This is a genomic window from Deferribacter autotrophicus, assembly GCF_008362905.1.
GTDB lineage: Bacteria > Chrysiogenota > Deferribacteres > Deferribacterales > Deferribacteraceae > Deferribacter > Deferribacter autotrophicus.
The window spans coordinates 115343-173013 of record NZ_VFJB01000008.1 but is presented as its reverse complement, the minus strand read 5'-3'; the positions used below and the strand labels follow the sequence as shown (position 1 = coordinate 173013).

The window sequence follows — 57671 nt, the reverse complement described above, 5'->3', positions numbered from 1 at the left end:
TCATAGACTTTTCCATAAAAAACCTAAATTTAAGTACGATATTTATGTTTTTTATAGAAATAGGAGTAAATTATACACTTTAATTAATGAAAGAGTAGATAAAATGTTTGAAAAGGGCTGGATTGATGAAGTCAAAAGATTGAACCAAATGGGATATGATAGCAGATACTCCTCTTTTAAGGCAATTGGATATACTGAGATTGAAAATTATTTGAATAAAGGTGGAGATATTAATGATGTAAAGGATGATATAAAAAAGAAAACAAGACGTTTTGCAAAAAGGCAATTTACATGGTTTAAGCATATGGATGAATCTATTTGGATAGATATAGACGAACTAGATTTTGAAAGTATCAAGAATAAGCTTATAACTTCTTTTGAAACAATATAAAAAAATAAAACATTTATTAAGCAAAACTTGACTTTGTTAAGTCATAGTAGTAATATCCGTAAAATTTTTCTGGAGGTAAGGTGCTAATATGGGGAAGTGTATAAATGTTGGTATAATTGGTTATGGTACAGTAGGTAGTGGTACTGTTGAAGTTTTGTTAGATAATAAAACGACTATTAAAAGGAAAACGGGTATCGATATAAATATAAAGTCTATTGCTGATTTACAAATTAACAAAAAAGATGATAAATATTTAAGAGAAATTCCAGTAAAAACCACTGATGCTTATGACATAATTAATGATCCCGAAATTGATATCGTGGTGGAATTGATTGGTGGTTACAATCCTGCAAAACAGTTTATTATGGATTCCTTAAAAAATGGTAAGCACGTAGTAACAGCAAACAAAGCTCTTTTGGCAGTAGATGGTTTGGAAATTTTCAAACTTGCAGATGAATTAGGTTTACATCTTGGATTTGAGGGTAGTGTTGGTGGAGGGATACCAATAATTAGAGTTATTAAAGAAGATTTAGCAGCTAATAATATAAATGAAATTTACGGTATTATAAATGGAACAGCAAATTATATTTTAACAAAAATGGATTTGGAAAAGAAAGAGTTTGATGAAGTTTTAAGAGAAGCGCAACAACTCGGTTATGCAGAAGCAGATCCTACTTTTGATGTGGAAGGGATTGATACTGCACATAAAATAACAATTTTGGCCACACTTGCTTTCAACACTGTCATTCCATACGAAAAAGTTTTCGTGGAAGGAATATCTAAAATTAAACAGGTAGATATAGATTTTGCTAATAGATTGGGGTGTAAAATAAAGCTGTTAGCTATTGCTAAAAAACATGAAAATGACATTGAAGTGAGAGTTCACCCAACTATGATCCCTGAAAGATACATTCTTTCAAAAGTGGTTGATGTTTTCAATGCTATTTATCTGGTTTCAGATAAAGTTGACAGAACAATTCATTATGGAAGAGGAGCTGGTGCAAGACCTACTGGTAGTGCAGTTGCAGGAGATATTATTAATATTGCTAGGTGGATAGAAAGTGGATGTAAAAAAACGATTCCTATATTAGGATTTAAAGATAAATATACTCAATATTATCCGGTCAAGGATATTAACGATATTAGGTCATCTTTTTATCTAAGGTTCAATGCCCTTGATAAACCAGGAGTTCTTTCCAAAATAGCTGGTATTTTAGGTAAATATGGTATAAGTATAAGTTCAGCTATACAACCCGGAGAAAGTTCGCCTGGAGACGTGGTGCCATTAGTTTTTTTGACTCACGAAACTCTTGGTAGAAATGTAACTAATGCTGTAAATGAGATAGATAGTTTAGATGTAGTGAAAGAAAAGACTGTAGTAATAAGAGTAGAAGGTAAAAAATAATGAAATATATTGTATTGCTCTGTGATGGAATGAGTGATCATAAGATAGATAAACTTGATAATAAAACAGTATTGGAATATACAAGGGCAGCTAATTTTGATAAAATTGCCAAAGAGGGCAGATGTGGATTTATTCATACCACTCCAAAAGGCTGGTATCCTGGAAGCGATGTGTGTAATTTGAGTATTTTTGGTTACAATCCTGTGGAAGTTTATACTGGTAGAAGTCCTATTGAAGCTGCAAGTATTGGTATTGATTTAGGGGAAAAAGATTTTGCTTTTAGATGTAATCTTGTGACTTTAGATGAAAAAAGAGAAATAATGGAAGATTTTAGCGCGTATCATGTTGACAAAGATACTGCAAAAAAGGTGATTGATTATTTAAATGAGCAGTTTAAAGGCTACAATGTAGAATTTTATCCTGGAGTGGGCTACAGAAATATAATGGTTGTTAGAGATTACGAGTTCGAAGTAAAAACGACTCCACCTCATGATATTATGGGACAACCTATTGATAAATATTTACCAAAAGGGAAAAATGCAGAAATATTAAATGAGTTGATTAAAAAATCATGGCAATTACTTGATAATAAATTTGGAAAAGTAAATTCAATATGGCTTTGGGGGGAAGGGAAAAAGCCAAAATTAACTTCTTTTGAAGAAAAATTTGGTGTAAAGGGAGCGGTTGTAGCTGCGGTAGATTTGGTTAGAGGGATTGGTAAATTGGCAGATATGGAGTTAATTGACGTTCCAGGTGCTACGGGTTTTATTGATACAAATTTTGAAGGTAAGGCTGAATATGCTGTAAATGCTTTAAACGATTATGATTATGTGTATATTCACGTAGAAGCTCCAGATGAAGCTGGACATATGGGCAGTGTGGAAGAAAAAATAAAAGCTGTTCAAAATATCAATGATAAAATGTTACCAATAATTATTGAAGGTTTAAAAAAGTTTGATGAATACAGATTACTTATTACACCTGACCATCCAACTCCTGTTGAGGTAAGAACTCATGTGCCTGAGCCTGTTCCTGCAATAATATGGGGAAGTGATATAGAGCCAGACTTAAATGAATTTTACGATGAAAATATTAATCCATCTTTTGAAGTCAAAGATGGTTATAAAATAGCCGAATTATTTATCAGGAGGTCTAAATGAGCTTAGTTGTAATGAAGTTTGGTGGGACAAGTGTTGGTTCAATTGAAAAAATTAAGAATGTTGCAAAACGTGTAGCAAAGAAGAAGGACGAAGGGCATGATGTGATTGTAACGGTTTCTGCGATGGCAGGTGAAACCGATAGGCTTATAAATTTAATCAAAGAGATTGACCCAAAATATGACCCAAGAGAATATGATATGGTGGTATCAACTGGTGAGCAGGTTAGTATAGGCCTTTTGGCACAAGCTTTAAAAACTATGGGTTATGATGCTGTTTCATTTACAGGATTTCAAATAGGTATGATTACTGATGGAGCTCATTCTAAGGCAAGAATCAGAAAGATAACAGGAGAAAGATTAAGACAAGCTTTAAAAGAAGGGAAAATTTGTGTGGTAGCTGGCTTCCAGGGGATATTTCCTGAAACTGGGGATATAACCACTCTGGGAAGAGGGGGATCAGATACCACAGCAGTGGCTATCGCTGCAGCAATGAAAGCAAATGTTTGTGAAATTTATACAGATGTGGATGGTGTTTATACTGCTGATCCAAGAATTGTGAAAAACGCTAAAAAACTTGATAAAATATCATATGAAGAGATGCTTGAACTAGCATCTCTAGGCGCTAAAGTTTTGCAATCAAGAAGTGTTGAATTTGGTATGAAATATGGTGTTGATATCATGGTTTTATCATCTTTTGAGGAAAAACCAGGAACTTTAGTTACAAAGGAGGATAAAGATATGGAAAAAGTAATAGTTTCAGGGGTAACATGCGACAAAAATCAAGCAAAAATTACTATCACTGAAGTACCAGATAGACCAGGAATTGCAGCAGAAATTTTTGAAGAGCTTGCAAATCATAATATAAATGTTGATATGATTGTTCAGAACGTAAGTACTCAAGGAAAAACTGATATATCCTTTACAGTAGCTCAAACTGATCTTTTAAGAGCTCATGAACTTTGCAAAGAAATTGCTAAAAAAATAGAAGCATCCAATGTGTTGGCTGATGAGAATATTGCTAAGGTTTCTATTGTTGGGGTTGGTATGAAGAGTCATGCAGGTGTAGCTGCTAAGATGTTTAAAACATTAGCAGAAAATAATATTAATATTCAAATGATTTCTACAAGTGAAATTAAAACTTCCTGTGTGATCGATGAGAAGTTTACTGAACTTGCAGTGAGAGTATTACATGATAAGTTTGTGAGGGAGGGGGATGATGTCTCGTAAAATAACACTTTATGATACCACCCTAAGGGATGGTACTCAGGCTGAAGATGTTAACTTTACCGTCCCGGATAAAGTAAGAATTGCAGAAAAACTTATCGATTTTGGTATTGACTATATCGAAGGGGGGTGGCCAGGATCTAACCCCCGTGATATCGAGTTCTTCCAAGCCATAAAAAAATCAAAAGTTCCTTTGGAGCATATAGCTGCCTTTGGTAGTACGAGACGCGCAAAAAAATCATGTGACGATGATGAAATTTTACAAGCATTATTGCAAGCAGGTGTTCCTACACTTACCATTTTCGGTAAAACATGGGATCTCCATGTTACTGAGGCATTAAAAATATCTTTAGAACAAAACCTGGAAATAATATATGACACAGTACAGTATTTGAAAAAAAGGGTTGATACTGTTTTTTATGATGCTGAGCATTTCTTTGATGGATACAAGGCAAATAGTGAGTATGCAATTAAAACTTTGAAGGCAGCTATAGAGGGTGGAGCCGATTGTCTTGTTTTATGTGATACTAATGGTGGGACAATGCCAGATGAGCTGGTAGAAATAATTGAAGCAGTAAAAAAAGAAGTGGGGGATTACCCTCTTGGTATTCATAGTCATAATGATGGTGATTGTGCTGTGGCTAATACATGTCTTGCTGTGAAACATGGAATAGTGCATGTTCAAGGGACTATAAACGGTTATGGAGAAAGATGTGGAAATGCTAACCTTTGCTCTGTAATTCCAAACCTTCAATTAAAATACGGTTACGAGTGTGTATCTTCTGATCAACTAAAAAAATTAAAAGAAATATCAAGATTTGTAAATGAACTTGGTAATCTAAAACATAATATTCATCAACCTTATGTGGGTAGATCTGCTTTTGCACATAAAGGTGGTGTTCACGTAAGTGCTATTCTTAAAAATCCAAAGACATATGAGCATATTAAACCAGAACTTGTAGGTAACAAACAAAGAGTATTACTTTCAGATTTAAGTGGAAAAAGTAACCTCATTTATAAAGCCAAGGATTTCGGTCTTGATATTGATCCAAAGGATGAAAGACTTACTCAGTTATTACAGCAACTTAAGGAGCTTGAAAATAAAGGTTTTCAATACGAAGGTGCTGAGGCTTCTTTTGAGTTATTGATAAGAAAGGCAATGGGAACATTTCAGAAATTTTTTGATTTGCTAAGTTTTCGTGTAATTGATGAAAAAAGGAGCGCTCTTGAGCCACCTTTTGCAGAAGCCACGGTTATGTTAAGGGTAGGTGGTGAAATTGAGCATACGGCTGCAATAGGAAATGGACCTGTAAATGCTCTTGATAATGCGCTAAGAAAAGCATTGGAAAGGTTTTATCCAAATTTAAAGACAGTTCGACTCGTGGATTATAAAGTAAGGATCTTAACAGGAAAAGATGGTACAAAGGCTTTAACGAGAGTTTTAATAGAGTCAAAAGATGACAAAGATACTTGGGGTACAGTGGGAGTTGCCCATAACATTATTGATGCAAGTTATCAGGCATTGGTAGATTCAATTGAATACAAGCTATTCAAAGATGCTTATAAATAATATCTTATATGTAAGGTTGTCCAACTAAAAAATTCCTTACTGAAACACTCTGGGGGTAATCCCCCCGCACCATAATTACAATGGAAAAACATTGTTGTAAGGGTAGTAAAGGTTCAAGGTTCAATGTTCAAGGTTCAATGTTCAATGTTCAAGGTTCAAGGTTTAAAGTTCAACGTTTAAGATAGGTTAAGGTTTAGGTTGTGGAGATGAGAATTGAAGATATGATGGTATAAAGATTCATTAAAACGTTCAGATGTTGAATATCCTCATCCCATTCATTTACCATTTACTCATCCTTCCATCCACTCGTCACGTATTACGATTTACGGATCAGTATAAAAAATTGAGGTGTCGCTGGTTATTAACAAACATATTGTAAAATATCTATTTTAATGTTAGTTTTATTATATAATTACACGGGGGTAACTATGGCATTGAATCAATTTGTGATATTTACTCTTTTAAATGAAAAATTTGCTATAGATATTATGAAGATTGATGAGATTATAAGAATGATGGAGATAACTCCTATTCCTAAAGCTGATTATTTCATTGAAGGGATAATAAATCTACGTGGTAAAGTTATACCAGTGATAGATTTAAAAAAGAAATTGGGTTTAAGCGAAACAGAATATACAAAAACTACAAGGATTATTGTAGTAAATATAAGAAATAAGAAAATTGGAGTAATAGTTGATAGTGTTGATGAAGTGGTAAGAATTGATGATAATAAAATTGAAGCTGCACCAGCAGTTTCATCAGGAATTGATACCAACTTTGTCACTGGAGTTGCAAAAACAGATAAGGGATTGATTATAATTATAGATATTGAAAAGGTATTTTCTGAAGAAGAAACTGATAGTTTAAGCAAGTTTTAATGCTTGAAAACAAAAGTGATTTATTAAAAATATTAAATTTAATAAAGAAGGATATAAACAATTTTTATAAAAATCACAAAAATTATTTAAATAAAATACTAAAGTTAATTGGCAATAATAACTTAACTCTTAAATCGTTGATAAAAGATTTAATTGAAAGTGATAAATTACCTTCTTCTGAAGAATTAAATCATATAATATATCAGTTGACACTTTCTTTATATGATATCTCAAAATTTCAGCTCAATTCGCTGAAAATACCTGTGACTAACATCGAAGGTATCGGTGAAAAGATAGCTAAGACATTAAAAAAAATTAATATAGAAACTATAGAGGATATTTTTTATCACTTTCCTTACCGTTATGAATATTATAGCAACTATGGTAATAATTTTTTATTTTGTGGGAGATTGATAAATAAAGAAGTAATTTATACTAAATATCATAAAAGAATTTTTTGTGCCACCTTTGAAAATGAAAATAAAGAAATAACGTTAGGGATTTGGTTTAACTTCACAAAGGAGTATCCCTCAGCTGTTTTGCAATTAAATAAAAAATATAATATTTTTGGTAAAAAAACGGTTTTCAACGGTTTGAATGCGATTACTCATCCGATTTTTTTATCCGATTACGAAGTAAATAAGATATATCCTATATATTCACTACCAGCCAAATTTTCTAATAAAAAATTTATTAAATATGTAAGTAGTTGCTTTAAAAATTACTTTAATAATCTAGTTGAAACATTACCTGCATATATACTGCTAAAATATAACTATCCTGATATAAAAAGTGCTCTAAAATCAATACATTTTCCTCAAGACATTAAAGATGCCAGAAAAATTGAATTGAAAAGGCATCCTGCAATTGAAAGGTTTATATATGAAGAGCTTTTCTACTTACAGTTAGGATTATTGAATCATAAAAGCATACTAAAAAATATTGCAGGAATAAAATTCAATATTGATTTGAGTAAACTTGAAGAAATTAAGGAATACTTACCATTTAAGCTTACAAAAAGCCAAAAGAGAGTTTTGGCGGAAATATTTAATGATATGAGCAAAATTAATCAAATGAACAGACTTATACAAGGAGATGTGGGGAGTGGGAAAACAATAGTAGCTTTTATCTCAGGAATTGTGGCAGTCTATAACGGTTACCAGGTTGCAGTAATTGCACCCACTGAGGTATTGGCTGAACAGCATTTCGTAAATTTTGTAAAATTATTTGGTAGTAAATTTAGAGCAGTTTTAATAACCGGCTCCACTTCTAAAAGAGAAAAAGATTTTATAAAAGAATTGATTGTAAAAGGTGAAGTTGATTTTGTTTTTGGTACTCACGCGTTAATTCAAGATGGTGTAAAATTTCACAAACTGGGGCTTGCGATAATTGACGAACAGCATAGATTTGGAGTTATTCAGAGAAAATTATTGATTGAGAAAGGGTACAACCCAGACATTTTATTGATGAGTGCCACACCAATTCCTAGGACACTTGCTCTTACCTTTTATGGTGATCTAGATATTTCCGTGATTGATGAAATGCCTCCAGGTAGAAAACCTGTGGTAACAAAGGCGTATTCAGAGAGAGAAATGGATAAAGTGTTGCAGTTTGTGAAGGATGAGATTGATAAAGGGCACAGAGCTTACTTCATATATCCGTTAATTGATGAAAGTGATAAGGTTGAACTGAAGGCTGCAACGGTAAACTATGAAAGAATTAAGGCATTTTTTGGAGAAGACTTAGTAGGACTTTTACACGGTAAAATGAAAAATGATGAGAAAAAAGAGATTTTATCAAAGTTTAAAGATGGTAAAATATCAGTTTTGGTTTCCACAACAGTAATTGAAGTGGGGGTAGATATTCCTGATGCTACAGTAATGATTATTGAAAATGCTGAAAGATTTGGATTATCTCAACTTCATCAGCTTAGGGGTAGGGTGGGAAGAAGTGATTTGCAATCTTACTGTATTCTTGTTTACTCGAAAAATATTTCTGAGGAAGGGAAAAAGAGAATAAACGCAATGGTAAAATACAATAGTGGCTTTAAAATATCAGAAATAGACCTTCAAATCAGGGGACCTGGCGATTTTTTTGGCACAAAACAGTCAGGTTTGCCTGAGTTTAAGTTTTCAAATATTGTGAGAGATGTAAAAATACTTCAGCAAGCAAGAAATGACGCTGAAGAAATAATAAGATCAGATCCATTCTTAACTGATCCTAAACATAAAATAATTCGTGAGGTCTTACTGCAAAAATGGAAAGATGGCATAGACTTAATTAAAGTCGGTTAATTTAATATAAATAATAAAATCTCCCTTGAAGATGGAAATGATTTAAAATATACTAAAAATATAAAGTTGCACAAACAAATCTAAGGAGGCCTCCAATGAAGTTGTTAAAGTTAACTGAGGATCAGTTAAGAAATATTTGTACTCCAATTAATTTGCAAAGAGCAGAAAATTACGTAGGAAGGTTTTTTGATTGTAAAATTCAAAATAATATAATAGTTGGCAAAATAAAAGGTAATCATGGAATATATAATGTAACTTTAAAAATAGATTCAGATCCACTTGAATATAGTTGTGAGTGTAAGACTTCTAAAGAAATGTTTTGTAAACACGCCGCTGCTCTTGGCTTAACATATATTTATACCCCATGGGTTTTTGAATCTGATGAAAAGATTGAAAGAGGTAATATAAAAACTTTAGATGAGCTATCATTTTATTTAAAAACTACTAAATTAAAAACATTAATAGATGAACTTAGGAAAAAAGGGGTAGGAGTAGCAAAATTATCTGATTTAATTGGTGTTTCATTGCAGCAAATTGCAGCTATCCTTAAAGATGAAGAAAAAGATAAGTATCACGTCCTTACTGATCCAATAAAATTAGTCTGCCTCTATATTTTAGAAAAAGATTTTGAAGTGTAAAAAATAAATATGGAGGGGGCGAGTGATAACCCCCTCAAATTAAATTTCTTTTTTGGTTGAAAATTCCATTTAAAAAGATTATATATTGGCAATTTGTTCAAGGGAGGAAGTTGTGCCTAAACGAAATGATATTAAAACGATTTTAGTTATAGGTTCGGGACCGATTGTTATCGGTCAAGCCTGTGAATTTGATTATTCAGGAAGTCAGGCGGTAAAAGCTTTAAAAGAAGAGGGGTATAAGGTTGTATTAATAAACTCAAATCCTGCTACCATTATGACAGATCCAGAATTTGCTGATGCCACATATATTGAGCCTCTCACAGTGGAGGCTGCTGCGAAGATTATTGAAAAAGAAAGACCTGATGCATTACTTCCGACAGTAGGCGGTCAAACCGCTCTGAACCTTGCCATTAACTTGCACAATGAAGGAATTCTTGAAAAATATGGTGTAGAGCTTATTGGCGCAAAAATTGATGCCATTAAAAAAGCTGAAGATAGAGAGCTTTTTAAAAAAGCAATGGCAAAAATTGGCTTAGATATGCCAAAAAGTGCATATGTCAACACTTATGAAGCAGCTATGGAGGTTATAAAGGATATAGGATTTCCTGCAATCATAAGACCTTCCTTTACCCTTGGTGGAACAGGTGGGAATGTTGCTTACAATCTACAAGAGTACAAAGAATACGTTATATGGGGACTTGAAGCATCTCCTGTCAATGAAATCTTAGTAGAGGAATCTATTATAGGATGGAAAGAGATAGAACTTGAAGTAATGAGGGATTTGAAGGACAATGTGGTAATTATCTGTGGTATAGAAAATTTTGACCCGATGGGTGTTCATACAGGGGACAGTATAACAGTAGCACCCATTCAAACATTGACAGATAAAGAATATCAACAGCTTAGAGATTCTGCAATCAAGGTAATGCGTGAAATTGGTGTTGATACTGGCGGTTCAAATGTTCAGTTTGCTGTTGATCCAAAAACTGGTAGGCAAGTAATTATAGAAATGAACCCTAGGGTTTCAAGGAGTTCAGCCCTTGCATCTAAAGCAACAGGTTTTCCAATAGCAAAAATAGCTGCAAAACTTGCTGTTGGCTACACATTGGATGAAATTCCTAACGATATTACAAAGAAAACTCCAGCCTGTTTTGAGCCCACAATTGATTACTGTGTGGTAAAATATCCAAGATTCACTTTTGAAAAGTTTCCTGGAGCTGATGATACACTGACTACACAGATGAAATCTGTAGGCGAAGTGATGGCAATTGGTAGAACATTTAAAGAAGCTTTTCAAAAGGCAATAAATTCATTGGAAATAGGTAAAACTGGTTTTGATGAAATTTATAGTGAAGAAGAATTGAAAAATGAAAAGGTAAAAGAAGAGATTATTTCTTATCTAAAAAGACCAAATGATAAACGAGTGTGGTATATAGCCGAGGCATTTAGAGCTGGATTTAGTATCGATGAGATTTACAATTATACTAAAATTGATAAATGGTTTTTACACAATATCTCTGAAATTTTACAATTTGAGGACAAGTTAAAAAGCATTTCATTAACTGATTTAAACGAAAATATTCTTTTAAATGCTAAAAAATTAGGATTTTCTGATAAAAGGTTGGCAAAGTTATTAAAAACCACTGAAGATAATATAAAAGAAATTAGAGATTCATTTAAGATAAATGCTGTTTACAAAAGAGTGGATACATGTGCTGCAGAATTTGAATCTTTTACTCCATATATGTATTCTACTTATGAAGAAGAGTGTGAAGCTGATGTAACAGATAAAAAGAAAGTGCTTATCCTTGGTGGAGGACCAAATAGAATAGGGCAAGGGATAGAATTTGATTACTGCTGTGTTCATGCAGCATATGCTTTAAAGGAAGTTGGTTATGAAACAATTATGGTAAATTGCAACCCAGAAACGGTTAGTACGGATTATGATACTTCCGATAGACTTTATTTTGAACCTCTCACTTTTGAACATGTGATGAATATAATAGAAAAAGAAAAACCTTTTGGCGTTATTGTACAATTTGGCGGACAAACTCCTTTGAAGCTTGCTGTACCTCTAGAAAAAGCAGGTGTACCAATTCTTGGCACCTCTCCGGATAGTATTGATGCCGCTGAAGATAGAGAAAGGTTTAAAGAGTTACTCAATAAAATAGGACTCAAGCAGCCTCAAAACGGAATTGCCAAAAATATTGATGAAGCTTTATCCATTGCAGAAGAAATTGGCTATCCAGTTGTTGTTAGGCCATCCTATGTGCTGGGTGGTAGGGCTATGGAAATTGTATATGATGCGGATTCTCTAAAAAATTATATGGTTCATGCTGTGGAAGCAAGTGAGGAACATCCGGTATTGATTGATAAGTTCTTAGAAAACGCTATAGAAATCGATGTGGATGCTATCAGTGATGGGGAGCTGGTTGTTGTAGCAGGGATTATGCAGCATATTGAGGAAGCAGGAATACATTCTGGTGATTCTGCTTGTTCCATTCCTCCAAGATCCATTTCTGAATCTTTAAATAATGAAATTATTAGAGCTACAAAAGAATTAGCTAAAGAACTTAATGTAGTTGGTCTTATGAATGTTCAATATGCTATAAAAGACAATGAATTATTTGTACTTGAAGTTAATCCAAGGGCATCAAGAACTGTGCCTTATGTGAGTAAATCTATTGGTATTTCCCTTGCAAAATTAGCATCTAAAGTGATGGTTGGATACAAACTGAGAGATTTGGGATTTACTAAAGAACCAAAAGTACCGTATTTTACTGTTAAAGAAGCAGTATTTCCTTTCGCAAAATTTCCTGGGACTGACCCTATACTTGGACCTGAGATGAAATCTACAGGTGAAGTTATGGGGATTGATAGAACATTTGGTAGAGCTTATTACAAGGCTCAACTTGCAGCAGACAATTCATTACCTAAAAAGGGAACAGTTTTTATAAGTGTGAAAGACAGAGTTAAAAAAGATATTTTACCTGTAGCAAGAAAACTTGAAAAGCTAGGATTTAAAATAATTGCAACAACAGGCACTTATAAATTTCTTAAAGAGAACGGTATTAATGTGGAACATGTTTTAAAGGTTCAAGAAGGTAGACCAAATATTGTGGATTATATAAAAAGTGAAAAGATAGATTTTGTGATAAACGTTCCTGAGGGGAAAAAGTCAAGACTTGATTCGAACTCTATAAGAAGAGTTATTTTAAACTATAACGTCCCATATGTAACTACAGTGGAGGCTGCCATTGCCAGTGTAAACGGTGTGGAAGCTTATCTTAATGAAGGTTTGGATGTAAAATCTTTGCAAGAATACTACAAAGAACTTTCATAAGAGGGAATTATGGAGGGGAAAGTAGTTTTTAATAAAAGACTGAATGGCAAATATTATTATATGAAGGTTGAGAACAGAGATTTTGTCAGAAAATGTAAGCCTGGTCAGTTTTTTATGCTGAAGACTCAGGTATATGATTATGTGGTTGATCCGCTTCTTAGAAGACCTTTTGGTATATGTGATGTTGATGAAGATGGGTTTACTTTATTATACCTGCTTGTAGGTAAAGGTACATCTTTACTTGCAAACATTGAGGAAGGAACCCTTATAAAATTTTCCGAGCCCCTTGGTAATGGTTTTAAGCTTGTTGCAGACAGTAAAGTTGCTCTAGTTGGTGGTGGAGTAGGTATCGCACCACTACTATACCTTGCAAAAGAGTTAAAGAAAAAAAATAATGAAATAACACTTTTTTATGGTGGGAAAAGTAAAGATGATATACATCTTATAGATGAATTTAAAAAGTTTTGTGATGAAATAAAAATATCTACTGAAGACGGTACTCTTGGACAAAAAGGGCGTGTTACAGCACTTCTTGATAAAACAGCTAGTTTTGACAAGGTTTATTGTTGCGGTCCAAAACCTATGATGAAGGCTACCGTTGATTTTGCACTGGAAAATGAAATAGATATAGAAGTTTCCTTAGATGAGAAGATGGCGTGTGGAATAGGGGCATGCCTTGGATGTATTATTTATATTAAGGAAAAGAATGGTATTGTCCAGAAAAGATGCTGTGTGGAAGGGCCTGTATTTGATGGGACAAAAATTGCTTGGGAGCGATTGAATGGCTAATAAAAACCCATTGGAAATTGAGCTTTGTGGAATTAAGTTTAAAAATCCTATTATCACAGCAAGTGGGACTTTTGGATATGGAATAGAGTATAGTAGATTTATAGATATTTCAAAACTAGGTGGAATCAGTGTAAAGGGTTTGTCATTACATGAGGTGCCTGGCAATAAAATGCCAAGAATCATTGAAACACCAGCAGGGATGCTTAATGCTATTGGTCTTCAAAATATCGGAGTTGACAGGTTTATATCAGAAAAATTACCACAATTAAGAAAATATGATACAAGAATTATAGTAAATTTCTGGGGTAAAACGGTAGATGAATATGTGGAAGTAGCTAAAAAATTAGATGTTATTACAGATATTGATATGCTAGAAATGAATATTTCATGTCCAAATATAAAAGAAGGGGGGATAGCATTTGGAACAGACCCAAAAATGACTGAAAAAGTGGTTTCAGCAGTAAAAAAGAATATTAGAAATAAACCTTTAATTGTTAAATTGTCACCAAATGTTACTGATATAAAGCTTTTTGCTAAAATATGTGAAGATTCCGGTGCAGATGCTATAAGCGCCATAAATACGCTCCTTGGGATGTCTATAGATATTGATACACGAAAACCTCATATTTCGAATATCACAGGAGGACTTAGTGGTCCTGCAATAAAACCTGTGGCAGTAAGGATGGTATATGAGGTATTTAAAACAGTGAAAGTTCCAGTTATTGGTATTGGTGGTATAATGAATTATAAAGATGTTGTTGAATTTTTTCTTGCTGGTGCGTCTGCAGTGCAGGTTGGAACAGCAAATTTTGTGGATCCAGAAATCCCATTAAAAATAGTAGATGATTTATCCAAATATATAAACAAAAATAAAATTAATAATATCTCAGAATTAACAGGCAGTTTCGATATTTAATTTTGGATTTTAAATATGAAATGTTGAATTAGTTTCAACTTAACGTTATAACGTTCGCTCGTTTGTACGTTCTAACGTTTCTTCTTCGTTTTAACAAACCATCATTTATAAGCTGAGCCTCAACCTGAACCTCAACTTAAATTTTATAACGTCCGATAAGATATATTATGTTAACATAGGATATTTCCTACTAAAATAAAAATTGTTGATTTTTTACCTTTGTTATTTTAAAAGGAAATCGTTGGATTTTATTAAAGGTTAGTTTATGACGAAAACATATAAAAGTTTTTATTTAATTGACAAAATAATTAAATCCATTAAATCTCAGTTTCCAAAAAAGTGTAGTTGTGGGAAGGTGTTTCACAATTTTAAAGATTTTATCGAAAATACATCACTTCCTGCACCTCAAAGTTTGCAGATATTTGATTGTTATGATATTCACGAAATATTGAGTTTAAGAAACTGTAAAAATTGTCATTCAACAATAGCTATAAGATGTATGTTGGATGATATTGATAAAAAAGTATTATTAGATCTTATTAAAAAAGATATTAAAATGAATAACTTAGAAGAAGACGAATTTTTACAGCTATTTAGAAATGAAGTAATAAAATGTGCTACAAGAAAAAATAATTATGAGAAATAAAGTTATCATTTTTGATTTAGACGGAACTCTAATTGATACTTTAAGAGATATTCATTCATCTTTAATGATTACTTTAGAAGAATTTGGATTTCCAAAATTTGACATAAATGTTACAAAATCATATGTGGGTGATGGTATAAAAAAATTAGTAGAAAGAGCTGTTGGTGAAAAAAACTATAATAAAGAGATAGAAAAATACTTCAGAGAAATATATAATAAAAAAATTATTGAAACATCAACAAAATATGAACAAATAGATTATGTCTTATCAAATTTAAAGAAAATTACTCCATATCTATTCATTATTTCAAATAAGTCTTTCAAGTTTACAGATATCATTGTAAAGCATTTTAATCTTGATATATATTTTAAAGAATGGTTTGGTGGAGATAGTTTTGAGGAGAAAAAGCCCTCCCCTATTCCTGTTTTAAAAATATTTAAAAAGTATAATATAAGTCCTGATAAAAATTCATTTATGATAGGAGATAATTATACAGATATAGAGTCAGGTTTTTATGCTGGTGTATCTACAATTTATTGTTCATACGGTTATGGAAAATTAGGTAACATTACTCCCGATTATATTGTTGACTCACCAGTAGAAATACTTAAGATAGTACAAGGGGGATGAAATGAGCAAAACTGCAATTTATGCAAAATACATTTATTACGATGGCAAAATCGTTGAAGATTCTTATTTATTGATTAATGATGAAAAAGTTGAAAAAGTTGTAAAAGAAATACCTGAGAATCAAAAATATGATTATAAAATAATTGAGAGAAGCAATTCTGCTATATTCCCTGGTTTTATTAATACTCATACACACTTACCGATGGTTTATTTTAGAGGTCTGGCTGATGACTTGCCTTTGATGGAATGGCTTCAAAAATATATCTGGCCTGCTGAAAACAGATGGCTTAGCGACGAATTTGTTTATGACGCAACCCTCCTTGCTGCCTGCGAGCTTATTAAAAGTGGAACTATTTGTGCAAATGATATGTATTTTTATTCGGATTCAATTGCTCAGGCCTTGATTAACGCTGGAGTCAAAGGTGTTTTAGGTGCTGGAGTACTAGATTTTCCTACAAAATTTGCTAAAAATCCAGATGAATACCTTGATAAAGCTAAGTTACTTATTGAAAAATATAGAGACAATGACTTGATAAATATTGCAATTTGCCCTCATGCACCCTATACTGTCTCACCTGAAAACTATAAAAAATGTATAGCTTTTGCTGAAAGGTATGGTTTGGTTATTCACACTCATCTTGCAGAAACAGAATGGGAAGTTAATGAAATATACAATAAATATGGAAAAACCCCTCTAAAACTTATGGATGAAGTGGGAATGCTTGATACCAAATCCATTTTTGCTCATATGGTTCACTTGACTGATGAAGAAATTGAAGTTGCAGGGAAAAAGAAGGTAAATATCTCACACTGCTTGGAGAGTAATTTTAAGCTTGCAAGCGGCTTTGCAAGAGTAAAGGAATTACTTGATAAAGGCGCAAACGTATCTATCGGGACAGATGGTGCAGCAAGCAATAATGACCTTGATATCCTTGTAGAAGCTTCGGTGGTAACAAAGTTTCACAAGGCTTATAGTGGTGATGCTACTGCCCTTGATGCAAAAACTGCCCTTGATATGCTGACAATAAATGCGGCAAAGGGGTTGTATCTCGAAAATACTGGGCAAATAAAAGAAGGAAATTTTGCTGATTTTATAATTGTGAATTTAGACAAAGTTCACCTTCAACCTCTTTACAATCCTGTATCTCAACTAATATATGCTGCAAAATCATCTGATATTACAGATGTTTTTATAAATGGAAAGCATATAATGGAAAATAGAAAAATTTTGACAATTGATGAAGAAGAAGTATTAGATAAAGCAAAATATTGGGGAAAGAAAATTAGTGGGGTGAAATAAATGAATAAATATGATACTTTCGTAAATCCATTAACTGAGAGATATGCTTGTGAAGAAATTCAACACATCTTTTCTCCGCAAAAAAAGTTTAGCACATGGAGAAAGCTATGGGTGGCTCTTGCTGAGGCTGAAAAGGAATTGGGGCTTCCTATTACAGACGAACAAATTGATGAAATGAAGTCTAATATCAATAATATTGATTTTGAGTATGCCAAGGAAATGGAAAAAAAATTTAGACATGATGTTATGGCTCATGTTCTTACCTTTGGCAAAGTTGCTCCCAAGGCAATGCCTATTATACATCTTGGTGCTACATCAGCTTATGTGGGGGATAATAGTGATTTAATTATTATGAAAGAGGCATTGCTTCATATTAGGAAAAAAATGATAAATCTAATTTATAATTTAAGGAATTTTGCTCTGAAATATAAAGATCTCCCTACCCTAGGTTTCACCCATTATCAGCCTGCTCAACTTACCACAGTGGGAAAAAGAGCATCTTTATGGCTGCAGGATTTTATGCTTGATTTTGATGAGCTTGAGTACGTTATAGAAAATTTAAGATTTAGAGGTGTTAAAGGAACAACCGGAACTCAGGCTTCTTTTATGAAACTTTTTGAAAACAATAGTGAAAAAGTAAAAAAATTAGATGAAATTGTTAGTAAAAAGATGGGGTTTGATAAAGTCCTAAAAATTACAGGTCAAACTTATACTCGTAAACAGGACACAAAAGTGTTGAGTCTTCTTGCAAAAATAGCAGAATCAGCTCATAAAATGGCCACTGATGTAAGATTACTTCAAAATTTAAAAGAAATTGAAGAACCATTCGAAAAAACTCAGATTGGCTCAAGTGCTATGGCTTACAAAAGAAATCCTATGAGAAGTGAAAGGGTATGCGCTCTAGCAAGACATGTCATCACTCTTTCATTAAACCCTTATATGACACATGCTACTCAGTGGTTTGAACGTACTCTTGATGACTCTGCAAATAGAAGAATTACTATCCCAGAATCGTTTATGGGAGTGGATGCAATACTTAACTTGCTGATAAATATAACAGATGGGATGGTAGTTTATGAAAAAATGATTGAAAGGCATATTAAGCAAGAATTACCTTTTATGGCTACAGAAAATATTATAATGGAAGCTGTGAAAAAAGGTGCTGACAGACAAGAGATGCATGAAATAATCAGAGTTCATTCCATGGAAGCTGGTAAAAAAGTAAAACTTGATGGTATGGAAAATGATCTACTTGAAAGATTGATAAACGATAAGCGTATCCCACTTGATGAAAACGAAATTAAATCACTTTTGAATCCTAAAGATTTTATAGGTAGAGCCCCAGAACAAGTGGTAGAGTTTATAAATGAAGAGGTTGACCCTGTTATTGAAAAATACAGAAATGAACTTGGTGTAAGTGTGGAAATAAAAGTTTAATCTTTAAATTAAATTCAAAAATAGAGGGATTTTTTAAATCCCTCTTATTTATTTTTTACTAATTCTATTATCAGATCACGTAGTTTATCGAGAGCAAAAGGTTTCTTCAAAAAAGGTAAATCCATATTTTTTACAGGATAGCCTGATATTACTATAATATTTTTACAAACATTTTTAAATTTTGCTAAAAGCTCTAAACTATCAACATCAGGTAAGTAATAATCAGTAATTATTACGTCATAAGTATTTTTTTCTGCCAAATTTATTCCTTCTGTCCCTGAGGTGGCATAATCAATCTTTGCTCCATAATTCTCCAAATACATTATCAAAGGCTCTATTATATATTTTTCATCATCAATAATCAGTATCTTTCTGTCTTTCAATAAATTTTCAATTTTTTCAGATTTTTTAATCTCTTCTTTATGTTCATCTTTTGAATTTACTTCGGGTAATAGAATATAAAATGTTGTCCCCTTCCCCAATTCTGATTCAAAAGTGATATATCCATTATTATTCTTCACAAGACCATATACCTGGGCAAGCCCCAAGCCATTACCATACACCTTAGTGGTAAAATATGGATCAAAAATCTTTTTTCTTATATTTTTAGGGATACCTTCTCCTGAATCAGATATACTTATGCAAATATATTTACCATTTATCACTAAATTGATTAAATCTTTAAAATTTCTATCCTTAATTTCTATTTTTTCTAACGCAATGTTTATTTCTCCCTGATTATCCCCTATGGCATCCTTTGCATTTACACAAATATTCATTAATATCCTATCAAGCTGAACTGGATCTACAAATACAACGTATTTTTCATCTTTGTTATATTTGAAATTTATCTTTATTTTCTTTGGAAAAGTGTTGCTTAGTATTTTCGTAAATTCTTTAATAAATGGTACCAAATCAAGAAATTGCCCCGTTCCTTCAGATTGCCTTGCAAAATCAAGAAGTTGCCTGATTACTCCTGCTGCTTTGTCTACAAGTTTTTCTATATTTTCTAGAAAATTCAATTTTTTACTGTCTTTCTCAAGCATTTTTAGGGCATTACTCATCCCCATTATGCCTGTTAACACATTATTAAAATCATGAGCTATTCCAGCTGTGAGCTGTCCTATTGCTGCAAGTCTATCAAGCCTTGATATTTCCTGCTCATACTTAACAATATCTGTAACATTCACTGCAAGTATCATTTTGTAAGTCTCATTTTCAATGTTTAAGTCTTTTATATATATTTTGAAGTAGTTATCATCTCTAGATAAAATAGAATTATTATTACCTAATAAATCATAAATATCGTCCTCTTTGAAGAATTTATTGAATACATAATTGCTTAAAACAACGTTTTTTAACTCATCGACTACACATACTCCTGATTGCAAATTGTTTAAAATATGCTCCAAAAAAGCGTAGTTTATTTTTAATTGATCAATAAGTTTTAAATTGTTGTTTATTGATTTCTTCAGACGTTTTCTCTTATTTGAATAGTCGACTACTAGATTTAATATTTTTAAAACTGTCTTGAAACGCTCCTCTACGATTTTTTTACATTCATTATTTGGTAATGCAATTATATAATTGTCAGATAAGTTAAATAGCTTATAATTTTCGTTTTTAACTTTTTTAGAATCTAATAATTTTATAATTTCTTTAGCATCATGTTCATAAAGATTGTGCAGGCATAATTTAGGGTTATTGTCTTCAAATTTTATAATTGCTAATTTTTCGAATTTAAAGATTTCAATAAGATTTTCAATGATATCTAATTCATTAACTTCATCTTTTTCCAATAATTTTGTAATAAAAGAATAAATATTACTAGCATATTCAGAAATTTCCTTTTTCTCAATAAAATTATCAAAAAGGCGTGTAATACCTTTAAAATAACCATAAAATAATATTTTATCATCTTTATGCTCAAAAAAAGTAAAATCTATAACCCAATATTTTTGGTTATTTATTTCAATTTGATATAATAGCTCAAGGTATTTTTCTTTTTTTGCTTTCTCTGTGAAATAATCAAAAGCATCCTTATGATTGGCAGTTAATATTTCTTTAAAGAAATTTTTACTATAAGCAAGAGATTTGTCAGAAATGTAATTTAGGACTTCATCCGAAACGTATGTTATGCAAACGGCATCATTTTCTATAAATCCTTCATAATAAATAAATCCGAGTTTTGATAAAATATCTCTTGTTTCTTTATTATTCAATTTAACCTCCCAAAAATAATAACTACCTTAATAAAGATATTTTTTTTCACTATATGTTCAAGTGTTTTATAACGACTTTATCAAGTAGAATGAAGACTTTTTTAATCTTACAAAATTGTTTTTACTGTTCAGCTTAAAAAAATCACCATCAAGCTGGCATTCATCTATATCAGATACTTTTAAAATATCGCAAGTAGTTTTTTTACCTTTAAATCCTCTAAAAAGTGATACAGATGTAATATTATTTAAAAGTTTTAATTTAGATTCACTGTCTAAGTAGAAGATGTTAAGACGATTTTTCTTGAAAGCTTTTGATAAAATAAAATTTCCTGCATATCTATTGCTAACAGCTACAATCATATGATACGTATTAATTTTTTTGCCTTTAACATATACATTAAAAGGAGTAAATTTTGTAAATAAAAAAGAATGAAGACCTGACTTGATGTATGCCAATTTACCGTATTTCTTTTTAAAATCTAAATCTACCAATTTTACTGCTGTTGCGTCAAAGCCTAATCCTAACATAAGCGCAAAATACCTTCCACCAATAAATCCCAATGGTATTGAATCAAATTCAGTAATTCTCATTCTTTCTGCAGCAAACTCAGGTTTTACAGGTATATTATATTCTCTACAGAACACGTTGCTTGTGCCAAATGGTAAATTGTAGAAAAGTATAGGTTTATTCTTATCTACTCTTGATTCTATTCCATTTATTACCTCATTTATCAAACCGTCTCCACCAGCAGTGATTATCAAATCATAATCTTCTTCATTAGATATTTTTTCTGCATGACTTGCATATTCAGTGAAAATTACATTTATATTGGTAAGCTTTTTATTAAGTATCTTTAAGCATTTTTCAAATTTTTCTTTATTGAATGAACCACTTACAGGGTTTGCAATGACAATCGTTTTCATTCTCTAAACCTAAAAAATCTTGGGATTAACATAGGAACCTCTTTTTTATAATTAATATATTCTTCTCCATAATATTTTATCAGTTTTCTTTCTTCATTTATTGCACCTAATATTAAATATAAGGTAAAAATAATATTAACCAATAAGTCTTTAACTTTTAATGGTCTTGACCATAGTAATACAATTCCTGCAAAATAGTATGGATGTCTTACATACTTTAATGCACCTTTTACTATCAGCTTCTTATGATGATTTACCTCTGTTACACCTTTTTTAAAATACTCTCTAATCTGTTTTATACCTAAAAATTCATCATTATCATAACATTTAGACGCATAATAACCAAATAATAAAGCTGCAATATTAATTAAATAAAGTATTATTTTTATAGCTAAAGGGGGATTAAAGAAATATTCACTTTTTATTTTACTGTAAATGATTACTGCAGGGACTAATAAAACAGTAGATATAATTACAAAGAAACCTCTATACCACCATTTATAATAAATTTTATTCATAATAACATCATCTGCCATTATAGAGTGCAATATACAGTAAAAAATGAGATATGTTGCAAGAATATAATAATATGTCATGGTTTAATAATATAAAAAATTTATTTAAAATAAAAGAGTTTTGTCATTAGAAAATGATTAAAAATATTTTTATTATTTAAATGTTAAACTGTTTTTTGAGTTCCTGATACCTTGTAGCAAATCCATATTTTTTTAGCAAGGAGAGATAGACAATATTTGCAAAAAGATATCCACCATTCATAACCAGAGAAAGAAAGAAATCATTAATTTTCCCTTTTTCAAAAAACTCAAACAAATCATACATGGAAAAATTTTTCCCACTTCTGTTCGATACTAAGTCAACTATTAGTTTCTTATAGTAGTGATTTTCTCTAATATGATTGTTGTATGCTTTTATCAGTTGATTTATATTATTTACAATTTTATCATCACAATCATTTAAAAAGTTACAGTCCAACTCATTTTTAAGTATTCTTTTTTTCAAAAAAAGCATAATCTCCTGTAATTGTGAGCAATATTTATTTATTTTTTGAGCTTCTAAATTGGCTTTTATAATTTGTATGACTACAAATATTCCTGTGGCAGTAACTAATGCAAGAATGGTATTTAAGGTCTTAATCTCTATCATATAATTATTACTCCATGCATAAGTTTGGATTTAAAATAACAAGAAGTTATATTATTTCAACAGATAGTTTATTGTATGTTAAAATACAACGATGTTATTAGACAAAAGAGGATTTATCGATATTTAAAAATATTGATAACTGATTTATATATTTTGATAAATCATAAGAATTTTCATTAACAAATGCTTCAATATGTTTTTTAACTATCTTATCGTTTAACTCTTGAGCGTATTTTTCAATAAATGGTTTTATTTTATTAAAATGGTTTTTTGCATAATCAATTGATTTTCTAATAAGATTATTTATTTCAGGAGCAAGTTCACGAATCTCTCTTTTTAAAAGAATTGCACCAAGTGGGATGGGTGCGTCAAACTTTTCATCCCATAAAACACCTAAGTCACATATAAGATTTAATCCATAAATTTTATAAACAAAACGCCCTTCATGAATCAAGAGACCTGCATCTGCTTCCCCATTTATTACTGCAGGAATAATTTTATCAAATCTTAAATGGAAAAAATTAAAATCATTGCCATAAAAATATTTGAATAAATTGTAGGCAGTGGTGTTAAAGCCTGGTATTGCTATTTTTTTCCCTTTTAATTCTTCAATTTTATGATATTTTTTTGAAACTAAAATGGGGCCATGACCATAACTCAGCGCACCACCACTTTTTAGTATTACATATTTATCAATAAGTTTTGGTATAACTCCATAGGATACTTTTATTACATCAAGATAATTATTAAGAGCAAAATTATTTAAAACTTCCACATCATCAAGAAGAACTTTAAATTTGTAAGGTGCATCTATAAATCCATTTATTAATGCACCAAAAATATAAGTATCATTGGGACATGTGGAAATACCAAGTGTGAGTTTTCTCATCCGCCCCCCACAGGTGAAAAGAAAACTACAGTATCACCATCCTTCACTACTGTTTTTACATCAGAATGAAGCCCATTAACCAGAATAATCTGTATCTTTTCCCTTGGGATACCGTAATAATTAATTATCTCTTCCACAGTAAATTCCTTACCTTTGTTATTAAAATTTGTCTCAAATTTACCCTGTTCCTTTGTAATATACTTTGTTAAGTCTGCATAAGCTTTAACCTTTATCATATTAAATCCTTATTTTGTAGGTATTGGCACTTTGCTGCCGAAAAGATATTTTAAATCTTCATCAAGGAATATGATTCCGCCACCAACGAAAGCACTTCTCGATTCATCATTTAGAAAGTCATCATAACCAACATTTAAAAATAGATTCTTAGTAAAATTATACTGTAATTTTGCCTTTAAATGAGGTTTTCTATCTACAGAACTATCAGAGAAATCATAAGCATCAAAACTGAGCTGTAACTTATTATTTTTTAATGGAAAATAATCGGCACCTACGCCAAATTCCGACTCCATAAGACCTATTCTTAAATCGAGCTGATCATAAAACCTTTGTACGTACTGAGCTATGAAAGTAAGTGAATCCTTTTCTTTCTTTGTCTCTGTTACTGAGTAACTACTGCTAGTAGCACCTGTATTGCCATCCACATAATAAGGCACATCACCAGAAAATGTATAATCAGTTTCCGTGGTAAATGCCCTACCCCCTGTGCTTGTGGCAATACCCAAAAGATAGTATTTGTTTTTACGTGGCTGAATTCTTAAATGGAAATAACCCTTAGTTTCTCCCGTATCCCACATTCTTTCACCACTAAAAGATAAGTAAAATTTAAATCTATCATAAGCATTAACAAGTTTTCTCAACCCTTTTAATGCCTCTTTGACATCTTGAGCTGTTTCATTATCATTTATAAGTGTTCCAATAGTTCCTTTTCCTTTATTTATTTTATCGGTAATTTCATTTAGGTTATCAACCGTTTTTTCCAGTTTTGTAGTAACAACCTTTATATTAGAAATTGTTTCGCGCAAATCTCCTTTTGAATCTCCCACAAGGTCATCTATATTGGTAGTTATATTGTTAAGTTTTGTAGCAATTTGAGGAGTTTGTACCCTCAATGTTTCAGATACTTCCTTTAAATTGGCAATCAAATCATTCACATTTTGTTGATTGCTTAAAGTTATTTCTTTTAATGATGTAGTGATGGTCTCAACATTTTTGACAATCTGATTGATACGTTTTTGGTTTTCTTCAAGCATTTCTCTGATATACTCAGTAGAATAACGTATATTTTGCAGGGTCAGTTTCATATCAGTTTTTCCGCTATCAGAAGCCAACACCTCTCTCAGAGATTCAGTAATAGCTTTTATATCATCAGCAATATCTGCAAGTTTATTTTGAAGCTGGTCAAGATCAACAGTGGTTTTGTATTTATCAATCTGACTGCCAGCAACAAGAAAACCTGTATCTTTTTCCTTTGTGACGCTAAGTTCAAGATATTTTTCACCTAGGAATCCGGTTGATCTTATAATTGCTACTACATTATTTGGGATTTGATATTTATTATCTATCAACACTTTTACTTCTACCCTGTCTCCCACAAGTTCAATACTTTCCACTTTCCCTACTTCCACACCACGATATTTTACAATTGCATCTTTTACAAGTCCACTTGCATCATTTATGTATACAGTCACTTCATACCCCTGTTTTTTACCCCATCTTATATCACCCACTTTTGTGGTCATATAACCAAGCAGTAAAAGTCCTATTACCACAAAAACACCAACTTTTGCTTCTAATGAAAAGCGCATTTAATCCCCCATCTATCCAATTTTTATAGGTCCATCTTTAGAGCCACTCAAGAATTGCACCACATAAGGGTTATCAGTTGTCTTAAAGTCCTCTGGTGTCCCATACATCACTATTCTTCCATCATAAATCATAGCAATATAATCAGCAATTTTAAAAGTGGAATCAATATCATGAGAAATTACCACCGATGTAACATTTAGCTTTTTCTGCGTTTCATATACCAGAGTATCCACTATATCTGTCATTATAGGGTCAAGTCCCGTGGTAGGTTCATCATAGAGGATTATTTCAGGCTCAAGAGCAATTGCTCTTGCTAATCCTACCCTTTTTCTCATACCACCTGATAATTCAGAAGGCATTTTATATTCTACATCTTTCAATCCCACAAGAGCCAACTTTTCCAAAACAATCTTCCTTATTTCTTTTTCTTTAAGCTTGGTATGTTCTCTCAAGGGGAATGCCACATTTTCATATACATTCATAGAATCAAATAAAGCAGAATTTTGGAAAAGCATTCCAAATTTTTTTCTAATTTCTAATAATTCTTTTTTACTAAGCGTAGATAAATCCTTACCGCAAACTATTACTTTTCCACTATCTGGCTTAATAAGCCCCATCATCTGCTTCAGCAAAACACTTTTGCCGGTACCAGAAGGCCCGATTATACATGTAATAGTATTTTTTATAATTTTTAGGTTTATACCTTTATGTACCTTATGTTTTCCAAAACTTTTATGTAGGTCAATTATCTCAATAGCAGCTTCCATACATTCCTCTAAAACATAAATGCCGTTAAGATATAATCAAATACTAATATCAAAACGCAGGACATTACAACCGATTCTGTTGTTGACTTTCCTACTCCTTCTGCCCCACCTGTGGTATAAAAACCTTTATAACATCCTACGAGTGTCAAAACTAATCCAAAAACAGTAGCTTTTATAATACCATTGTATAAATCTTCAAATTCGACATATTTGTACATAGTTTCTAAAAATAGAGTTTTGTTTATTCCAAGTACCTCTACACCAACAAAATAGCCGCCCACTATACCACAAAATACAGCTATTACATTCAAAATAGGCATTACAATTACTCCAGCTAAAACCCTTGGAACGATAAGATATTGAACCGGTTCTATAGCTAATGCGTATAAGGCATCAATCTGTTCTGTAACTCTCATTGTCCCAATTTCAGCAGCAATGGCAGAACCAGCTCTTGCTGCCACCATAATTGAGCTCAAAACGGGCCCCAATTCCCTAGCCATTCCTAATCCGACTACAGTTCCTACCATATATTCTGCACCAAATTTATGAAACCCAATGTAACTTTGAAAAGAAAAGACCATACCAGTAAAAGTTCCTGTAAGTATAATGACGGATAGTGAATTTACACCAATAAATTCCATCTGTTTTAAAAGCAGCTTAATTCTGTAAGGTGGAACAAACATCCATCTAATTGTATCTATTAATATTAAAAATAATCTACCTGAACCTACTATAAATTTTAAAATTGGTGAGCCTACGATTTCGAAAAAATTAGTAATCATTACTATAAACCCTTGGTATTCTATCGGATATAGCACATAATATTTCGTAACTTATTGTATCACAAAGCTCTGCTAACATATCAGCCCTAACATTTTCACCTAATATTTCCACTTCTTCAGTTATTTCATTTTCAGTAAGATGGGAGATATCTATCATTGTCATATCCATGCAAACACTTCCTACAACATTACACCGTTTTCCATTTATATACATAAACCCTCTGTTGCTCAGGTTTCTGAAATAACCATCGGCATAACCTATTGGGACAACACCTATTTTCATCTTTTTATCTGCTGTAAACTTTTGATTATAACTAACTTTATCCCCTCGTTTTAATTCTTTTACATGAACAATCTTTGAAAATATTTTCATCACAGGTTTCAACCCAAAACTGTTTTCAGGATACACGTAACCGTAAGTCATTATGCCTGGTCTTGTGTAATCAAAGTCATTTTTGTAAAGGCAGATTGCTGAAGAGTTAAGTACCGAAGTGGGGATATTTATTTTTTCTCTTTTTAAAAAGTCCTTAAACATGTTAATTTGAAACTCTGTATATTCTCTGTCTGTATCTGAAGAAGATAGATGAGTCATACACAAAACAAATTTGATATTTGAAAAAGTGCTTGATAATTCAAAATAATTTAGATCGGTATTAAACCCAAGCCTGTTCATCCCTGTGTCGATTTTCAAAGCAGCAGGATGAACTCGGTTTTTTGAAATGAGATAATTGTTAAAACTTGATGCAAAATTATAGTCATAGATTGTAAGAATAAGGTTGTTAGCAAGTATTTCGTCATAATATTTTTCATCAACATAACCTAAAATAATGATATGAGCATCATTTAACTTTTTTCTTAAATTTATTCCCTCTTCTATAGTAGCTACACCAAAGTGTGTAACACCACACTGCTTGTATGCAAACTCTGCAATCTTGATTGCACCATGACCGTAGGCATCGGCTTTTACAATTGCTATAATTTTTGAATTGGATAATTTTTTAGCTATTTCAATATTATGTTTATAATTTTCAAGGTCAATATAAGCATAAGTGGGTCTTAGAGTTTTAATCTTTGTCAACATCTTTTGTTATGCCCGCCTCCGTAAGAAGATATTCCCTGATAAAATCATCTATATCTCCATCCATTACTGCATCCACATTACCAGTTTCGTATCTTGTTCTTAAGTCTTTGACCATTTTATATGGGTGCATTACATAAGACCTTATCTGGTTACCCCACCCTATTTCTGTTTTGCTACTTTCAAGCTTTTCTTTCTCTTTATTTCTCTTCTCCATTTCGTATTCATAAAGCTTTGCCTTTAGAATCTTCATTGCATGGGCTTTATTTTTATGCTGACTTCTTTCATTCTGACAGGTAACTACAATACCAGTTGGCAAGTGAGTAATTCTTACAGCAGAATCTGTAGTGTTTACATGCTGCCCACCTGCACCACTAGCCCTAAAAGTTTCAATTTTTAAATCTGATTCATTGATTTCAATTTCTATATCTTCTTCAATTTCTGGTAAAACAAACACTGAGGCAAAAGATGTATGCCTTCTATTGTTTGAATCAAAAGGGGATATTCTAACAAGTCTGTGAACTCCGGACTCACCTTTAAGATACCCGTAACTGTATTCTCCTATTACGTTGAATGTGATAGATTTAATTCCTGCTTCATCACCAGGTAGCATGTCAAGTATTTCGTATTTATATTTTTTTCTTTCAACCCAACGGGTGTACATCCTAAATAGCATTGATACCCAATCACAGGCTTCTGTACCACCAGCACCTGCATGAATTGTCACAATAGCATTATTTATATCATGCTCACCACTTAATATTAATTTGAGTTCGAAATCAGTTACTTTTTTCTTAAGATTTTCTATTCCTTCTATAAGATCTGGCTCAACCTCTTCAGAGCCTTCCTTATAAAGCTCAATCAATACATCAATATCATCTCTGAGTGTAATTAATTCTTCCCATTCGGCTAAAAATTTCTTCAATGCTGACTGTTCCTTAAGAAGCTGCTTGGATTCTTTTTTACTCCAAAAATCAGGATCTTCCATCGATTTTTTATCAATTTCAGCAATTTTCCCTTCTATTTCCTCTTTGTTTACGACTTTTTTAAAAGAATTAATATTTTCATCTATCTTTTCTAACGTTTCCATCAACTCTTCTATAATCATATCCACCTCATCATTGCATAATTGCTTAACAATTTTAGCTACCGCTCACAGGGAATTTATCAAACATTACAGAAGGAGTAATAATTCCACCAAAATCCCTTATATCATTAAAGATTACAGCACAATTTTCAAGTAATTCTTTAAGGTTAGCTGTTAACACCATCTCTTTAAAGGGGGTTACAGCTTCACCATTTTTATAATAAATACCGTTTATTCCCACAGAAAATTCCCCACTTATGGGGTCTGCCATGTGCATACCCATCACATCGGTTATTAAAAGCACATCATTATATTTTGTGATTTCTGATTGCAACTCTTTTTCACCTTCTTTTACGATGAAATTTGAAGAGGAAATTTCTATTTTTCCACTACTGCTCAATGATGCGTTACCAGTATTTTTAGTGTTCAATTTTTTAGATGTATAACTATTATGTAAATAGCTTTTCAATTCACCTTCTGAGATTATATCAGTTTTACCACCAACAACCCCTTCATCATCAAAATAATAGCTTCCTACACCTCTTTCTAACTTTGTATCATCATAAATTGTAAGAACACTACTTGCTATTTTTTTTCCAAGTTTTTCTTTTAAAAAGCTTTTGTTTTTGATTATATTTTCAGCATTTACTAAGTCTGCTATTAAATCAAGGAATTCTGCCATAACAGTGTTTTCAAACACAAGATAATATTTACCGCTATTTAGTTTCTTAGCATTGAGAAGCCTTACAGCTGACTCTGCAGCTCTAACACCTACAAGATTATAATCAAAATCATCATAAAATCTTGTAACAGAAAAATCATAGCCACTTTGAGAATCTTTTCCGTTATCAGCTACCACATATGTAGAGCCAGAAAAATATGTGGATTCTTGAGAAACAACATCCCCATCAGAATTTATTATATATATTTTTTCCAATGTAGAAGAAAAAGTAGTATGCCTTACATTCTTTATATAATTGCTATAATTTAAAGCGTTTGCTTCAATTTCTAATGCTGTTGTCAAATGTTTATTATGATCTAATTTTTCAAAGATCTCATCTCTAATAAATAAATTTTCATTAAATTTATTCATTTTTGGAAAATCAATGTTTTTATCAGGTTTTAAATAATCAAATAGACCTTTTATTTTACCAAAGCTTTCTTTAATAACTTCTAGGTTTGATCCGGAGACTCTATATGTACAAAGTTTACCATCATGCAAAACTCTAATATAATGTTCTCGACTTTTATATGTTTTTAAATCTTCAATTTCCCCCATTTTTACAGTTATCTTAAAGCTTTCTGCGTCTTCAACATATATGTTAATTTTATCATAACCATGCTTTACTATTTCAATTAATTCGAGATAATTCATTTAAATCTCCTTAATTACAGCAATCTCATCACAGTCAGGAAATTTTGAACATTTTAAACAATCAGACCAAATCTTTTTTGGTAATTTCTCTTTATCTATAATCTTAAATCCTAATTTTTCAAAGAATTCAACCTTATAAGTAAGAGCAAATACCTTAGTGATACCTAGCTCTTTAGCTTTTTTTATACAGTGTTCAACTAGAATCCTACCAATCCCTCTTTTATGCTCATTTTGAAATACTGCTAAAGATCTAATTTCTGCCAAATCTTCCCATGATGGGAAAAGCGCACAACAACCGTAAATTTTATCATCTTCTTCATATACAAAATATTTTAAGATATTTTCATATACCTCATTTATGCTAAGAGGAAGCATTTCTCCATTTTTTGCGTAACTATTAACTAACTGCTGTATTATTTTTGCATCCTTCATTATAGCGTTTCTAACCATTTACAACCTTAACAAACTTTTTAAAGAGCTCTACTGCAGTTTCTTTGTCTGGCAGTAAGTTATAACCTTTTCTTGCCTTTATAACTACTTTTGTAGCATTGCTTGTTAAAGGTTTTGCCCTGAAATATATTTTAACCTTACCAATCTCAGCATCAATTTTCCCTTCAGATATGGAAACAAGTATTAGTTTACCTTTTTTACGTTTAATTATTTGTGAGAATATTTCCACAGCTCTTTCTTTTGATATTGCAAAATTATCTGAAACAGAGTCAGTGGTTAAACTGTATGTGGCACCTGCTCCTGCACCTGCAGCAACAACAACTGGAGCAACACAAGAAACTGTAAAACTAAGTGTTATCAATAAAACTAAAATCATTAAATATTTTTTCACATCAAACCTCCATTATTGTTTTTCATTATTTTGTATTAAAGAGGTTAAAAAATCAAGTCAAATAAAAATTGACAAAAAATACTTTAAGAGTATTTTTATCCTAAAAAGGAGTTGTTATGAAGATTACAAGAGCAACAGATTATGCCCTTAGAGTGATGGTTTTTCTTGCAAAAGCTGAAAAAGGGAAAGTTTTTATGCGTAGTGAGCTTTCCAAATACTGTGAAGTACCTGACAGCTTCCTTGGAAAAATTCTGCAAGTTTTAGCAAAAAAAGGGTTATTAGTGTCAGGTAAAGGGAAAAAAGGTGGTTTCAAATTAGAAAAAAAACCTGATGAAATTACCTTATATGATATAATTTCTGCAGTTGATGGAGAAGTATTTATTAATGAGTGTCTTGATAATCCAAAATTTTGTAGTAAAGCTGATAGCTGTAGTATAAACAACATCTTAAATAATATTAAAATTAAGTTTGTTAATGATTTGAAAAGTTATACTTTAAAAGATTTTCTATAAAAATACCTCCTTTGCTATATCATAACTTCTTTTTGTGCAGTCATTTATCCCTATTCCATGAAGTAGATTTCCGCCGATATAGATTCCTTCAATCTGTTTGCATATAGCATCAACTTTATCTACAATTTCATTGTGCCCTTGATAATATTGAGGTATTGCTTTCTCCCATAAAAAATATTTGTATATCAATGGACGGCTTTTTATTCCAAGAGTATCTTTAATCTCTTCCAATGCTATTTCTTTTAATTCTTCGGGTGTATGATTTAAAATCCACCTATTTTTGTCTCCACCCATAATTACTCTAATAAGTTTATGATTTGATGGTGCTCTTTCAGGAAAAATAGAAGATGTAAACAACGCACCTAAAATCTTTCTCTTTTCATTTACAGGAATTAAATATCCAAAACCATCAAGAGAATCTACCACATCATCAGACTTAAATCCAAAACCAATGACAAATGCTGGAGCGTAATGGATTTTTGATAATTCATTAGACAAATCTTTACTTAATGGTTCTAAGAATTTTGCAGAAATATATGCTGGAGAAGTTATTATAATTTTATCAAAATCATATTTATTACCGTTAGAAAAGATTATAAACTTATTATTTTCTTTTATAACTTTATCAACAGGACTGTTTAACAAAATTTTAGTGTTTTCTAATTTTGATGCAAGATCATTTATTCCGTTTATAAGCCCCCCTTTATATGATGTGAGGTTTCCTCCTGGACCTGCAGGACCACTTTTTTTCCCTTTTTTCTTGAATAATGCTTTAAAAAGTCCACCATATTCCTTTTCCAAATCGTAAATAACAGGGAAGCAGGATTTGAGACTTAATTTTTCAGGATCTCCTGCGAATACTCCTGAGACCATTGGTGAAATCAAATAATCGAGAGCCTCTTTTCCCAATCTCCTCTTAGCAAACTCAGCAATTGTTTCATCATAATTATCTTTTTTCTGTGGGATAAACAGCTCGCAAACAACTCTTAATTTTCCTTTAAAAGTTAACAATTTTGATGAGAAAAATTCATTAGGTTTTTCTGGTAATTTATGAAGTTTTCCGTCTCTCATTATAAATCTTTTTTTTGCTTTTTCGTTACTTGGTAATAGATTTTGTTTAAGACCTGCCTTTTCAAAAAGCATAACAGTTGATGGTTTGCTATCTAAAAACCCATTGGGACCAGACTCTATAGTAAAACCATTTTGCTTGAAAGTATCAATAGTACCACCAAGTTTGGAATTCTTTTCAAAAAGATAAATTTCCAAACTTTCATTTTTTTCTTTTGCAAAATATTCTAACCAGAATGCAACTGAAATGCCAGAGATTCCTCCTCCAACAATACCTATTCTCATATAGCACCTCACCTCTTAAATAAAAATTTATTTACATATATATTCTAAATCACTCAAATCTTCAAAAGGTACAAGAACATAACTTACATTATAATTTTTAATTAATCCACAAATATTTTTAAAAAAACTTTTATCAATTTTTGTTTTATTTTTAAAGTCTCTTATTTGGAGTTTTGTAACAAAACGATAAGAAGGAGATATTTTATTTGACCATTTAGATAAAATATTATCTAGCATTTTCAAATAATTATAATTGTCTAATTTCATTTCTTCTTTAATCTGTTCACTGTAAAGCATTGATGCAAAGTATGTAAAGCCCATTTTATCATAAGTATCAACACTCTGTCCATACCATTTTATTCCTTTATTTTTGTCTAATAACGATTCGTAGTAAATGTTTACTGCAAACTTTATTTTAGGATTTATCTTTTTAACTTCCCATTTTATTTTATTTAACAAATCCGCAAGATAATCTTTTTTCCAGATAAAATAATCTTCTGGTAAAGAAGAGAAAACATAATTTGAAGACAAATATCTATCATAATCAATTAAATATTTTGTTAAAGCATCAAAACTTGCTGACTCATCTATTCTTAATATATAATCATCCTGCAACAAAATACCATCTATATCATATGTTGCTAATTTTTTAAAAATTGAAAGTAATTCTTTGTAAATGTTTGGTGAAAAAATATCTACTCCATATCCGTCTCTTTTATTGTTGCTAGATAAATAAAAAGTTTTATTTTTCCCATATTTATCAACTAAAAATGAAAGTTTTCTTGTCCCTATCCATGCATATATCTTAATATTGTATTTTTTGCCGTATTTTATAAACTCAGGTAAAATATCATAGACCGTACATACATTATCAAACTTAAAATACAATCCGTTTCTGCAAGCAGTTTTTATACCATAATGATATCTGTCACCATCGTTTTGAAATACACGAATGAAAACAGTGTTTACCCCCGCATTTTTTAATAAAGAAAAATATTCATCTAAATTATTCTTATAAATTTTTTGCATATTAAATACTTGAACACCCACAATTTTAGGGATATCATTATTAACCAAAACAATTTTTGCATAAAGAAATGTAGTGTTTAAAAAAATAAATAAAAAAAATAAAATAATTTTTTTCATTTATCAGTTTTTACAATTATTGGATTTACCCTTAACTGCTTCTTTATATTTTCTACTTTCTTTTTAGCAGTTTCATAACTTTCTGTATAACAACATCTAATTCTATACCATATACCTTTACTTCCCAAATCTATTTTCATGAGAAAAGCATCTGGTAAAATTTTTTGAATTTTCTTAAGCTCATTTTTTGCAACATCTTGATTTTTAAAAGCCATTAGCTGAACAACATATCTCTTTTTAGCTAATTTATCACTTTCTTTTGTTTTGTTTATCTTCCTTTCTTTTTTTTGATTTGTTTTAGGAGATATGTTTTTAGTCTCACTTTTTACTATTTTTAAAGGTTGTTCAGTTTTGTTTTTAATTTCTTTTTTTTCTTTCTCTAAGGTTTCCTGATTTTTTGTGAATTTGTTTTTTATTGAATCATCTTTAACATTTTTATCCGCTACTATTTCTTTTTCTTTTGTTTCATTTGATAATTCTTCTTTTAAACTAAATGTTTTTTTCACCCTGTTTTCAATTTCCTTTACATCTACTACAGATTTATTATTAGATGAAATAATAATTTTTTTCTCTGATTCTTCTGGATTAGTCAATGTCTCTTCATAACTTTTATTTTCTTTGGTAAGCTTTTCTTTTAATTCTATATACTGGTTAGTTAGCTGAATTATAATAAAAACTATTATTCCTACTGCGATTACAAATATTAAACCAATAAAAAGAACACCCTTAAAATCATCATTTTTTTTCTTTTCTTTTATTTTTTCAAAATCTTTCATCACATTTTCTCCGGAGCATTCACTCCAAGGATACTTAATCCAAATCTTATTGTTATGGCAACAGCTTTAGACAGATTTAATCTTGCATTTGTAACTTTATGATCATCGGTAATAATTTTTGTATTATAGTAGTAGTTATGAAAAAGTGCGGCTAAATCTTGAAGATAGTATGTTATTCTGTGCGGTTCTAAATGAGCCGCAGCCGCTTTGATTATCTTTTTAAACTCATACATCTTTTTAATTAATTCTTTTTCTTGAGGTTCTGTAAGCAGTTCAAGATTTTCACCTTCTTTAAAGTCAATGTTTTTTGATTTCGCATTTTCAAAAAGGCTATTTACTCGAGCATGCGCATATTGCACATAATATACTGGGTTGTCAGAAGATTTTGATTTTGCCAAATCTATATCAAAATCAAACTGAGCATTGTGATCTCTCATTAGATAAAAATACCTTGCAGCATCAGCACCTACTTCATCTAACAACCATTTCAATGTGATAAACTCTCCAGCTCTGGTAGACATCGATATTCTTTTCCCTTCCTTGATGAGGTTAACCATCTGAATCAAAACTATTGTTAATTTTTCATCACTTTCACCAAAAGCTTTCAATGCCCCTTTTATTCTATTAATATAGCCATGATGATCAGCACCCCACACATCAATTAATATTTCATAGCCTCTATTTAGCTTATCCAAATGATAAGCAATATCTGAGGCAAAATATGTGTATGAACCATCTGCTTTTTTTACTACCCTATCCTTTTCATCGCCAAATTCTGTAGATTTAAACCAAAGTGCTCCATCCTTTTCATAGAGGTAACCTTTTTCACGTAATATTTCTAATGCTTTATCTACCTTACCATTGGTGAATAATGATTTTTCACTAAACCATCTATCAAAAGTTACCCTAAATTCTGTTAAATCATTTTCAATAGAGTCCATTATTTCCTGTAAACCAATTTTAAAGCATATTTCAAATCCCTTTTCAGGATCATTCATCAATGAATCGCCATATTCATCCAATACCTTTCTAGCAATATCAATAATATATTCGCCTCTATACCCCTCTTTCAAATCCTCTAGTTTACCTCTCACCAACTGCTTATATCTTTCATATATACTATCTCCAAGCATTCTCATTTGATTGCCAGCATCATTTATATAATACTCTGTATCTACCTCAAAGCCAGCTACTTTCAATAGTCTTCCTAAAGTATCACCATAGGCAGCCCCTCTTCCATGTCCTATATGTAGAGGACCTGTAGGGTTAGCACTTACAAACTCTAAAAGAACCCTTTTGTTATTGCCATAATCAAGAAAGAAATACTCGTTATTTTCCAAAATATTTTTAATTATGTTTTCATAAAACTTTTTATTAATAAAAAAATTGATAAAACCAGGACCTGCAATTTCGACTTTTTCAATCACATCGTTATCTTCTATAAAACTAATAATCTTCTCAGCAATTTCTCTAGGATTTTTCTTTAAAACTTTAGCCAATTTTAATGCTACATTTGTTGCAAAGTCTCCATTCTCAGATCTTTTAGGTACTTCAACAATAAAGTCATCGAAGTCTTTTACTCCAATTTTTTCTAATGAACTTTCAAGTATAGATCTAATTGTATTTTCCAACGTATCCTCCATTTTAACAATTTCTTAATCTTATAACAGAAATGTGAGCAGATTTCTATAACAACTAGATAAAAAATTCAATCTATTTCATTATTGAAATTTAAGTTTTTGTAACATTTTGTTGAAATTTCTGTTTTTTTTAAATAAAATCATTTTATGAAAAAGTTGATTTTCTCAATATTAGTCTTATTTTTAACATTTCAATATACAACATTTGCTAAAGATATTAAATATAGCAATGACTTAACTAAAGCTATTGTAAAACTTAATACAGACTTTTCAAAAGAAAATTTGACCAACCTAAAATCTCTTTTTATTAAAGAAAAAGGTATTTATGATAAACTATTGGCATATACTTTAGTAGATTTAGCGCTGAAAAATAAAAATAGTATTTCACCAGATGTTATAAACGTAATAATCAGTTTTTACCCTCAGGATAAAAAAATAATTACAAAAATTCTAGAGCAAAAATTCAGCTTTTTCTTATTTTTGAAATTTATTGACAACTTTGTTTTATATTACTTTTAAATATGAATTAGTTGCTTCTGATATGTCCATATGCTATCAATTTGTATTCTACCCTGCTTACTTATTTTTTATAATAGTTTTCTTACTTTTATATTTAATCAATATTTTGAGGAATTAGAATGAGCTTAAAAGGTGACATAAAAGAATTCAGTCTTTTAGATGTTTTACAAATAATATCACAAAATCAAAAATCTGGAATATTGAAGGTTTCTAGTAATGAAGATTTTTTTGGTGAAATTTATTTTTACGATGGGAAACTAGTCGATGTGAAAATAGAGTCTGAAGATGATACATTAAAAATTGGCAATTATTTAGTTACGAAAAAAATTATAACTTCTGATAAACTAAAAGAACTACTGGAAAAACAAAAAAAATTTCCGTTAAGATTTGGAAAATTACTTATTGAAGAAGGGATTTTAGACAAGAATAAATTAAAAGAAATCTTTAAAAATTTTCTCATCAATAAGCTTGAAAAAATCTTAAGCCTTGAAGCTGGTAACTACGAATTTATAAATGCTAGTATAGATTATAATTCTGATGAGATAGATCCTATAAGTTTAGATGCAATCATCCTTGATGCACTTAAAAATATTGATGAATTGAGACTTTTTAAAAAGAAAATAGAAAACTTAAATATCATTTATAAGAAAAAAGAGGACGCCATAGATTCTGTTATACTCTCAAATGATCCAAAGCAATTTGATCTTGTGGTAAAGAAGGGCTCAAAACTATTGCTAAATAATGATGCGTTTACAGTGTACAGTTTGATCAACGGACATAATACTATTAATGATATTATTAAAAAGACATCACTTGGTGATTATCTTGTTTTAAAAGTAATTTTTCAACTTATAAATTATGGATTAATTGAATCATCTGTTGAAGTTAAATCTGTAAAAGATAAAACATTTTTACTCACAATAAAAAAACTTGGATTAATTATTTTATTTGTTGTTATTATATACATTTTCTTTTTAAACTTAACAAATATAAAGGTAATAAAAAACACCATCATTTTTAACCAAAAAATAGCAAAAGAAATGGAAAAAAGAAATAATGGATATAAAGCTTTTATTGACAAAATAACTACTTTAGAACAAGATACACCTATAATATATCATAATCCAAAAGAAATAATGATAAAAAAGAAGTGATATGAATAGGTCATTTAATACTATTGTAAAATATAAAAATAAAGTTTATCATGTTCAGACAGAAGTTTACAATGACAAAGTAAATATTTGTGTGTTTTCTGGTGGCATGGTAGTCTTTAAAAGAAACGAACCATTCAAAGACTTTAAAACCACTTTAAAACTTCATCAGGAGATTGAAAATCAGATAAAAATAGGACAGTTAATAAAGGATGATTGATTTTCACAATGTTTCAGTAAGTTTCGTAGGTGATAAAAAAGCCTTGAATAATGTATCATTTAAAATTGATCGTGGTGAATTTGTTTATATTACAGGGAAAAGTGGTGCTGGAAAATCTACTTTATTACGATTAATTTATGCTGATTTATACCCTACTTCAGGTATAGTACTTGTAGGGAAAAAAAATGTAAGTTATATCACAAAAAGCAGTATTCCTTATCTACGTAGAAATATTGGCGTTATTTTTCAAGATTTTAAACTACTAGAAAATTATACTGTATATGAAAATATAAAAATAGCTCTTGAAATATTTTATTTAGACAAAACTCACATGGAAAACAAAATAATTCCTTTACTGCACAAACTTGATATCTTTAAAAGAAGGAATACCATTGTTAAAAAGCTTTCAGGAGGAGAGAAACAAAGAGTAGCCATAGCAAGAGCTTTAATTAACGAACCATTGATAATTTTAGCAGATGAACCTACTGGTAACCTTGATCCAGAAAGGGCAGAAACAACTATAAATTTATTACAGAATATTGCAAAAAATGGTTCCACAGTTTTAGTTGCAACTCATGATGAACATTTAATTAATAAATTTCCAGCAAGAGTTTTGAAACTTGAAAACGGTAAGCTTGTAAGCGACACGGTAAAATGAGAAAGATACTATTTTTACTTTCCAAGGGAATAAAATTCTTTAAGAAAAATTTTAAAAACAATTTAACTAGCAATATATCTATAATTACAATCCTGCTTTTATTAAATACAATCGGAATAATAATATATTCTACTAACGATTTTTTCGATAAACTCACAAATGTGAAGGCGGTGAGAGTTTATCTAAAAAATGATAAAAAAGATACTGTTGATGACCTGAAAAATTCTTTAAAAAAACTAGAAGGCATTGAAAGTATAAAATATTTTTCTAATGAAGATGCCTATAATTATTTGATAAATAACGAAGATATTGATGAATATTTAAAATTATTACCACCGGAGTTGTTCCCAAGCTTTATTGAAATAAAAATTAAAGAAAATTTTAGAGATTTAAATTACATTAATAACTTAAAAGAACAAATTGAACAATTCAATGGAGTTGAAAAAACATCAATCGGTGAAACATGGATATTGAATTTTATGAAAATAAAATATTCATTAAATTTTTTCTTTATCATATTGTTAGTATTTATTTCTTTATCCATAGCTTCAATAACTTATAACATGATAAAATTAAATATGTACAAATTTAAAACCGAAATCAAAATCCTGAGTCTTGTGGGTGCCACAAAATCTTTTATAATTTTACCAATAATTTTCGCTTCAATTATTGAGAATATAATCTCTTTTATCTTTGCAATGTTTCTTACATACATCATATTTGACTGGGGGGTAAAAAATGCACTTTCTGTCCTGGGATTCAATTTTTTTGTATTACCAAACATTAAAATAGGACTCATATACTTTGCCATTTTTATTGTTTTGATAATTAGTTTTAGCTACTTTAGTGCCTCAAGTTTTTTGAAAAGTGCCGGTTCTATCCATGATAATTAGGATAATCCTTATTTTCATAATTATATTTAATGTCTCTTTTGCTGAAATTATAGAAGAATACGATAGTGTTATAAAATACCTTAATAAAGTAAAAAAAGAGATAAAAAACGAAACGAAAAAATTGGATACAATTCTTAGAAGCAAAGAGACAATTGAAAAAAAATTGAAATCTCTTGAAATATCAATTAAAAAACAAAAAGATATTTTAAAAAAAGTTGATTACAAAATGCAAAAACTAATAAAAGAAAGAAAAGAGATAGAATATAAAATAAAAAAATTGGATACAGAAAGCAATTTTCTAAAAGAAAGAATCAGAAAGCTTAATATATATCTTCTCGACAACCAGAAATATTTGCGTTTAAAATTGTTATTCTTTACTAAAAAATATTATGAAGTTAAAAATAATTTTGAACTTTTGGAAAATATAAATCTTAAAATCTACGATTTAATTAAAGAGTATCAAGACATTCAAAACAGGCTTAAGACATTACATAATGAAGTTAAAAATAAATTGGCAGACATAATTGCTATAAAAAGATTAAAAATTTCCATCATCAATAAATTAGAAGATGAAAAATTGCAGCAAAAACAACTGGTTGCCATACTAAAAGAGGATGAAAATAGTATAAAACAATATTTAGCAGTTTTAAAATCAAAAGAGGATGAATTGGAAAGAAGATTTAAAAATCTTGATAATCAATTGGTAAAAAATGGTGACAAAGAGATTGTTAACAGTGCATTTTTTAAAAATAAAGGTAACCTCCCCTGGCCAGTAGAAGGTAATGTGATAGAATTTTTTGGTCCAAAAGAAATAAAAGGTTTTAAAGGTAAGATTTACAACAAAGGAATAAAAATTCAGATAACCGGTGATGGTTATGTTCGCTCAATATTCGATGGAGATGTTAAATATATTGACTGGGTAAGGGGGTTGGGAAACATTGTAATTATAAATCATGATAAATTTTTTTATACTTTATATGCGAATATTGATGAAGTTTTGGTAAAAAAAAATCAAAAAGTTAAAAAAGGAGACAAAATTGGTATAATTGATGTTGATTTAAATAACAAATCAGCTTATCTTTATTTCGAAATAAGAAAAGAGAGTAAAGCGGTAAACCCTTTAAAATGGCTGAAAAAGGAGGTTGTTGAATGAATAAAAGGAAATTAATCTATTTATCCATAATTGCATCTTTACTGTTAATAGCGACATTTACAATAGTAACCTTTAAAATAAATAATGTTTATGCAGCAAAGTACAGCAAATATGAGTTATTGGAAAAATTTACCAATGTAATGTCAATAATACAAAATAACTATGTAGAGAAAGTCGATACAGAAAAGCTTATCAATGGTGCTATCAAAGGAATGTTGCAAGAACTTGATCCTCATTCCAACTATTTTACTAAGGATATGTTCAAAGAGTTTCAAATTGAGACAAAGGGTGAATTTGGGGGATTAGGTATAACTATTGGTATCAGGGACAATGTCCTAACAGTTATTGCACCGCTTGAAGATACACCAGCTTATAAGGCGGGAATTAAAGCGGGAGATAAAATAATAAAAATTAATGGTAAATCCACGGCAAATATTACCCTTGAAGAAGCCGTGAAAAAGTTGCGTGGGAAACCTGGCACTCAAGTTACCATAACTATTTTCAGAAAAGGGGTTGATAAGCCTTTTGATGTGACAATTACCAGAGCAATAATAAAAATAAAAGCAGTGAAATATAAAAAATACGGTAATATAGGTTATATTAAACTCACAAGTTTCAAGAGTAATGCTTCCAAAGAAGTAATTAATGCTCTCAAAAAACTTGAAGAAGAAAATATTGAAGGACTTATATTTGATTTAAGAAATAATCCTGGTGGTTTGTTAAATGAAGCAATTAATGTATCCAGTATATTTATCCCAGCAGGTAAAACCGTAGTTTTCACAAAAGATCGTGATGGTAAAGAGAGACATTATAAATCTTCGCTTCTTTCATACAGAGATCTCGAAATACCTTTGGTTGTCCTTATTAATGAAGGTTCTGCTTCGGCATCAGAAATCTTCTCAGGTGCAATGCAGGACTACGGAAGAGCAATTATTGTAGGGAAAACTTCTTTTGGAAAGGCAAGCGTTCAAACCATAATTCCATTAAATGATGGTTCAGCTGTGAAAATTACAACGGCAAGATATTACACACCAAATGGCAATTCCATCCAAAATGTGGGGATAAAACCTGATATAGAAATTCCTGAAGGGAAAATTGTAGTAGAAAACAATCACCCTGTTATTAAAGAAAAAGATTTAGAGAATCATTTGACCAACGATGAACTAAAAGATAATTCTACTAATATTAGTGTTAATCAATCAGAACAAGATTTAAATAATGACCTTCAACTTAAATTTGCAATGGATATTTTAAAAGGTTTGATCAAATATGGCAGCAAAGAGAAAAAGTAACAAAAAGACAAGGAAAAAGAAGAAGCAACTTATTCCACCAGCGTTTATCGTTGGTGGAATTTTTTTTGTAATGGTGCTTTTGATTATTCTTGCTGTGATAAATATAAAAGTAAAAAATCTTGAGAAAGATATAAAATTGGAACAATCAAAATTTAATTATGCAAGGCAAATAGAAAAAGATATCAAAGCAATATTTTATGATCTTGAAATTGACAAAAGTTTTGCAAAACATGAACTGATCAAAGAGAATAAAAAAATACTTTTAAAATATTATTTAAAACTTAATAAAAATGAAGTAGACACACTTTTTTATAATATCGGGAATTTACTGAAAAAAGAAAAATTTAAAATAAGCTATTTTAGTGAAAATGAATTATCTGCCGAAAACGAATTTATCAAAATTGTTTTTAAAGTATCAAGATTTAAGAAATCAGCTAATAAAACGAATAAAGAAATGTATTTAAAAAATAAAAATAATAACCATAGATTATCAATAATTATTGATGACTGCGGTAACAATATTAATTTAGCCAAAAAGCTTGCATCCATCCCCTATCCTATAACCATGTCTGTTATCCCATTTTTAAAATACTCTAAAGAAACAGTAAAAATTGCAAAGCAACACAATAAAACCGTTTTTCTGCACCTTCCAATGCAACCTAAAACTTATCCTAATACCGATCCCGGTAAAGGAGCGATTTTCCTCAATACACCTAAATCTCTTATTGAAATAATCATCAGAAAAGATGTAGAAGATCTTGGATTTATTGAAGGGGCAAACAATCATATGGGTTCGGCATTGACAGAAAATAGAGAAAAAATGCAACAAGTGTTAAATGCACTAAAAAAATATACTGATACTTTTATCGATAGCCATACAAGTACAAAAACAGTGGCTTATAATGTATGTAAATCTTTAAAAATGAAATGTGGTATGAATAGAAAATTTATCGATAATGTGGATGATAAAAATTATATCCGTGAAAAACTTTATGAAGTATTATCCCTTTTCGAAAAATATAACACAATCATAATTATTGGCCATTTAAAAGAAAATACTATCCAGGTTTTAAAAGAGGAATTACCACATCTACAACAAAAAGGGATTAAAATTACCAATATTAAAGAGGTGTTGAATTAATTATGCTTGTATTAGGAATTGAGACATCTTGCGATGAAACTTCTATGGCAATTTATGATTCCAAAGAAGGGATCAAAGGAAGTATCATATCATCACAAATAGATCTACATAAAAAGTTTGGTGGTGTTGTACCCGAAATTGCTTCAAGAAATCACCTTTTAAAATTGGAAGAGATATTTTTGTCACTGTTGAACGAAGCAAAAATCGATAAAAAAGATATCGACCTAATAGGTGTAACAAATGCGCCAGGGCTTATCGGTTCACTTTTTGTGGGAGTAGCCTTTGCCAAAGGACTTGCTTACGGACTTAAAAAACCTTTAATACCAGTTAACCATCTGGCTGCGCATACTTTATCATGTGAAATAGAAAATCCATCATTAAAACCGCCATATCTGTCATTCATTATTTCTGGAGGACATACGCATATATATAAAGTTGACGATGCATACAATTTTTATCTCCTGTCCCACACTGTGGATGATGCCGTTGGCGAATGTTTTGACAAAGTAGCAAAAATGATGAATTTACCCTATCCTGGCGGCCCTGAAATTGAAAGACTTGCACTGCAAGGAGATGAGAATAAAATAAAATTTCCTGTTGCATTGAAAAATAGTGTTAATTTTTCCTTTAGCGGATTGAAAACTGCAGTTTTAAATGTTTTGGAGAAAAATGAGTATAGTATAGAAGATGTAGCAGCATCCTTTCAATTTTCAATATTTAATAATTTTATAAACAAATTGGATAAAATTATTGATAAATACAAATTGAGAAAAATAACTGTTTCAGGAGGAGTTTCTGCAAACAGTTATTTGAGAAATAAGCTATCAAGTTATTATCAGAAAAAAGGGATAGAGTTATTTTTCCCATCAAAAAGACTTTGTACCGATAACGGAGATATGATTGCTTATACAGCTTATAAATTTTTTAGAAAAAGAAAATTTATGGGGGTAAAAGAAACAGCATACGATGTTATGCCAGATATCACCGGCTAAACATCTCATTATAGACACAATAAAAAAAGAAAAAATGGTTGCCGCTCCTCTTGCAGGTATTACTACTATACCTTTTAGGAGGATTGTAAGAAAATTTTTTGATGGTGTCATTTTTACAGAGATGGTTTCCGTGGAAGGATTAAAAAGAAAGGTGGAAAACACTTTAAAATACGCAAAAATTTTAGAAAATGACCATCCAGTTTTTCTGCAGCTATTTGGAAATGATCCAGCTTCCTTTTACGATGCCATTAAAGTATGTGAAGAGGTATCAAATCCGGATGGTTATGATCTAAATGCTGGTTGTCCGGTAAAAAAAGTATTAAAATCCTATGCCGGCTCCTATCTTTTAAAAGATTTAAAACAGCTTAGAGAAATTATTAAAAATATGAGAAAAGCTACAGATAAACCAATTTCGGTAAAAACAAGACTTGGGTGGGATGAAAAATCTTATGTTTACAAAGAGATTTTAAAAATATGTGAAGGTGAAGGTGTTGATATACTTACATTTCACGCAAGAACAAAATCTCAAATGTTTGGAGGAGAAGCAAATTTATTTGCCTTAAATGAGGTTGCAAACCTGAAAAAAGAGATTTTATTAATAGGTAATGGTAATGTTTATGACCATATTAGTTTCAATAGGATGCTTAATACAGGTGTGGATGCTGTAATGATTGGCAGAGCAATGATGAAAGCTCCCTGGATCCTTTCTGCAATTAAGGAAGGCAAAGATGCACATGAGTTTTTAAGTTTAGATGAGAAGAAAAAGCTTATTATCGAGCTTCTATACTATGAAAAAGAATTTAGAAAAAACTATCTGGATATAGTGCGAAAATATTCCATATGGTTTTTAAAAGGATATAAAAATTCATCCGACTTCAGAAAAAAAGTTTATCAAATAAAATCTGAAGATGAATTTTTAAAACTTTTGGAGGAGTTCGTTGAATAAAAACAATATTAATACAATAATTTACGATTGTGATGGAGTACTTTTTGACAGTGAGGATGCCGTTTTAGCTTATTACGATTTTATTTGCGAAAGGTTTAATCTTCCAAAAATTCAAAGAGACAACCATGAAGATGTGAGAAAAGCTTTAATGAAAACTAACGAAGAAATCATTAGAATGTTGACTGATGATGAAAGGCTTATAGAAGAGATACTTGAATTTGCAAAAAATATGAACTTCAAACGGTTTTTAAACCTAATGAAACCAGAAAAAAATCTGAAAGAAACACTCGAGATATTATACGATAAAGGTTATAATTTAGCAGTTTTTACTAACAGAGGACATTCCCTTCATTATCTACTTGAGCATTTTGGACTTGAAAAATATTTTAAAATTAAAATCACTTCTTTTGATGTCACAAAACCAAAACCTGACCCCGAAGGTGTTTTCAAAATTTTAGATTTTTTCAAGATTGCTCAAGAAAATGTCCTTTATATCGGAGATACTACCAATGACCTTTATGCCGCAAAAAATGCAAAAGTTCATTTTGTAGCGTATAAAAACAGATTGGAAGACTCTCCGTTAATTCACAACCACCTGGAAATTTTGAATTTTTTATGATTTATTTAAAATTAGTTTTATCCACAATTTTTTGGGGAGCATCATTTACAGCAGGAAAAGTAGCCGTTGCATATCTTTCCATTTTTTCAGTTGCTTTTTTCAGGTTTTTTATAAGCTCAATCATTTTTCTTATAATCATCAAACGGAATATTCCACATTTTAATAAAAACAATTTTTTTGTATGTTTTATAGGCGGATTTACCGGTATCTTTCTTTATAACATATTCTTTTTAAAAGGATTAGGTCTCACAGAAGCATCCAAAGCTTCAATTATTGTAGCCATAAATCCGGCTATTACTGCGTTAATAACAAATCTATTTTTAAAAGAAAAACTGAAATTTTTAAATTATACAGGACTAATATTATCATTTGCCGGTTTATTTCTTATCATCACAAACGGTCATTTTGACAAAACTGCTTTTTCAGACCTTAATTACGGTGATATCTTAATCGTATTTGCTGCTTTATCTTGGTCAGCCTACACTATTTTTGGCAAAATAGCTCTTAACACCCTTTCCCCCATGGAATCAACGGCATATTCTATATTCTGGGGCACAATACTACTTACTCCTTTTGCCATTAACGATATTTTTACAAGAAGTTTAGTTTTCAATCTAAATGTAGCAATTTCTTTGATAGTATTATCGGTATTCGCTACAGTTTTGGGATTTTTGTGGTTTTACAACGGAATTAAGGAAATAGGTGCCACTCGAGCTTCAGTATTTATATATTTGGTACCTTTTTTTGGAACACTTTTTGGTGTAATTATCTTACACGAACAGCTAACTCTTTTCATGATATTGGGCGGATTGTTAACCATTTTTGGAGTTTATATTACAAATAAAAAATATTAGGTTCTATACGATTTTAATCTCATTTCCAAATACCCGGATACATGTGATAGTATTATATTTAATACCAAATAAATAACTGTGATAATTATCCAAGTTTCAAAAATCAAATATGTTGATGCCATCAATTCCATTCCTTGAAAAGTTAGCTCCGGAATGGAAATAACCGATAAAATGGCAGAATCCTTTATTGTGGAAACCATCTGCCCTGTCAGTGGAGGTATAATTAAAGGTAATGCCTGAGGAAAAACAATATATCTCAATCGTTGCCATTTATTTAAACCTAAACTTTTAGATGCATCGATTTGACCTTTATCAATGGATTTAATCGCTCCTCTTACTATCTCAGTTATATACGCCCCCTCATACAGAGAAAGGGCAATTATCCCAATCAGAAAAATTGAAATTTTATCTTTTGGCACGAGAAAAAAGTTTAGTAAAATATTATATTTGTCATCCAAAGTTATAAAAAAATTATCTAGTTTTAAAACAGTTATAATTTGATCCCCTAAAAAATAATAAACTACAAAAATAACAACTATGGAAGGGATGTTTCTTATAGATTCAACATACATAACACCGATCAATCTAAAAAAAAGATTTTTTGTGCTCTTAAATATACCCATAATAAATCCGATTATTGTAGATAATATAATAGAATAGACACTAATTTTTATCGTATTTAAGATACCAATGCTTAATACATTTGCTCCTATTTTGCCATCTTCTACCACGAAAAAATATTGAAAAATTGATTTCCACTGCCACTGGTAATTCAGATATTTATTTACTCTGTAGAAAAAAAGCCAGATAAAAAATAGAATCAAAATTATTAAAAGAATATCAATTTTAGTAATCTTTATTTTCTGCTTCATTTCAAAAAAAGCTAAGGCGTAGGCCTTAGCAATTATTTAATCAGTTTCTCCCAATCTCTTGTATAAAACCAATAATGTTTTCTTTCCTTTAAAAACCCTTCAGCTTTTACATAAGTAATCCAGCTATTTAAAAAGTTTAGAAAATCCGAATCCCCTTTTCTAATAGCAAAACCTATAGGTTCTTTTGTAAAAGTATCTTTAATAGGTAAAAATAGTCTATCAGAATGTTTTATTGCTTGAAATGCAGGCATTGGAGCTGAAGCTACAACAGCATGTGCTCTTCCTAAAAGAAGCTCCTGAATCGCCTGTGATTCATCATCAAATAGTTTTATGGTTGCATTTGGCATATATTTTTTTGCAGCCACCTCAGCAGTTGTACCTATACGAACAGCAATTATTACACCTTTCTTATTAAAATATTTTAAAGAATTAAATCCTTTTGCCTTAGTTTTATTGGCCACAATAGACATTCCGGAATAATCATATGGAATAGAAAAATTTACTTTCAAAGCTCTTTGTGGTGTGATACTCATTCCACCAATGATAATATCGAATTTACCTGTCAATAAAGCTGGGATGATGCCTGACCATTTAGTCGGTACAAACTGAACTTTCACACCCATATCTTTCGCTAAACGTTTTGCAACATCAATCTCAAAACCAACAAGCCTTCCCTTCTTGTCATACATCGCCCAAGGAACAAATGTGGACATACCAACTTTCAACACCCCCCTTTTTAAAATCTTATCAAGAGTGCCTTCAGATGCAGACAAATTAGCTGCAAAAGAAAACAAAAGTAAAATTAAAAAAAATTTCTTTAAAAAATTCACACATCACCCCATCTCATTTTATAGCTAAATAATCTAAGCATTATTAAAATTATAACATTTATAAGAAAATATGTAAATGCAACTGTCAGCCAAATTTCAAAGGTCATAAACGTTTCTGAAATTGCCTTTTGAGCTTCCATTGTTAAATCATAAACAGCAATTACACTCACCAAGGCGGAATCTTTTATTAAAGAAACAAAAATATTGGTTAAAGGTAACATAACCTTTTTAATTGCTTGTGGTAAAATAATATAGGATATGGTGTTACCTTTAGACAAACCCAAACTAAAAGATGCCTCCCATTGCCCCTTATCTATGGATTCAATTCCGGCTCTGACTATCTCACAAGCATAAGCACCTTCAAAAAGGCTTAATGCTATTACAGCTGACCAAAATCCTGAAATATTAAATACAGGTGCTATTACAAAATAGAAAAAAAGTATTTGTATTATCAAAGGAGTATTACGAAATATTTCAACATAAAGATACCCCAATAACCTTGCAACAAAAGAGTTAAGCACCCTGAAAATTCCAAATGTAAAACCTAAAACATTAGTTAATATAAAAGACAAAAAAGAAATTTGAAAAGTTATAAGCAGTCCTTTCAGGAATGGACCTAAAATTAATTTGCCCTTATCAAATTTCAGGAAAAATTCATCGATACGAAACCACTGCCAGTTATATCCTGACGATGTGGCTCCTTTGTAGAGAAAAAAGGCTAATAAAAAAATCAAAACAATAAACAGTATCAATTCGATAGATTTTCTTCCCATTTTAAGGAAATATATTTGATATATCAAAATTTTAAAGGGATAAATTAGTTGAAAATTGCCATTTCCGGTCATAGAGGTTTTATTGGTAAAAATTTTATTAACAAATATAAAACCAAATATGAATTTATCTTTTTAAATAGAAAAGACCTATATACCCCTGAAGCTTTATTAAATAAAATTGACTCAGCAGATATTATTATCAACTTAGCCGGTGCACCTATCCTTAAAAGATGGACTAAAAAATACAAAAATATCATTGTTGATAGCAGGGTAATACCGACAAAAAATATTGTTGCAGCTATGAGTAAGTTAAAAAATAAACCCAAACGATTTTTATCGGCATCAGCCATAGGAATTTATACAAGTGAAATACAATGTGACGAATACACATGCAAAATCAATAATGATTTTTTATCATACGTATGCCAAATCTGGGAAAATGAGGCATTAAAGGCAGAAGAATATGGAATCTCCACATCCATTTTGAGATTTGGTGTCGTTTTAGGGAAAAACGGTGGTACATTTCCAAGAATGATACTCCCATTTAAGCTCGGTATCGGCGGTAAAATTGCAAGCGGAAAACAGGTAATTTCGTGGATTCATATTGAGGATTGTATAAGAGCAATGGACCACATAATTGAAAAGAATATAAATAAAGAAGTAAATATAGTGGCCCCAAACCCTGTGACAAATTATGAGTTCACAAAAATTGCCGGCAATATTTTGAAAAGGCCCACTGTCTTAACTATTCCCTCTTTCATATTAAAATTAGTTTACGGAGAAGGAGCAGATATTCTTCTCAAAACTCAAAATGTATTACCTAAGATACTATTGGAATCAGGTTTTAAATTTGAATTTCCTGATATCATTTCAGCATTAAAAGATTTACTATTATAATTGCCACTGAAAAAGTATATCTTATTAATAATTAAAAAATACTTTATTTATAGCATTTGTAATGGTGTGACTTAAAGGGGGTTAACACCCCCTTTAGAACCCCCAAAAATGCTGAGTTTACAAAAAATTATATAAAACATAAAATTTTATTAATTGAGGGATAAAAACTAGCAAAATCATGAAAAAATATTATTTATAAAATAGTTCTCACTTTTTCAGTGAGAACTATTTTAAATTATTGATTTAATTCCTTTTGTAACACTTTATCCCTGTACTGAAAAATGTACTCAAGCTTATTACGAACAAAACCATTGGTAAAAAAAGAAACCGGATAAAAAGGAGGCTCATAAAGAATCTTGTCTTTAATACACGTTTTATTATTATCCAATTTTTCAAAATGATGGAAATGATACCATCTTTTGAAAGGACCTTTAATCATCTTATCTATAAAATACATATATTCTTTGACAGCAGATATCTTACTTACCCATGTAAAAGTAAAAAACATAACTTGAAACTTGTAAGTTATGATATTTCCATCAAATATTTTGTCATCAAAAACACTGTTAACCACCCTAAATCTGATTTCTGGGGGATTTAACTTTTCTAGATTTTTATGATTTGTAAAAAAATCCCAAACTTTTTCTATAGAGCTATTTACTATTAATACTCGTTCAATCGTTTCCATTTTTTATACTCAAGTAGTTGGCAAAAATAGCATTGGCACAAATCGTTAAAAACTTCACCATATCGCTATCACTTCTCGATGTAATGACAATTGGTACTTTCGCACCCACAACAACATTTGCTACATCAGCACCCATTGTCATAGCCCATGATTTATAAAGAAAATTCCCAGCTTCTATATGTGGCACAACAAGGATATCGGCATTTCCTGCCACAGGATTATCTTTCAACCCTTTCTTTTCTACAGCATCAGGATACAGCGCCAGATCATAAGAAAGGGGGCCATAAACTACAGCATCCTCCCACTTTAACTTTGACAATTCCTGATCTAAAATTGTAGAGGGTATTTTTTCTGTTGGGATCTCATTTGCTTCAAGAAGAGCCACTTTAATATCAGAAATTCCTATAGCCTTTGCAACATCAATGGCATTATTAATAATATCTTTACTTAAATCCAGATTGCCACCAGGAAAAAGCTCGGTATTTATAGCAGGATCAGTAAGTAATATAAACTTTTCTCTATCGTATAATTCAAAAATACTTACAAGACTTAATCTTCGCATGGAAGGAATTCCAGTTTTCTTATTTAATATCTCTTTTAACATTATAGCAGTATTTATGTTCCCTTTCATTATAAAATCGACTTTACCTTCTTTGATAAGCTCAATCCCTTTTTTAGTGCAATCTTGGAAATAAGTTTCACTATCATCAATATGTTCATAGACATAATGTTTTTGAAATATAAGATAATCACTCAAATCTTTTTCCAATTTTTTCTTGTTCCCCACAAGATATACCTTGTTTATTATCCCCTCTGCTATAGCTTTATTTACAGCATCCAGAGATGATTTATCTGGATTTATTACAACAATATTTTGCGGATTGATTATTTTTGCAGCTTGTATCAAATCTTTCATTTTTTTACCTTTTGTCTTCAAAAGCATTGAAGAACCATAATAAAGAGCTGCAAAAATCTTAGATTTATCTGTTATTGACTCAATCTTATGTTTCAAAGATGAATCAAAATATATGGTATCACCTGCATCTAGCAGATATTCTTTCCCATCGATGACCATCCTGATTTTCCCTTCCATAACATAGATAAACTCTTCTCCATTATGTACACTTTCATCAACATTGTAATCTTTTGTTTTATAAATATCTACCACAAAAGGTTCTATAGCTTTACTTGAATATTTTGGTGCAAGACTTTCATAGACAAGATAATCTTTTCTTTTTACAACAATTCTTTCTTCAGGTGTCGTTTTGGCAACCTTTTTATCTTCATAAGATTCGCCAAATAAAATTGTTGGAATATCCACGCTGAGGAAAGCGGATAATTTTAAAAGTTGAGAAACAGAGGGTTGAATTTCATTTTTTAATATAGCATCAATTTCATCATCTGTGATACCAAGTAATTTTGAAAGTTCGGATTTGTCTATGTTTTTGCTTACCAAAATTTCCGTAATATTCTTCCCTATATTCCCATATTTATTCATAGATCTTAGCATTTTCTTCTCCTTTTAAAACTCTAATAGCACCATTAATCAATGCTTCAATTTCATATTCACCAGGAACAACATATATCTCCGACATAAAACCAACGTAATCTCTTATTTTTTCCACAATAAGCTTACTATTGGCTAAACCTCCTGTGAGAACAATTCCATCTATTTTTCCCTTAGCCGCAGCAAACAAACCACCTATCTCCTTTGATATATTATACACAAAAGCATCCAAAACTTTTTCTGCTTCGTTATCGCCACCTGTAACCATATCTTCAACTTTTATCATATCCTTAGTTTTTAAATGTGAATATATTCCTGATTCTTTTACAACAAGTTTCAAAAACTTATCCAGCGACATTTCGGTGTTTTTTAAATACTCAATAATACCGTCCACAGGTAAGCTTCCAGCCCTTTCAACAGCAAAAGGACCATCACCGTCAAGACCGTTATTCACATCTACCACTTTTCCATAATAATGAAGACCTATGGTTATACCGCCACCCATATGAGCCACAATTAAGATAGAATCTTCATATCTTTTACTCAATTTTTCTTTTGCAACACGCCTTGCCACCTCTTTATGATTCAATGCATGAAACTTACTTTTTCTTGTTATAGAGTTGACCCCTGTAATCTTTGCTATTTCCCACATTTCATCAATAATCGGTGGATCCACAATAAAGGCAGGACAATTATAAATCTCTGCAAACTCTCTTGCTAATATTCCACCCAAATTTGCTGGATGTTCACCGTTTACTCCTTTCTTTAAATCTTCAATCAATCTTTCATTAACTTCATAAACCCCGCCTTCAACACTTTTTATCAATCCCCCTCTGGCAACTATGGCATCAAAATTAACATCTTCAAAATTATTATCTTTTAAAAATTGTTTAATATTATCAAACCTAATATCTTTCTGCTCCACCACAGTTTTTATTTTTAAAAAATTTTCATCCAGATGTTCCACTTTATGTTTATATATTTTTCCATTAAAATAGATGCCTATTTTTGTGGATGTAGAACCGGGATCAACGGCTAAAATATTCATACAAACTCCTTGGATTAAATTTTACTTAACTTATCATCAGCTTAAGAAAATTTCAACTATGAAAATATCTGGCGTCACCCCATTTTTTACAAAACTTTTTTTAATGAGTTTGTGGGAAAACATTTTTCGGGTTCAGGGTGTAGCACAAAAAATAAACATTAGCTTTTAAAATAATAAATAATAACTGCTAAAATAGCTCACAGGATGTATCTTGGCACTTTGTGCAACACCCTGAAAGTTCCCATAAAACCGCCATGGATGGCGGTTTTAGAGGAACTTGCCTCGGAACAAAACTGGACGTTTTGTGAGAATGTTCCGTGTTAATTGTCAACCATTTTCTGTAACCTCTGTTAAATTTTTTAAATATTCTGGATCATATGGCCTACCGTTTTTTAATACACCAAATATTTGCCTTATCAATTTATTCGCTACTGCTATTATCGCCAATTTCTTCGCTTTACCTGATGATAAAAGCCTTCTATACAAATTTGAACAAAATTTATTATACCGTATCGCTGACAATGAACATACAAACAATATCTTCCTTATATAAGCATTTCCTCTCCTTGATATATGTCCCCTTCCCCTTACAGATGTCCCAGATTCCCTAATAGAAGGACACAAACCTATATAACTAACAACCTCCTTCGCCCTCTTGAAATTACGAAAACACTCCAATTTGCCCAACACTATCGACGCTAACTTCATACCTACTCCAGGAATACTCATAACTAACTCATATTCCTCTCTATAACGACTTTTCAACAAAACCTCTAGTTCCTGCTCCAATTTCTTAATCTTGCTCTTATAGGCGGAAATTACATCTTTATAACACGATATAACCTCTTCTTGTTCATATGGCAATTGGCTAAATCCCTCTATCTGATTATTCAATCTATTTATCTGAGATTGAAAATCCTCTATTGCTTTTAAACGACTATCTATCTCATAATATAATTCATCCTTAGGTTTAAATCTCCATTTATAACCATATTCCAGCCCATATTCCGCTATCAATTTGGAATCCGATTTGTCTGTCTTTGCCTTCCTTAAATTCATATCTGAATATTTCTTTATTGACATCGGATTAGCTACACTTACTTCGTAACCTAACTCCCTACTCAAATGGGTGGCTAATTTTAAATGATATACTCCTGTACTTTCCATCATAAAAAGTACTTTCGACCAATCTACTCCTTTTACTTTCTTAAGAAAATCTTTAGTAAAAGATCTTACACTATTGCTCGTCTCGTAATACTTGTGCGTAGATCCATCATAAAAACTTATTGACAATGTCGACTTTGATACATCAATACCTACCACATTTTCAAATCTTCTCATTTTATAATGTCTCCTATATTTTTTCTTGAGCTTTGCTTCCCTTTATACTATCATCGCAACATAATACAGGCTCGTAGCCTAATGTTCCGTCCAGTATTTGGAAAGCTGAAGGTGGGGACAACATTCTCAACGGTTTCTTACAACCAATGAGAAAAATGTCCTTGTTCACCTTCAGTGCTCCATACATTACATAACCTTTTTTTAACTCTTTGTTAATTGTTTATTCCATATTTCTAATATACGATGAGAAAAATGTTTTCTCACAAACAATTCAACATAATTTATTGATATATAATTATAATTCAAAACAGTCTCCGAAAAAATGGGGTGACTCCAGTGAAAATATTAATTCTTACAAAGAAAAGTTTTTATCGAAATTCATAGTAGACTAATTTTTGTACGTCTTGAACACCTCAAATATACCTTACCATTTATCATTCTCGAGATAGCGAACCAAAGCACTCAACAAATCGATTTCATTAATCTTATTAATAAACAAGAAAAAAGATCTCAATTGCTTTGCTAATGAAGTCACGTTAGGAAATAATCGTAATCCTGTTTTCTTATTGTTCTTATTACATTTGTTGATCCAGGAACGCCTGCGGGATAACCAATTGTTGCAATGAAAACATGATCGGGACGGAAATCTTTAGAAGTTTTTTTCAAAAATTCTATTAACAGTTCATCTGCATTATCAGTATCTTTGCTGATCATGTAGTGAGTTACACCCCAGCTAATAGCCAATTGTCTTAAAACCTTTTCATCAGTAGCTACAGCATATATTGGACATTCAGGCCTTGATTTTGATACCCTCCTTGCACTCGCACCACTTTTTGTAAAAGCCACAATACCGTTTGCTCTAAGTTCTTTTGCCAATTTAACTGCAGTCTGAGCAATCGCACTACTAATTTTTCTTTGATCGTGTGAATCGTAAAACTTATAGTAGGGGTAAATTCTTTCAGTTTCTTCGATAGTTTTCACCATAACCTTTACAGCTTCTACAGGAAAGTCACCAATTGTGGTCTCATCCGAAAGCATCACTGCGTCTGTGCCATCAAGCACGGCATTTGCAATATCTGATACTTCTGCTCTTGTGGGTCTTGAATGTTTAATCATAGATGTCAGCATCTGCGTAGCTGTAATTACAGGTTTTGCAGTCTCATTTGCCTTTTTTATTATCATCTTTTGAACAACTGGCACTTTTTCCATATCTATTTCAATCCCAAGATCACCACGCGCCACCATCACACCATCACTTATTTCGATAATCTCATCAATATTAGTTATGGCCTCATTTTTTTCTATCTTAGCAAATACAGGAATATCTCCTCCATTCTCTTCTATAATTTTTTTAGCAAGCAAAACATCATCTTTTGTCCTCACAAAGGAAAGTGCAATAATATCAAATCCTGCTTTTATACCAAACTTAATATCATCTTTATCTTTCTCTGTGAGTGCTGATAATTTTAAATCCACATTGGGCAAATTAAGTCCCTTTCTTGATGAAATTATACCGGCAGATAAAATTTCAGAAATTATGTAATCTTTTCCTTTTTCCAAAACCCTAAGTTTAACTGTACCATCTGCAATATAAAAATGATCATCTACTTTAATAGTTTCAAAAACTTCTTTAATAGGTAGTGGTATAATTTTTTCATCCCCAATAAAATCCCCATATACTATTTTCACAACCTCCCCTATCCTAACTGGTACCGGCTCTTTTATCTCACCAAGCCTTAATTTTGGTCCGGATAAATCCATAAGAGCAGCAATATATCTATTTTTCTGTTTTGCTATGTTTCTAATCCTTTTCAATAACTCAAGATGTTTTTCATGGGTACCATGTGAAAAATTAAATCGAAAAACATCAACACCCACTTCTATCAATTTTTCAATAATTTCTGGTCTTTCAGTGGAAGGTCCCACCGTGGCCACTATTTTGGTTTTTTTCATTTTTTGCTCCCTGATACTTTTTATGATATAATAATATATTGAAAAGAAGGAGGTATCAATGAAAAAACCTGGTTTAATTATTATAGCATTAATAACAACTATAATTCTTGCATGTGGAATATATTCGAAGACACCTAAATCCGATGCAAACGAACTTTGGTCATATATTCAAAAAACTAACTATACTTCATGGAAATTATTCCCTGGCACTACTAAATTGTATAAGGGACAAAGTCCCCATGGCGCTTTTCTAACATCTTATATTAATGATACTGGCTATAATAGTTTAAATAAAAAAACATTTAAATCAGGAACGATAA

At 30.8% G+C, this 57671-nt stretch carries 56 protein-coding genes (2 of these 56 running past the window's edge); 30 read left to right on the top strand and 26 right to left on the bottom strand.

Annotation, left to right across the window (positions count from 1 at the left end; all coding sequences use genetic code 11):
- From miaA to purB, 15 genes are all read left to right on the top strand, one after another.
- A protein-coding gene (gene miaA / locus FHQ18_RS10400; protein ID WP_149267117.1) for a tRNA (adenosine(37)-N6)-dimethylallyltransferase MiaA crosses the window boundary here: on the top strand, positions 1–391 show its end. Its footprint begins 527 nt before the window's first position; 391 of the gene's 918 nt are visible here — the last part of the coding sequence; the start codon falls outside the window, past its left edge; it ends in the stop codon at positions 389–391.
- 88 nt (positions 392–479) lie between these two features.
- Complete coding sequence (locus FHQ18_RS10395) at positions 480–1796, top strand: homoserine dehydrogenase (RefSeq protein ID WP_149267116.1); 1317 nt, start codon at positions 480–482, stop codon at positions 1794–1796.
- A complete protein-coding gene (locus tag FHQ18_RS10390) occupies positions 1796–2956 on the top strand; it encodes a cofactor-independent phosphoglycerate mutase (protein WP_149267115.1) in 1161 nt (386 codons plus the stop codon). The genes FHQ18_RS10395 and FHQ18_RS10390 overlap by 1 nt, the downstream gene beginning before the upstream one ends.
- Positions 2953–4182: an aspartate kinase gene (locus FHQ18_RS10385; RefSeq protein ID WP_149267114.1), complete on the top strand. Its 1230-nt coding sequence runs from the start codon at positions 2953–2955 to the stop codon at positions 4180–4182. Before FHQ18_RS10390 ends, FHQ18_RS10385 begins: the two co-directional genes overlap by 4 nt.
- Positions 4172–5749 (top strand): citramalate synthase, encoded by a 1578-nt coding sequence (gene cimA, locus FHQ18_RS10380; protein WP_149267113.1) that lies wholly within the window; start codon positions 4172–4174, stop codon positions 5747–5749. Before FHQ18_RS10385 ends, cimA begins: the two co-directional genes overlap by 11 nt.
- A 428-nt stretch (positions 5750–6177) precedes the next feature.
- Complete coding sequence (locus tag FHQ18_RS10375; protein WP_149267112.1) at positions 6178–6627, top strand: chemotaxis protein CheW; 450 nt, start codon at positions 6178–6180, stop codon at positions 6625–6627.
- Positions 6627–8921: an ATP-dependent DNA helicase RecG gene (gene recG, locus FHQ18_RS10370; RefSeq protein ID WP_149267111.1), complete on the top strand. Its 2295-nt coding sequence runs from the start codon at positions 6627–6629 to the stop codon at positions 8919–8921. Before FHQ18_RS10375 ends, recG begins: the two co-directional genes overlap by 1 nt.
- 95 nt (positions 8922–9016) lie before the next feature.
- Positions 9017–9559 (top strand): SWIM zinc finger family protein, encoded by a 543-nt coding sequence (locus FHQ18_RS10365; protein ID WP_149267110.1) that lies wholly within the window; start codon positions 9017–9019, stop codon positions 9557–9559.
- A 112-nt stretch (positions 9560–9671) separates the two neighbouring features.
- Positions 9672–12902, top strand: coding sequence for a carbamoyl-phosphate synthase large subunit (gene carB / locus FHQ18_RS10360; protein WP_149267109.1), 3231 nt, complete (start codon positions 9672–9674; stop codon positions 12900–12902).
- Between the two features lie 9 nt (positions 12903–12911).
- Positions 12912–13691 (top strand): dihydroorotate dehydrogenase electron transfer subunit, encoded by a 780-nt coding sequence (locus FHQ18_RS10355; protein ID WP_149267108.1) that lies wholly within the window; start codon positions 12912–12914, stop codon positions 13689–13691.
- A complete protein-coding gene (locus tag FHQ18_RS10350; protein WP_149267107.1) occupies positions 13684–14607 on the top strand; it encodes a dihydroorotate dehydrogenase in 924 nt (307 codons plus the stop codon). Before FHQ18_RS10355 ends, FHQ18_RS10350 begins: the two co-directional genes overlap by 8 nt.
- Positions 14608–14872: 265 nt before the next feature.
- Complete coding sequence (locus FHQ18_RS10345; RefSeq protein WP_149267106.1) at positions 14873–15253, top strand: hypothetical protein; 381 nt, start codon at positions 14873–14875, stop codon at positions 15251–15253.
- Positions 15243–15884 carry an HAD family hydrolase gene (locus FHQ18_RS10340; protein ID WP_149267105.1) on the top strand — a complete coding sequence of 214 codons (642 nt, stop codon included), beginning with the start codon at positions 15243–15245 and terminating at the stop codon, positions 15882–15884. The genes FHQ18_RS10345 and FHQ18_RS10340 overlap by 11 nt, the downstream gene beginning before the upstream one ends.
- Before the next feature lies 1 nt (position 15885).
- Complete coding sequence (locus FHQ18_RS10335) at positions 15886–17184, top strand: amidohydrolase family protein (protein WP_149267104.1); 1299 nt, start codon at positions 15886–15888, stop codon at positions 17182–17184.
- A complete protein-coding gene (gene purB, locus FHQ18_RS10330) occupies positions 17185–18621 on the top strand; it encodes an adenylosuccinate lyase (protein WP_149267103.1) in 1437 nt (478 codons plus the stop codon).
- Between the two features lie 44 nt (positions 18622–18665).
- Here purB and FHQ18_RS10325 read toward each other — a convergent pair whose 3' ends face one another.
- The 14 genes from FHQ18_RS10325 to FHQ18_RS10260 form a co-directional block, all read right to left on the bottom strand.
- Complete coding sequence (locus tag FHQ18_RS10325; protein ID WP_149267102.1) at positions 18666–20843, bottom strand: hybrid sensor histidine kinase/response regulator; 2178 nt, start codon at positions 20841–20843, stop codon at positions 18666–18668.
- 66 nt (positions 20844–20909) lie between these two features.
- Positions 20910–21767, bottom strand: coding sequence for a diacylglycerol/lipid kinase family protein (locus FHQ18_RS10320; RefSeq protein WP_149267101.1), 858 nt, complete (start codon positions 21765–21767; stop codon positions 20910–20912).
- On the bottom strand, positions 21764–22363 hold the full coding sequence (locus FHQ18_RS10315; RefSeq protein ID WP_149267100.1) for a methyltransferase family protein: 600 nt from the start codon (positions 22361–22363) through the stop codon (positions 21764–21766). Before FHQ18_RS10315 ends, FHQ18_RS10320 begins: the two co-directional genes overlap by 4 nt.
- Before the next feature lie 76 nt (positions 22364–22439).
- On the bottom strand, positions 22440–22931 hold the full coding sequence (locus FHQ18_RS10310; RefSeq protein WP_149267099.1) for a hypothetical protein: 492 nt from the start codon (positions 22929–22931) through the stop codon (positions 22440–22442).
- 97 nt (positions 22932–23028) lie between these two features.
- Positions 23029–23820 carry a 1,4-dihydroxy-6-naphtoate synthase gene (locus FHQ18_RS10305; RefSeq protein ID WP_149267098.1) on the bottom strand — a complete coding sequence of 264 codons (792 nt, stop codon included), beginning with the start codon at positions 23818–23820 and terminating at the stop codon, positions 23029–23031.
- Positions 23817–24056 carry a MoaD/ThiS family protein gene (locus FHQ18_RS10300; protein ID WP_149267097.1) on the bottom strand — a complete coding sequence of 80 codons (240 nt, stop codon included), beginning with the start codon at positions 24054–24056 and terminating at the stop codon, positions 23817–23819. The genes FHQ18_RS10305 and FHQ18_RS10300 overlap by 4 nt, the downstream gene beginning before the upstream one ends.
- Before the next feature lie 9 nt (positions 24057–24065).
- Positions 24066–25646 (bottom strand): MlaD family protein, encoded by a 1581-nt coding sequence (locus tag FHQ18_RS10295; RefSeq protein WP_149267096.1) that lies wholly within the window; start codon positions 25644–25646, stop codon positions 24066–24068.
- Between the two features lie 12 nt (positions 25647–25658).
- Positions 25659–26414 carry an ABC transporter ATP-binding protein gene (locus tag FHQ18_RS10290; protein WP_149267095.1) on the bottom strand — a complete coding sequence of 252 codons (756 nt, stop codon included), beginning with the start codon at positions 26412–26414 and terminating at the stop codon, positions 25659–25661.
- An 8-nt stretch (positions 26415–26422) separates the two neighbouring features.
- The gene (locus FHQ18_RS10285) at positions 26423–27193 is read right to left on the bottom strand and encodes an MlaE family ABC transporter permease (RefSeq protein WP_223144615.1); all 771 of its coding nucleotides are present in this window, start codon (positions 27191–27193) and stop codon (positions 26423–26425) included.
- Positions 27186–28277 carry an alanine racemase gene (gene alr, locus FHQ18_RS10280; RefSeq protein WP_149267093.1) on the bottom strand — a complete coding sequence of 364 codons (1092 nt, stop codon included), beginning with the start codon at positions 28275–28277 and terminating at the stop codon, positions 27186–27188. The genes FHQ18_RS10285 and alr overlap by 8 nt, the downstream gene beginning before the upstream one ends.
- The gene (gene prfB, locus FHQ18_RS10275) at positions 28261–29382 is read right to left on the bottom strand and encodes a peptide chain release factor 2 (RefSeq protein WP_149267092.1); all 1122 of its coding nucleotides are present in this window, start codon (positions 29380–29382) and stop codon (positions 28261–28263) included. The genes alr and prfB overlap by 17 nt, the downstream gene beginning before the upstream one ends.
- A gap of 34 nt (positions 29383–29416) precedes the next feature.
- On the bottom strand, positions 29417–30736 hold the full coding sequence (locus tag FHQ18_RS10270; RefSeq protein ID WP_149267091.1) for a TldD/PmbA family protein: 1320 nt from the start codon (positions 30734–30736) through the stop codon (positions 29417–29419).
- The gene (locus FHQ18_RS10265) at positions 30737–31186 is read right to left on the bottom strand and encodes an N-acetyltransferase (RefSeq protein ID WP_149267090.1); all 450 of its coding nucleotides are present in this window, start codon (positions 31184–31186) and stop codon (positions 30737–30739) included. It lies immediately after the preceding gene.
- A complete protein-coding gene (locus FHQ18_RS10260; RefSeq protein WP_149267089.1) occupies positions 31179–31577 on the bottom strand; it encodes a hypothetical protein in 399 nt (132 codons plus the stop codon). Before FHQ18_RS10260 ends, FHQ18_RS10265 begins: the two co-directional genes overlap by 8 nt.
- Before the next feature lie 116 nt (positions 31578–31693).
- Between FHQ18_RS10260 and FHQ18_RS10255 the strand changes: the two genes are divergently transcribed.
- Entirely contained in the window at positions 31694–32089 is a 396-nt protein-coding gene (locus FHQ18_RS10255; RefSeq protein ID WP_149267088.1) for an RrF2 family transcriptional regulator, read from the top strand.
- Here the strand turns inward: FHQ18_RS10255 and hemG are convergent.
- Genes hemG through argS form a run of 4 tightly spaced genes read right to left on the bottom strand, consistent with a single transcriptional unit; the run spans position 32084 to position 36995 of the window.
- Entirely contained in the window at positions 32084–33442 is a 1359-nt protein-coding gene (hemG, locus tag FHQ18_RS10250; RefSeq protein ID WP_149267087.1) for a protoporphyrinogen oxidase, read from the bottom strand. The two genes, FHQ18_RS10255 and hemG, sit on opposite strands and share 6 nt — an antisense overlap.
- 27 nt (positions 33443–33469) lie before the next feature.
- Positions 33470–34588 (bottom strand): poly-beta-1,6-N-acetyl-D-glucosamine N-deacetylase PgaB, encoded by a 1119-nt coding sequence (locus FHQ18_RS10245; RefSeq protein ID WP_149267086.1) that lies wholly within the window; start codon positions 34586–34588, stop codon positions 33470–33472.
- On the bottom strand, positions 34585–35364 hold the full coding sequence (locus FHQ18_RS10240) for an SPOR domain-containing protein (RefSeq protein WP_149267085.1): 780 nt from the start codon (positions 35362–35364) through the stop codon (positions 34585–34587). The genes FHQ18_RS10245 and FHQ18_RS10240 overlap by 4 nt, the downstream gene beginning before the upstream one ends.
- Positions 35364–36995, bottom strand: a complete 1632-nt coding sequence (argS, locus tag FHQ18_RS10235) for an arginine--tRNA ligase (RefSeq protein ID WP_149267084.1) — start codon at positions 36993–36995, stop codon at positions 35364–35366. Before argS ends, FHQ18_RS10240 begins: the two co-directional genes overlap by 1 nt.
- 156 nt (positions 36996–37151) lie before the next feature.
- Here argS and FHQ18_RS10230 point away from each other — a divergent pair, with 156 nt between their 5' ends.
- From FHQ18_RS10230 to FHQ18_RS10175, 12 genes are all read left to right on the top strand, one after another.
- On the top strand, positions 37152–37523 hold the full coding sequence (locus FHQ18_RS10230; RefSeq protein ID WP_149267083.1) for a hypothetical protein: 372 nt from the start codon (positions 37152–37154) through the stop codon (positions 37521–37523).
- A gap of 119 nt (positions 37524–37642) precedes the next feature.
- Positions 37643–38677 carry a DUF4388 domain-containing protein gene (locus tag FHQ18_RS10225; RefSeq protein WP_149267082.1) on the top strand — a complete coding sequence of 345 codons (1035 nt, stop codon included), beginning with the start codon at positions 37643–37645 and terminating at the stop codon, positions 38675–38677.
- A 1-nt stretch (position 38678) separates the two neighbouring features.
- A complete protein-coding gene (locus FHQ18_RS10220; RefSeq protein ID WP_149267081.1) occupies positions 38679–38894 on the top strand; it encodes a hypothetical protein in 216 nt (71 codons plus the stop codon).
- On the top strand, positions 38887–39552 hold the full coding sequence (ftsE, locus tag FHQ18_RS10215; RefSeq protein WP_149267080.1) for a cell division ATP-binding protein FtsE: 666 nt from the start codon (positions 38887–38889) through the stop codon (positions 39550–39552). The genes FHQ18_RS10220 and ftsE overlap by 8 nt, the downstream gene beginning before the upstream one ends.
- Entirely contained in the window at positions 39549–40445 is an 897-nt protein-coding gene (locus tag FHQ18_RS10210) for a cell division protein FtsX (RefSeq protein WP_149267079.1), read from the top strand. Before ftsE ends, FHQ18_RS10210 begins: the two co-directional genes overlap by 4 nt.
- Positions 40435–41598, top strand: coding sequence for a murein hydrolase activator EnvC family protein (locus FHQ18_RS10205; RefSeq protein WP_149267078.1), 1164 nt, complete (start codon positions 40435–40437; stop codon positions 41596–41598). The genes FHQ18_RS10210 and FHQ18_RS10205 overlap by 11 nt, the downstream gene beginning before the upstream one ends.
- Entirely contained in the window at positions 41595–42890 is a 1296-nt protein-coding gene (locus FHQ18_RS10200) for a S41 family peptidase (RefSeq protein ID WP_149267077.1), read from the top strand. Before FHQ18_RS10205 ends, FHQ18_RS10200 begins: the two co-directional genes overlap by 4 nt.
- Complete coding sequence (locus FHQ18_RS10195) at positions 42868–44031, top strand: divergent polysaccharide deacetylase family protein (protein WP_149267076.1); 1164 nt, start codon at positions 42868–42870, stop codon at positions 44029–44031. The genes FHQ18_RS10200 and FHQ18_RS10195 overlap by 23 nt, the downstream gene beginning before the upstream one ends.
- A 2-nt stretch (positions 44032–44033) precedes the next feature.
- Positions 44034–45023: a tRNA (adenosine(37)-N6)-threonylcarbamoyltransferase complex transferase subunit TsaD gene (tsaD, locus tag FHQ18_RS10190; RefSeq protein WP_149267075.1), complete on the top strand. Its 990-nt coding sequence runs from the start codon at positions 44034–44036 to the stop codon at positions 45021–45023.
- A 34-nt stretch (positions 45024–45057) separates the two neighbouring features.
- A complete protein-coding gene (locus tag FHQ18_RS10185; protein WP_246798743.1) occupies positions 45058–45969 on the top strand; it encodes a tRNA dihydrouridine synthase in 912 nt (303 codons plus the stop codon).
- Positions 45962–46588, top strand: a complete 627-nt coding sequence (locus tag FHQ18_RS10180; RefSeq protein ID WP_149267073.1) for an HAD family hydrolase — start codon at positions 45962–45964, stop codon at positions 46586–46588. Before FHQ18_RS10185 ends, FHQ18_RS10180 begins: the two co-directional genes overlap by 8 nt.
- Positions 46585–47442 (top strand): DMT family transporter, encoded by an 858-nt coding sequence (locus FHQ18_RS10175; protein WP_149267072.1) that lies wholly within the window; start codon positions 46585–46587, stop codon positions 47440–47442. Before FHQ18_RS10180 ends, FHQ18_RS10175 begins: the two co-directional genes overlap by 4 nt.
- On the opposite strand, the gene FHQ18_RS10170 is transcribed toward FHQ18_RS10175, so the two are convergent.
- From FHQ18_RS10170 to FHQ18_RS10160, 3 genes are read right to left on the bottom strand one after another with little or no spacing between them, the layout of a single operon-like run.
- Complete coding sequence (locus FHQ18_RS10170) at positions 47439–48314, bottom strand: amino acid ABC transporter permease (RefSeq protein ID WP_149267071.1); 876 nt, start codon at positions 48312–48314, stop codon at positions 47439–47441. The two genes, FHQ18_RS10175 and FHQ18_RS10170, sit on opposite strands and share 4 nt — an antisense overlap.
- Positions 48315–48346: 32 nt before the next feature.
- Entirely contained in the window at positions 48347–49144 is a 798-nt protein-coding gene (locus tag FHQ18_RS10165; protein ID WP_223144614.1) for a transporter substrate-binding domain-containing protein, read from the bottom strand.
- Positions 49141–49917, bottom strand: a complete 777-nt coding sequence (locus FHQ18_RS10160; RefSeq protein WP_149267070.1) for an amino acid ABC transporter permease — start codon at positions 49915–49917, stop codon at positions 49141–49143. The genes FHQ18_RS10165 and FHQ18_RS10160 overlap by 4 nt, the downstream gene beginning before the upstream one ends.
- A gap of 48 nt (positions 49918–49965) precedes the next feature.
- On the opposite strand from FHQ18_RS10160, the gene FHQ18_RS10155 reads away from it, so the two are divergent.
- Entirely contained in the window at positions 49966–50814 is an 849-nt protein-coding gene (locus tag FHQ18_RS10155) for a TIGR01777 family oxidoreductase (RefSeq protein ID WP_149267069.1), read from the top strand.
- A gap of 235 nt (positions 50815–51049) precedes the next feature.
- Here the strand turns inward: FHQ18_RS10155 and FHQ18_RS10150 are convergent, their stop codons facing one another.
- The 5 genes from FHQ18_RS10150 to pyk all read right to left on the bottom strand — a co-directional run bounded on the left by FHQ18_RS10150 (position 51050) and on the right by pyk (position 57351).
- Positions 51050–51502, bottom strand: coding sequence for an SRPBCC family protein (locus tag FHQ18_RS10150; protein ID WP_149267068.1), 453 nt, complete (start codon positions 51500–51502; stop codon positions 51050–51052).
- Positions 51489–53012: a phosphate acyltransferase gene (locus tag FHQ18_RS10145; RefSeq protein WP_149267067.1), complete on the bottom strand. Its 1524-nt coding sequence runs from the start codon at positions 53010–53012 to the stop codon at positions 51489–51491. Before FHQ18_RS10145 ends, FHQ18_RS10150 begins: the two co-directional genes overlap by 14 nt.
- The gene (gene buk / locus FHQ18_RS10140) at positions 52993–54057 is read right to left on the bottom strand and encodes a butyrate kinase (RefSeq protein WP_149267066.1); all 1065 of its coding nucleotides are present in this window, start codon (positions 54055–54057) and stop codon (positions 52993–52995) included. Before buk ends, FHQ18_RS10145 begins: the two co-directional genes overlap by 20 nt.
- A 327-nt stretch (positions 54058–54384) precedes the next feature.
- Entirely contained in the window at positions 54385–55398 is a 1014-nt protein-coding gene (locus FHQ18_RS10135) for an IS110 family RNA-guided transposase (protein ID WP_149265152.1), read from the bottom strand.
- 531 nt (positions 55399–55929) lie between these two features.
- A complete protein-coding gene (gene pyk, locus FHQ18_RS10130) occupies positions 55930–57351 on the bottom strand; it encodes a pyruvate kinase (RefSeq protein WP_149267065.1) in 1422 nt (473 codons plus the stop codon).
- 58 nt (positions 57352–57409) lie between these two features.
- Here pyk and FHQ18_RS10125 point away from each other — a divergent pair, with 58 nt between their 5' ends.
- Positions 57410–57671, top strand: partial view of a cytochrome P460 family protein gene (locus tag FHQ18_RS10125; RefSeq protein WP_149267064.1) — the 5' portion only. It continues 212 nt past the right edge of the window; only the first 262 of its 474 coding nucleotides appear in the window; its start codon is at positions 57410–57412; the stop codon falls past the right edge of the window.

Coding starts and splice junctions, on each gene's coding strand:
- FHQ18_RS10395 (WP_149267116.1), top strand. CDS start 480: ATGGGGAAGTGTATAAATGTTGGTATAATTGGTTATGGTACAGTAGGT.
- FHQ18_RS10390 (WP_149267115.1), top strand. CDS start 1,796: ATGAAATATATTGTATTGCTCTGTGATGGAATGAGTGATCATAAGATA.
- FHQ18_RS10385 (WP_149267114.1), top strand. CDS start 2,953: ATGAGCTTAGTTGTAATGAAGTTTGGTGGGACAAGTGTTGGTTCAATT.
- cimA (WP_149267113.1), top strand. CDS start 4,172: ATGTCTCGTAAAATAACACTTTATGATACCACCCTAAGGGATGGTACT.
- FHQ18_RS10375 (WP_149267112.1), top strand. CDS start 6,178: ATGGCATTGAATCAATTTGTGATATTTACTCTTTTAAATGAAAAATTT.
- recG (WP_149267111.1), top strand. CDS start 6,627: ATGCTTGAAAACAAAAGTGATTTATTAAAAATATTAAATTTAATAAAG.
- FHQ18_RS10365 (WP_149267110.1), top strand. CDS start 9,017: ATGAAGTTGTTAAAGTTAACTGAGGATCAGTTAAGAAATATTTGTACT.
- FHQ18_RS10355 (WP_149267108.1), top strand. CDS start 12,912: ATGGAGGGGAAAGTAGTTTTTAATAAAAGACTGAATGGCAAATATTAT.
- FHQ18_RS10350 (WP_149267107.1), top strand. CDS start 13,684: ATGGCTAATAAAAACCCATTGGAAATTGAGCTTTGTGGAATTAAGTTT.
- FHQ18_RS10345 (WP_149267106.1), top strand. CDS start 14,873: ATGACGAAAACATATAAAAGTTTTTATTTAATTGACAAAATAATTAAA.
- FHQ18_RS10340 (WP_149267105.1), top strand. CDS start 15,243: ATGAGAAATAAAGTTATCATTTTTGATTTAGACGGAACTCTAATTGAT.
- FHQ18_RS10335 (WP_149267104.1), top strand. CDS start 15,886: ATGAGCAAAACTGCAATTTATGCAAAATACATTTATTACGATGGCAAA.
- purB (WP_149267103.1), top strand. CDS start 17,185: ATGAATAAATATGATACTTTCGTAAATCCATTAACTGAGAGATATGCT.
- FHQ18_RS10320 (WP_149267101.1), bottom strand. CDS start 21,767: ATGAAAACGATTGTCATTGCAAACCCTGTAAGTGGTTCATTCAATAAA.
- FHQ18_RS10315 (WP_149267100.1), bottom strand. CDS start 22,363: ATGACATATTATTATATTCTTGCAACATATCTCATTTTTTACTGTATA.
- FHQ18_RS10310 (WP_149267099.1), bottom strand. CDS start 22,931: ATGATAGAGATTAAGACCTTAAATACCATTCTTGCATTAGTTACTGCC.
- FHQ18_RS10305 (WP_149267098.1), bottom strand. CDS start 23,820: ATGAGAAAACTCACACTTGGTATTTCCACATGTCCCAATGATACTTAT.
- FHQ18_RS10300 (WP_149267097.1), bottom strand. CDS start 24,056: ATGATAAAGGTTAAAGCTTATGCAGACTTAACAAAGTATATTACAAAG.
- FHQ18_RS10295 (WP_149267096.1), bottom strand. CDS start 25,646: ATGCGCTTTTCATTAGAAGCAAAAGTTGGTGTTTTTGTGGTAATAGGA.
- FHQ18_RS10290 (WP_149267095.1), bottom strand. CDS start 26,414: ATGGAAGCTGCTATTGAGATAATTGACCTACATAAAAGTTTTGGAAAA.
- alr (WP_149267093.1), bottom strand. CDS start 28,277: ATGTTGACAAAGATTAAAACTCTAAGACCCACTTATGCTTATATTGAC.
- prfB (WP_149267092.1), bottom strand. CDS start 29,382: ATGATTATAGAAGAGTTGATGGAAACGTTAGAAAAGATAGATGAAAAT.
- FHQ18_RS10270 (WP_149267091.1), bottom strand. CDS start 30,736: ATGAATTATCTCGAATTAATTGAAATAGTAAAGCATGGTTATGATAAA.
- FHQ18_RS10265 (WP_149267090.1), bottom strand. CDS start 31,186: ATGGTTAGAAACGCTATAATGAAGGATGCAAAAATAATACAGCAGTTA.
- FHQ18_RS10255 (WP_149267088.1), top strand. CDS start 31,694: ATGAAGATTACAAGAGCAACAGATTATGCCCTTAGAGTGATGGTTTTT.
- hemG (WP_149267087.1), bottom strand. CDS start 33,442: ATGAGAATAGGTATTGTTGGAGGAGGAATCTCTGGCATTTCAGTTGCA.
- FHQ18_RS10245 (WP_149267086.1), bottom strand. CDS start 34,588: ATGAAAAAAATTATTTTATTTTTTTTATTTATTTTTTTAAACACTACA.
- FHQ18_RS10240 (WP_149267085.1), bottom strand. CDS start 35,364: ATGAAAGATTTTGAAAAAATAAAAGAAAAGAAAAAAAATGATGATTTT.
- FHQ18_RS10230 (WP_149267083.1), top strand. CDS start 37,152: ATGAAAAAGTTGATTTTCTCAATATTAGTCTTATTTTTAACATTTCAA.
- FHQ18_RS10225 (WP_149267082.1), top strand. CDS start 37,643: ATGAGCTTAAAAGGTGACATAAAAGAATTCAGTCTTTTAGATGTTTTA.
- FHQ18_RS10220 (WP_149267081.1), top strand. CDS start 38,679: ATGAATAGGTCATTTAATACTATTGTAAAATATAAAAATAAAGTTTAT.
- ftsE (WP_149267080.1), top strand. CDS start 38,887: ATGATTGATTTTCACAATGTTTCAGTAAGTTTCGTAGGTGATAAAAAA.
- FHQ18_RS10210 (WP_149267079.1), top strand. CDS start 39,549: ATGAGAAAGATACTATTTTTACTTTCCAAGGGAATAAAATTCTTTAAG.
- FHQ18_RS10205 (WP_149267078.1), top strand. CDS start 40,435: ATGATAATTAGGATAATCCTTATTTTCATAATTATATTTAATGTCTCT.
- FHQ18_RS10200 (WP_149267077.1), top strand. CDS start 41,595: ATGAATAAAAGGAAATTAATCTATTTATCCATAATTGCATCTTTACTG.
- FHQ18_RS10195 (WP_149267076.1), top strand. CDS start 42,868: ATGGCAGCAAAGAGAAAAAGTAACAAAAAGACAAGGAAAAAGAAGAAG.
- tsaD (WP_149267075.1), top strand. CDS start 44,034: ATGCTTGTATTAGGAATTGAGACATCTTGCGATGAAACTTCTATGGCA.
- FHQ18_RS10185 (WP_246798743.1), top strand. CDS start 45,058: ATGGTTGCCGCTCCTCTTGCAGGTATTACTACTATACCTTTTAGGAGG.
- FHQ18_RS10175 (WP_149267072.1), top strand. CDS start 46,585: ATGATTTATTTAAAATTAGTTTTATCCACAATTTTTTGGGGAGCATCA.
- FHQ18_RS10170 (WP_149267071.1), bottom strand. CDS start 48,314: ATGAAGCAGAAAATAAAGATTACTAAAATTGATATTCTTTTAATAATT.
- FHQ18_RS10160 (WP_149267070.1), bottom strand. CDS start 49,917: ATGGGAAGAAAATCTATCGAATTGATACTGTTTATTGTTTTGATTTTT.
- FHQ18_RS10150 (WP_149267068.1), bottom strand. CDS start 51,502: ATGGAAACGATTGAACGAGTATTAATAGTAAATAGCTCTATAGAAAAA.
- FHQ18_RS10145 (WP_149267067.1), bottom strand. CDS start 53,012: ATGCTAAGATCTATGAATAAATATGGGAATATAGGGAAGAATATTACG.
- buk (WP_149267066.1), bottom strand. CDS start 54,057: ATGAATATTTTAGCCGTTGATCCCGGTTCTACATCCACAAAAATAGGC.
- FHQ18_RS10135 (WP_149265152.1), bottom strand. CDS start 55,398: ATGAGAAGATTTGAAAATGTGGTAGGTATTGATGTATCAAAGTCGACA.
- pyk (WP_149267065.1), bottom strand. CDS start 57,351: ATGAAAAAAACCAAAATAGTGGCCACGGTGGGACCTTCCACTGAAAGA.